Genomic DNA, 56091 nt, shown 5'->3' with positions numbered 1-56091 from the left:
CCGGCGGACGGAAGTACGCGCCCCGGGCGGACCTGGCCACGCGCCATGAGCAGATCAAGGTGGCCCGGCGGCTGGCCCGTCTCCAGGGGATGTCGGCCTGGGCCTGCGCCTGAGCCTGCCCGGACTGCCCGGACTGCCCGGACTGCGGGTCAGCACAGTACGGAGAGTGCGCCGGGCAGCACCCGGGCGGTGACGGGCAGCACCGCGTCGACCTCGCCGTCGGCGCCGTAGGGCACCGGCCGGTCGGCCTCGATCCGGATCTCCCGGCCGCGCAGAATCCGCACCTCGGGCCGGGCGACATGGGTGCCCGCCTTCAACTCGTTCATCAGGGCGAAGAAGAGCCGCCGTGGTGCGGCGCGGATCAGCACCACGTCGAGCAGTCCGTCGTCCACCCGGGCGCCGGGCGCGATCATCCGGCCGGAGCCGTAGTACGCCGAGTTGGCGGCCACCACGGTGTAGCCGCGGTGGCCGTGCTCCTCGCCGTCCACGGTGACGCGGTAGGTCGCCGCGCGCCAGGTGGCGACCGCCCGCAGTCCCCCGGCGTAGTACGAGGCGGCGCCCCGCAGCAGCCGGGCATGGTTGGCGTGCCGGTTGGCGAGCGCGTCGACGCCCGCGTACACGCTGCCGAGGACGACGGTGCGGGGGTGGACGGCCGACTCCACCTCGATGGTGTCGACCTGGCGCGGCTCGTGGTGCAGCAGCACCCGGGCCAGTGCGGACGGGTCGGCGGGCAGGTCGAGCGCGCGGGCGAAGTCGTTGCCGCGGCCGGCCGGGACGAGGCCGAAGACCGTGCCGGTGCCGCTGAGGGCGCCGCCGATGCCGCCGGCGATGCCGTCGCCGCCGACGGCCAGCACGACCCGTCCGTGCCCGCCGGCCTGCAGGGCGAGGTCCTGCGCGTGGGCGAGGCTGCGGCTGTACTCGGTCTCCAGTTCGGCGCCCGCCTCCCGGAGCAGCCTGGCCACCCTCAGCAGCGCGGCGGCACCCGCGGATCCGCCGGCGGTCGGGTTGACGATGGCGGTGAACTGTCGCATCGGTGGGGCCTCCGGGCGGAGAGAGGGCGGTCGGGCGGGTCGGGGGCGGTGGGAGAGAGGGGGCGGAGGAAGAAGCGGGCGGGTGCGAGTCGGACCGCGCCGGGCGGTGCGGCGCCGCGTCGGTCCGGGCGCGTCAGTCCAGGGGCAGGAGGACTCCCGGATTGAGCAGACCGTCCGGGTCGAGCCGCTGCTTGACGGCACGCAGGGCCTCGACGCCCAGCGGCCCGGCCTCCCGGACGTACCCGTCGCGGTGGTCGGTGCCCACGCCGTGGTGGTGGCTGATGGTGCCGCCCGCGGCCCAGATCGCCTCGCTCGCCGCGCGCTTGGCGGGCGCCCAGTGTGCCACGGGGTCCTCGCCCTGCGCCGAGACCACGGTGAAGTAGAGGGAGGCGCCGTTCTCGTAGACGTGCGAGATGTGGCACATCACCAGCGGCGGGGTGCCGGACTCGGTGAGCGTCGTCGTGAGCGCGGCACGGACGGCGGCGTACAGCTCGGGCACGCGGGACCAGAACGCGGCGGTCTCCAGGGTCTCGGCGAACGCGCCCACGTCCAGCAGCGCGTCGCGCAGATACGGCGCCGAATAGCGGCCGTGGGCCCAGCGTTCGCCGGGTTCCTCGCCGAGATACGTGCCGCCGCAGGCGCGCAGCACGGCGGCGGCCCGCTCCCGGCGGTGGGCGACGTCCTCGGCGGTGCCCTCGTAACCGGCGATCGCCTGGCAGCCGGCGGACTGCGGCTCGCCGGGGGCGCCGGGGGCGCCGATGGCGTCGGGCTGGGCGAGACCGATCAGGGTCTCCGTCTCGTCGGACAGGCGCAGCACCGTGGGCCGCGGCCCGTCCTGGGCCAGCCGGCGCAGCGCGGTGGCGCCCTCCTCGAAGGAGGCGAAACGCCAGCCCTCGTAGACGCGGGTGTGCGGCAGCGGGCGCAGGCGCACGGTCACCGAGGTGATGACGCCGAAGGCGCCCTCGGAGCCGAGCACGAGCTGGCGCAGGTCGGGTCCGGCCGCCGAGCGCGGCGCCCGGCCGGCCTCCAGGGTGCCCTCGGGGGTGGCGAGGGTGAGGCCGAGCACCATCTCGTCGAAGCGGCCGTATCCGGCCGAGGCCTGGCCGCTGGAGCGGGCCGCGGCGAACCCGCCGATGGTGGCCCACTCGTAGGACTGCGGGAAGTGACCGAGGGTGAAGCCGTGCTCGGCCAGCAGCGCCTCGGCCCGTGGGGCGCGCAGTCCTGGTTGCAGGGTGGCGGTGCGGGAGACGGGGTCGAGGGCGAGCAGGCCGTCCATGCGGCGCAGGTCCAGGGCGACGAAGGGGCGCCGCCGGGAGCCCGGCTGCTCGGGGGCGAGGCCGCCGACGACGGAGGTGCCGCCGCCGAACGGGACGAGGGTCAGGTCGTGGGCGGCGCACGCGCGCAGGACGGCGAGCACCTCGTCGTGGCCGGCGGGGAGCACCACGGCCGCCGGGAGGCCGGCGACGTCCCCGCGGCGGATCCGCAGCAGGTCGGGGGTGGACTTGCCGCGGGTGTGCCGGATCCGGGACTCGGCGTCGGTGCGGACGTGCGCCTCGTCGCCGACCGCGTCCCGCAGGGCCCGGTGCGCGGCGGCGGTCAGCGGGGAGGCGGGGACGTCGATGTCCTCAAGCTCGACCGGGCCGGTGCCGTGCGGCTTGACCCCGAGCAGGTCGCGCAGCAGCGCGGTCACCGAGTCGGGCAGCGGTGTGGCCTTGGCCGGGTCGCCCCAGCCGCTCCACAGCATGTCCATGGGGTTGTTCCTCACCGGTCGGATCGAAGGGGCGTTACACGCGTTACACTGTTACACATGACGCCTATTCGTCACAATGGTTCGGCGGGGCCGAACGGCAAGGGCGACCCGGCGGTGGCTTCCGGCGCGCCGGAGGCCGCCGGGGATCCCGTGCTCGACGCCGTCCGCGACTGCGTGCTGGCCGTCGGAGTCCGGCGTACGACCATGACGGACGTGGCCCGGCGGGCCGGTGTGTCCCGGATGACGCTGTACCGGCGCTGGCCCGACGTGCGCTCCTTGGTGGGCGATCTGATGACCCGGGAGTGGATCGACGTGGCCACGCGGTCGATGCCCGAGCGCCGGCCCGGGACCGCCACGCGCACGCTGGTCGTCGACGGGCTGGTGGCCGGGGTCGCCGCGTTCCGCGCGCATCCGCTCTTCCGCAAGATCGTCGACGTCGACCCCGAACTGCTGCTGCCCTATGTACTGGACCGTCGCGGAGCCAGCCAGGAGGCCCTGCTGGCACTGCTCGGCGACGCCCTGCGCGAGGGCCACGCCGACGGTTCGGTGCGCACCGGACACCCCGACCGGCAGGCCAGGTCCCTGCTGCTGGTCGTCCAGTCCTTCACGCTGTCGCTGCGCACGATGACCGACGAGGACGACCCCGGTCTGACCGCCGAGGCCTTCCTCGCGGAGCTGCGGACCATCCTGGAGAGGACCCTGACGCCATGAGCCGAGCCCACCCGTACACCGCCCCGGACGGCGCGGCTCCCGGATCGTCGGGCGGCCCGGCTCCCGGCTCGTCGCTGACCGCCGCGCGCCGCGCCCGCGAACTGGCCCTGACCGTCGGCGGTCCGGCCGTGGACGTCCTGGTCGTCGGGCTGGGCGCGACCGGGGCGGGGGCCGCGCTGGACGCCGCGGCCCGGGGACTGACCGTGGCCGCAATCGACGCCCACGACCTGGCCTCCGGCACCTCCCGCTGGAGCTCGAAGCTCATCCACGGAGGGCTGCGCTACCTGGCCTCGGCGCAGCTCGACGTCGCGCACGAGAGCGCGGTCGAACGCGGGGTGCTCATGGAACGCACCGCGCCCCACCTGGTCGGCGCCCAGCCGTTCGTGCTGCCGCTGACCCCACTGGTCTCCCGCGGTCAGGCCGCCCTCGCCTGGGCGGGCCTGCGCGCGGGCGACGGTCTGCGCCTCGCGGCGCGCACCGCCCGCGCCACCCTGCCGGCTCCGCGCCGGCTGTCCGCCGTGGAGACCCGCCATCTCGCTCCGTCGCTGCGCGGGGCGGGGCTGCGCGGCGGCCTGCTGTCCTGGGACGGCCGGCTCACCGACGACGCCCGCCTGGTCACCGCCGTCGCCCGTACGGCGGCGGCGCGCGGCGCGCGGATCCTGACCCGGGTGCGGGCGCTGGAACTGACCGCGGCCGGCGCCCGGGTCCGCGACGAACTCACCGGCGAGGAGGGCGAGATCCGGGCCCGCGCCGTGATCAACGCCTCCGGGGTGTGGGCGGGCGGCCTGGTGGACGGCATCCGGATACGCCCCTCCCGCGGCACGCATCTGGTGCTGCGGGCCGATCGCCTCGGTCCGCTGCCCGCCGGGCTGCACATCCCGGTCCCCGGCGAGACCAACCGCTTCGTCCTCGTTCTGCCCCAGGGCGACGGCCGGGTCTACGTCGGCCTCACCGACGAGCCCGTCGACGGCGAGATCCCCGACGTTCCCGAGGCCCCGGAGACCGACATCGGGTTCCTGCTCGACGTCCTGGGGTCCGCCCTGGACGTGCCCGTCCAGCGCGACGACGTGGTGGGCGCCTTCGCGGGGCTGCGCCCACTGCTGGACGTGGACCCGGGCGACGGCTCCGGCGCGGCGCCCCGGACCGCCGACATCTCCCGCCGGCACGCGGTGCTCACCTCGCCGGACGGCGTGATCACCGTGGTCGGCGGCAAGCTCACCACCTACCGGCGGATGGCCGAGGACGCCGTGGACGCCGCCGTCGTCACCCACCGCCTGGCCGCGGGGCCCTCCCCCACGGCCTCGCTGCCCCTCGTGGGCGCCGCGTCGCCGCGCGCCCTGTCCGCGCTCCAGGCACCGCGCCGCCTGATCCGGCGCTACGGCACCGAGGCACCGGCCGTCCACGCCCTGGGGGTCCGCGATCCGCGGCTGCGCGAACCCGTGCTCGAAGGCCATCCCGTCACCCGCGCCGAGCTGGCGTGGGCCGTACGGCACGAGGGGGCGCTCGACGAGGGCGACCTCCTCGACCGGCGCACCCGCATCGGCCTGGTCCCCGCCGACCGCTCCGCCGCGCTGCCGGCCGCACGGGAGACGGTGGGAGAGGCACTCGGGTCGCGGTGAACTCGACGGCGCCTCCCGGGTCCCGGTGAACTCCGGGGGCGGCTCCAGGGCCGCAGTCAACTCCGACGGCGCCTCCAGGGCCGCAGTCAACTCCGGGGTCGGCTCGCGGGCCGCGGTGAACTCGGGAGGCCGCCCTCGGCTCCCGGTGAACTCGGCGGCGCCTCCCGGGTCCCGGTGAACTCCGGGGGCGGCTCCAGGGCCGCAGTCAACTCCGGAGGCGGCTCCAGGGCCGCAGTCAACTCCGGAGGCGGCTCCAGGGCCGCAGTCAACTCCGGAGGCGGCTCCCGGGCCGCAGTGAACTCCGTGGGCGGCTCCAGGGCCGCGGTGAACTCGGCGGCGGCTCCCGGGTCCCGGTGAACTCGGGAGGCCGCTCTCGGGTCCCGGTGAACTTGGGAGGGGCGCCCTCGGTCCCGGTGAACTTGGGAGGGGCGCCCTCGGCTCCCGGGGCATCGAGGGGCCGCGCCCTCGGCTCCGGGGCGGGGCGGGTCTGGGCCGGTCAGGCCGCCAGGGGCCCGTCCGGGTGCAGGAGGTCCAGCAGCTGGGGGTGGTGCAGGGCGCTCACCGGGGCGAGGAGGTCGGGATGGCGCAGCAGCGCGGCCGCCCGGCGGTCTCGCTCATCGGGGGCGATCAGCCGGCGGAACTCGACCGGGGCGCTCGCCACGTGGCCGCCGTCGGCGAGCGCGGCCACCGCGCGGCAGGCGAGCCCGGGGTCGGTGAGCAGACAGGCCGCCCAGCTCGCCACGACCTCGTCCACCCAGGTGCGCCAGGCGTAGGCCTCCGGGTCGTCGTCCTCGACGCCGTCGGCGCCGGTGATCCAGTCCAGCCGTGCCGAGCCGCCGGGGCCCGACATGCCGACCAGTGCGGCGTCCATGGGCGTGGGGTAGCGCAGCCAGGCGGCGACCGTGACCGCCTGGCGCGCCTGCACCTCGCACAGGGCGGAGGCCAGCGCGCCGTCGGACGCCGGGTACGCGCTGGTCAGCCATTGGGTGGTGGCCGCGATGAGAGGGGAGAGATCTTCGAGCACTGCCGGGCCGTTCGAGCTGTTCACGGACAAAAAGGACTCCGTGCAACGCTAGCCCTCGGCCGCGGCATGCCATATGGCCCAGGCCTCCTCCGGGGCGTGGTTTGTGCCACATGGCACGCGACGGTCGGTGGCGGTGCCGGGACGGAGGCGGCCCGGGCCCTGCGGCCCTGCGGACGGTGTGCGGATGTGACGGGTCGGCGGTGACCCGCGCCGAGAGGGGCGGGGCGGTCAGGCCTCGCCGGGGAAGCGTTCCCAGACGCGGTGGGCGCCCAGGAGGCGGGAGATCTGCTCCAGCGTGGTGGGTCCGCTGTCGCCGACGATCACGCCGGGGGCGTCGACGGGGACGCCGGCCGCCTCCAGCGAGGCCTCGGCGCCCTTCCAGGCGCCGATCGCCTTGCCGTGCCGGAAGGCCTCGGAGAGCAGCAGGCTGACGCGCGGGTCGTGGGTCGCCTGCTGCGCGGAGGGCAGAGGGGACTTGGCGTCGCGGGCACCGTAGGCGTCGGCGCCCACGCCCGGCGACCCGGCCAGCAGGACGGCGTCGAACTCGACGGAGCGGGCGGTGGCGTAGGTGCGCTGGACGGGCAGCGCGTCGGCGCCGTCGCCGAGCTTGCCGCCGGTCGGCGCCACGACGAGGGGGACCATGCCGCCGGCGAGCACCGCCTCGCGTACGGCCCGTACGCCGTCCAGGTCGCCGTCCGGCCCGGCGATGATGCCGATGACCCTGCCGTCGGTCGGCCAGGTGCGCCCGACCTGGGACAGCGCCGGGCTGGGCTCGACCTCGGCCAGCGGCACGGTGGCCTTGGGCGCGGGCAGGCCCAGTCCGGCGGCGACCTCCGCGCACAACTCGGGGTCGATGTTGGCGAGCACCCGCAGGCCCCGTTCCTTGACGGCCTGCTCCCAGCACTTGCCGAGTTCGAAGGTGTAGGCGCCGATGATGTGCTCGCGTTCCACGGGGCTCATGCTGAGCCAGAACCGGCGGGGCTGGCTGAAGTGGTCCTTGAAGGTCTCGGGCGCGTCCCGGACCTTCTTCGCCTCCGGCACGCGTACGGGCGCCTCGATGTACGCGCCCGTGTCGGCGCCCGCCGTGAACGGGCAGCCTCCGTCGAGGGAGTTGGGACGGTAGGGGGCGACGCCCGTGTGCACGGCGGACTGGTGGAAGCTGTCGCGCAGCATGTCGTTGACCGGGGCGTGCGTACGGTTGATCGGGATCTGCCCGAAGTTGGGGCCGCCCAGCCGGGTGATCTGGGTGTCCAGGTAGGAGAACAGGCGTCCGGCGAGCAGCGGGTCGTCGGTGATGTCGATGCCGGGGACGAGGTGGCCGGGGTGGAAGGCCACCTGCTCGGTCTCGGCGAAGAAGTTCTCCGGGTTGCGGTTGAGGACGAGCCGCCCGATGGGCTGCACGGGGGCGAGTTCCTCCGGGACGATGTTCGTCGGGTCCAGCAGGTCGATGCCCTCGAAGGTCTGCTCGGGGGTGTCGGGGAAGGTCTGGATGCCCAGTTCCCACTCGGGGTAGGCGCCCGCCTCGATGGCGTCGGCGAGGTCCCGGCGGTGGAAGTCCGGGTCGACGCCGTTGATGATCTGCGCCTCCTCCCACACCAGGGAGTGCACGCCCAGCTTGGGCTTCCAGTGCCACTTCACCAGCGTGGTGTCGCCCTTGGCGTTCACCAGGCGGAAGGTGTGGATGCCGAACCCCTCCATCATCCGGAACGAACGCGCGATGCCCCGGTCGGACATGTTCCACAGGGTGTGGTGGGTGGCCTCGGTGTGCAGGGTGACGAAGTCCCAGAAGGTGTCGTGGGCGCTCTGCGCCTGCGGGATCTCCCGGTCCGGGTGCGGCTTGGCGGCGTGCACGACGTCGGGGAACTTGATGGCGTCCTGGATGAAGAAGACCGGGATGTTGTTCCCGACCAGGTCGAAGACGCCCTCGCCGGTGTAGAACTTGGTCGCGAACCCGCGGGTGTCGCGCACGGTGTCGGCGGATCCCCGGGAGCCCAGCACCGTGGAGAACCGTACGAAGACCGGCGTCTCGACGTCCTTGGCCAGGAACGCCGCCTTGGTCACCGAGGCCGCGGTGCCGTAGCTGGTGAAGATGCCGTGCGCCGCGGCGCCGCGGGCGTGGACCACGCGCTCCGGGATGCGCTCGTGGTCGAAGTGCATGACCTTCTCGCGCAGGTGGTGGTCCTGCAGCAGCACCGGTCCGCGGGGACCGGCCTTGAGCGAGTGGTCGGTGTCGTACAGCCGTGCGCCCTGCGCGGTGGTCAGATAGCTCCCGGCCTGCGCCATGGTGGACTGGTCCGCGCCGGTCGGCTGTCCCGTGGGCGAGACGGTGTCCGGGCCGGTCTGGTCCGGCTTGGGCGGCAGCGGCCCCCGGGGCTCCGTGGGCTCCGCGACGGAGGGCGACCGCGAACCCGGCTTGCCCGGGATGCCCCCCTCCGGTCCCGCGCCGTCGCCCTTGAGGGTGTCGGCGACCTTGTGGGCTGCCTGCTTGATGGGGTTGGCCTCGCTCATCAGTACCGTTCCTCCGCTTCTGGCCGTGCCGCGGGTGGCGCCTCGGCCGTGTGCTGTCGTGTCCGGCAGGGCGTCGTGTCCGGGCGCGCCGGTCCGCGCCGCCCGGCCGGTCGTCACCGCTGGGCCCGAGCCAACTGGATAACCCGGAATCAAGGGATAAAACGCCCCGAATACGCATCGACCCCGCCAATCTCTCACGGTGGGGAGGCGGGCGCATGGGGCACGCGACGAGGGGGTGAACCCCCCTGAACCGCCCGCGCGGCGCACTCTCCGTTACAGTGACGCGGCTGCGGGGAGGGGAAGGACCCGACCCGCGGGAGGGGAGAGACAGGGTGAGCATCGGGGCGGGAGCGGCGTGGCGGGGTGCGGTCGCCGCGGCAGTGCTGCTGGGCGGGGCGCTGACGGGCTGCTCCCAGGCGTCGGACGACGACGGGCACCGTGCCTCGCGTACGCCGACGACGGCCACCGACACCGGGACGGCCGACACGAGCACGGGCGCGGGCGCGGAAGCCTCGGGAGGCGTGGCCCGGCGCGGAGGCAGCGTCGGTGCGGCGGGGTCGGCGTGCCCCCTTCCCGTCAGCTTCGACGTCGCCGCCGACTGGAAGGCGAAGGCCGTCGACGCGAACGCCGGCGGCGACTCCGCGGAGGCCGAGGCATTCGCCGACGCCTTCCTCCGGGTGGGCCCGGTGACCGCGACGTGCGAGATCGACGCCAAGCCCGCCGGCAACATCGGCTTCCTGCGGGTCTACGCCGGCAAACCGGGCTCGGGGGACGCGCGCTCGGTGCTGCGGGCCTTCCTGGCGGACGAGGGCGACGTGAGCAAGGAGCGGTACACCCCGTTCACGGCCGGCGGTCTCGACGGCGTCCAGGTCGAATACCTGCACACGAGCAAGGCCCTGGACGAGTCGAGCAAGGAGAGCGCCCTCGCCGTCGTCACCCCCAAGGGGCCGGTCGTGCTGCACCTGGGCGGGCTCGACACCGAGGAGCACGACCAGATGCTCCCCGCCTACGAGCTCGCCAAGCGCACCCTGCGCCCGGCCTGACCGCGTCGTCCGGACCGCCCGCGCCCCGGCACCCGCAGAGCCACGCGTCCGGCATCCGCCGGTCCGCCCCGGTACCCGCCGGGGCCGCATGTCGCGGCGGACCGGGCACGCCGTGTCGTCACGGGCACGCCGGGTACCCGACCCGGCACGAGAGGGCGTCCGGCACCGGGCGAGGCGGCCCACCTGTGGGTGTGGAGCCCGGTGGGCCGCCCGGCGTTCGGTCCGGTGAATGGAGTGGGGCATGACGCGGAACGGAGGCGACGCGGCTTCCGCCCGGAGGGCAGGACCCCCCGGCCTTCGTCTTGCGGCAGGCGGGGCGGAGCCGCCCGCCCTGCCAGGAGCGCGGCCGAAGGGACAGCACCCGCCTCCTGACCAGGGGCAGGCGATCCTGGAGGCGGCCAAACAGGTCGGCGCGCTCCTGAAGCGCAAGGGGCACCCGTTCGCCCTGGCGGGCAGCGTGGCCGCCTACGCGCACGGGGGCAACGCGAACCTGCGGCACGACGCCGACTTCTGCGTACGGCGCGAGGACGCCGGGGCGGTCGCGGACACCCTGCGCGAGGGCGGCCTGCCGGTCTACACGCCGCCGGAGGACTGGCTGATCAAGTCCAAGTGCTTCGACCAGGACATCGACATCATCTTCGAACTGGCCCACGAGCCCGTCTCCCTGGAGATGCTCGCCCGGGCCGAGGAACTGCCGGTGGACTCGGTGCGGATGCCCGTACTGGCCCCTGACGATCTGCTGTGCGGTCTGATCGCCGCCTTCTCCGAGCATCACTGCGACTTCGGCGCGGTCCTGCCCATCGCCCGAGCCCTGCGCGAGAAGGTCGACTGGGAGCACGTCCGGCGCGTCTGCGGGGACGAGCCCATGCCCGCCGCCTTCTTCTTCCTTCTCGAACGCCTGAACGTCATCACCCCGCAGCAGGACACACGGCGGAGCACCCGGCCGAACGAGCGGCAGGGCGCGCGTCAGGAGCGGAACGAGCCGCGGGAGGAACGGCCATGAACCACCACGGTCAAGAGCCGGCACCCGGCGCCCCGGCCGCCGGGGAGAACCTGGAGTACCGGGTCGCCCATCTGCGCGACCGGATCGCGGGCGGGCCCCTGGGCGAGCTCGGCGTGCGGCTGGAGGTGCGCGGCGAGACGGTGCTGCTGACCGGCACGGTCCCCTCGGCGCACACCCGCGACGACATCTGCGACCTCGTCGCGGCGGAACTGGCCGGACACCAGGTCCACTGCGACATCACCGTCGCCGACTCCTCCTCCCCCGATCACGCGGAGGACCTCGCATGATCCGCGCAGCAGCCGTCGGGGACATCCATATGGCGCCCGAGACCCAGGGCACCCTGCGTCCGGCCTTCGAGACGCTGCCCGACTGCGCCGACCTGCTCCTGCTGGCCGGTGACCTCACCCGGCACGGCACGCCGGAGGAGGCCCGGGTGGTGGCACGGGAGATCCAGGGCCTGGGGGTGCCGGTGGTGGCCGTCCTCGGCAACCACGACCAGCACGACGACCGTCCACAGGAGGTCACGGCCATCCTGGAGGACGCGGGCGCGCAGGTCCTGGAAGGGCGCTCGGTCGTCGTCGACTGCGGCGGGGAACGCGTCGGGGTGGCCGGCACCACCGGGTTCGGCGGCGGCTTCGTCGGCCGCAGTGCGGGCGAGTTCGGGGAGCCGCTGATGAAGGAGTTCGTCCGGTACTCCCGCCGCTGCGCCGACAGCCTGCGCGCGTCGCTGGAGCAGCTGACCGAGCAGGGCTGCGACATCCGGATCGCCCTGACCCACTACTCCCCCGTGCCCGACACCCTCGCCGGGGAGCCGCTGGAGATCTATCCCTTCCTCGGCAGCTATCTGCTGGCCGAGGCCATCGACACGGCCGGGGCCGACCTCGCCGTGCACGGCCATGCGCACCTCGGCACGGAGAACGGCATGACCAACGGCGGAGTCCGGGTGCGCAATGTCGCCCAGCCGGTGATCGGACGGGCCTTCCACGTGTACCACCTCCACGCGCGGCAGCCGGTGGGAGCCGCCGTCGCCGGTGAACCGACGTAGTCACACCGCGGCCGCCGCGCGGCGCCGGCGCCGGATCGTCCACGGCAACAGCAGGGCTATGACGGCGAGTTCCACGGTCGTCGAGACTCCCGGGACCGCCTCGACCGGAAGCGTGAAGAGGAGCACGAACCGGGCCGCCGCCTCTGCCGTCAGGGCGACACCCCAGACGGCGGTCTCGAAACGCAGCGTGCCCCGCGTCCGCGGCGCACCGGCTCTGGCTCCCGGGTGGAAACGGCGGGACAGATAGGCGAGGGCCGGGGTGCCCGTGGCACAGCTGGCGAGGAAGACCAGGCCGGCCAGGGCGCTGCTCGCCGGGTCACGGGCGAGCAGCATCCGCTCGTCGCGGGCGAGCAGGGCGAGGAGCAGCATCAGGGCGTAGCTGCCGAGCATCAGCGTGTTCAGCCCGTCGATCCGCCGGCTGCGGGCCGTCGTCCAGGCGAGGCGGGCGCCCGCGGCGGCGGTGGCTGCCAGAAGTGAGGCGGTGATGCCGGCTCCGAGGGCCTGTGCGCCGTAGAAGACGCCGGGTGACAGGCCGAGGTCGAGCAGGAGGCCCAGGCGGCCGGCCCTCGCGGTGCCCCGCGAAGCGCGCTTCGCCGCCGACGCGGGGCGGTTGATGGCGGTGAGTCCGTTCCAGTCCATGGTGCGAGGCTAGGGATCACGCCCGGCCTGGTGATCAACCCGTGAGCGGAGATACGGGTGGATTTCTCCCGCCCGGTCTCTCCACCCAGGGGTGGGTTCCCCCGCGACGGGTCCGCGCCGCCCGCGACGGGTCCGCGCGCCGTCGACGAACCCACACTCGGCCTCGAGGTGCCGCCTCGTACCCTGGGGCCGTGCACATCTGTTTTGTCTGTAGCGGGAACATCTGCCGGTCTCCGTCCGCGGCCCTGGTGTTCGCCGAGCATCTGCGCCGGGCGGGGCTGGACGGGACGGTGCGGGTCACCAGCGCCGGCATCGGGCCGTGGCACGCCGGGGAGCCCATCGACGAGCGGGCCGGCGAGGCACTGGCCCGGCACGGCTACCCGGTCGAGCACGTCGCCGCACAGGTCGGCGCCGAGCACCTGGACGCCGACCTGTTCCTGGCCATGGACCGCGGCCACGAGAAGGCGCTGCGCCGGCTCGTCGACGATCCGTCCCGGGTGCGGATGCTGCGCTCCTTCGACCCGGACGCCACCGGCGACCTCGACGTCCCCGACCCGTACTACGGCGGTCCGGAGGGGTTCGAGGAGGTGCTGGCCATGATCGAGGCCGCGGTGCCCGGACTGCTGGCCTGGGTGCACGGACGCCTGCCGTCGTGACCGCCGGCACCGACGGCCCGCACGACGCGGACCACGGGGGTGCCGGCCCGGACCACCCGGGTGGGGGCCGGGACCACGCGGGTGCCGGCCCGGACGACCCGGGTGCCGCGGCGGCCCGGCTGACGGGCCGTCGGGTCGCAGACGTGCGCCCTTTGTCCTCGACGCTCGCCGAAGTGACGCTCGACGGCGGGCGGGTGGTGATGGCCAAGCGCGGTGACGAGCCGGGCGCGGTGTGCGCCGAGGCGGCGGGGCTGCGCTGGCTGGCCGCCGCGGGCGCCGTCGCGATCCCCGCCGTACACGGTCGCGACGGGCGCTGGCTCGTGACGGACCGGGTCCCTCCGGGCCGGCCGAGCGTGCGGGCGGCGGTCCGCCTCGGCCGTGGCCTCGCGGCCCTGCACGCCGCCGGGGCCCCCGCGTTCGGGGCCCCTCCCCCGGGCGGCCCCGAACGGGCGTACATCGGACTCGCGCCCCTGCGCAACGCCCCCGGCGACGACTGGCCGCGCTGGTACGCCGAGCACCGCGTCCTTCCCTATCTGCGGCGCGCGGTCGACCACGGCACGCTCCGCCCCGCCGAGGCGGCCGTGGTCGAAGGTGTCCTGGAACGGCTGCCGGAGCTCTCCGGTCCCGCCGAGCCGCCCGCGCGACTGCACGGCGACCTGTGGAGCGGCAATGTGCTGTGGGGCGCGGACGGGCAGGCCTGGCTGATCGACCCGGCGGCGCACGGCGGGCACCGCGAGACCGACCTGGCGATGCTGCACCTGTTCGGCTGCCCGCATCTGGACCGGGTGCTGGAGGGCTACCAGGAGGTGGCGCCGCTCGCCGACGGCTGGGCCGACCGCATCGGGCTGCACCAGCTGTTCCCGCTGCTGGTGCACACCGTGCTGTTCGGCCGCGGTTACGCCCGCCAGGCCGTCGAGGCGGCCCGCGGCGCCGGCCGCTGAGCGCTCACCCCCGCGCGTGCTCCACCAGCCGGGCGAGGTTGTCCAGAGCCATCCGGGTGCCCAGTTCGTTGTCCTGGGGCGGGACGGCGTCCGGCATTCCCTCGTGCCGGATCACGACCTCCGTCCCGCCCCGCACCTCGGTGAGGGACGTGGTCATCGTGATCGCGCCGCGCAGCGCGTCGTCGTCCGTCTCGAACTCGAGGACCTCGACGACCAGTTCGTCCGGCACCAGCCGCGCGAAATGGCCCCGGTAGGTGTCCGTGCGGCCACCGGACTTCCCCTCGGCGCCGGGCTCGTCGTAGACGAGGGAGACCCGGAACCTGCCGCCCTCGCGGGCATCGAACTCGTGGACGTGGCTGGTCATGCCCTCCGGGACCCGCCACGCCGCCACCGCGTCCGGGTCGACGAGCGCCCGGTACACGGCGGCGGGCGGCGCCTTCACATGCCGGGAGACCGTCGTGGTGTACACAGCGGTACCGTACTGCGCCTGACGCTCGTTCCGGACGGAACAGCCATGTGACGTGCCGTCACTAACGCCTGGCGTCCGCCGGATTGACCGGCTCATGTCCTGATTTCGTCACCAAGTCGCCCCGGGGCCACTTCCGTTGCTCCTCCGGGACCGGCACATGCTAAGAAATACGGCGTCACAGGCATGCGGGCGTACCACGGGGGTGCGCCGCGGGTCATGCCGTCGCGGCCCGTCGGGGCCGCAGGGGGAAAGGGACCATCACGTGAACCGCACTCGCACGACCGTCGCAGCCCTGGCCGCAGCCGGGGTGGTCACCGCCGCCCAGCTGGGCCTGGCCGGTGCCGCCTCCGCGGCGCCCACCGTCACCGCCAAGAGCTCGGGCTGCCCCGTCAACATCGTCTATCCGACCCGGTTCTACGTCGACCACAACGGCTGGGTGACCAACGGGGGCCTGTACTTCGGTATCAAGAGCAAGACCGGCAAGAGCTTCAAGAAGGTCACCTTCACGGTCACCAACGCCAAGAACCTGCGCTTCGGCTCGGCGACGGCCAAGGGCGGCAGGATCAGCCACAAGACGTCGCAGACCGTGTCGGTCTACACCTCGACCTTCAAGGGCAGGGCGAGCCTCGGCTTCAAGGTCCACACCCACCTGCTGAACACCCGCAGCTACAAGCTGAAGCTCACCCTGCACGGCTCCGGCTGGAACTGCGCCGTCAACCAGGGCACGTGGGGCACCCGCTGACGCCCAGGCCGGAGCGGCCGTAGGCACACGCCGGGCCGCTCCGGTCGCTTTGGTCAGGACCCGTTCATGCCCAGCCCCAGGACGGTGCCGAGGGCTCCGATGCGCCGCTTCCAGGTGTGGACGGCCGTGGTGATCTTCTCCTGGGGGTGAAGGTCCGTCTTGGCGAACACTTCGCACACCCGGGTACCGGTCCGGGATGGCGTGCGCACAGGTGCGACCGCCGCTCCACTCGATTGCCACGCTGCGGTGACACCACCGGAGCACTCCCTCGTCGCGTCCGTGAGGGATCTTCTGGAGCGCCCGTCGTGCGCCGCCCCGGCCGCGCGACTGTGCCCGCACCCGGGGGGCAGGGCGGTCGCGCCGTCGTTCGTCGCCGTGAGCGCCGATGCCACATCGGCCGGTGTCTCAGGCACGTCTCCCAGACCTGGTGCGGGGCCGTGGCCGCGATGCCTTCGATCGGGACCCCAACGCCGTACGCGGGACCGCCTGGACATAGTTGCCGCCCTATAGAGTCGCCTCATGGTGCGACTCCCGGGTCGAACCGGCACCCGGTCGACCAGCCGTCTCCGCGGTCAGCGCCTCGAGCAGGCGCCTGGCCCCGCTCGGCGAGCCCGTGAGCGCGCCGAGCGGACCCGGGGCGCGGGCGGACGGTCCACGGGTGTGCGGGCCGCGCTGCGCGGACGCACACTCGCCGGACAGGTGTTCGTCCTTCAGGTCGTCATCGTGCTGCTGCTGGTGCTGGCGGCGGTGGGGGCGCTCGTCCTCCAGGTGCAGCACGACAGCACCGAAGAGGCCCGCAACCGGTCGCTCGCCGTCGCCGAGACCTTCGCCAACGCGCCGGGGACCCGCGCGGCGCTGGCCGCCCCCGACCCGACGGCGGTCCTTCAGCCGCGGGCCGAGGCCGCCCGCATGGCGGCGCACGTCGACTTCATCGTCGTCATGAACACCGACGGGATCCGCTACACCCACCCCGAGCGGAACCGCATCGGCAAGAAGTTCGTGGGCACCATCGAGCCCGCGCTGCGCGGCGGCACCGTTGTCGAGGAGATCCACGGGACCATCGGGGAGCTGGTGCAGGCCGTGGTGCCGGTCAAGGCCCCGGACGGCACGGTGGTGGGCCTGGTGTCGGCCGGCATCACCACGCAGAGCGTGGGCGGTCTCGCGGAGCGTCAGCTGCCCGTGGTGCTGGGCGCCGCGGCGGCGGGTCTGGCCCTGGCCACGGCGGGTACGGCGCTGGTCAGCCGGCGGTTGATGCGTCAGACCCACGGGCTGGGGCCGGGCGAGATGACCCGGATGTACGAGCACCACGACGCGGTGCTGCACTCGGTGCGCGAGGGTGTGATCATCGTGGGCGACGAGGGCGAGCTGCTGCTCGCCAACGACGAGGCGCACCGCCTGCTGGACCTGCCGCCGGACGCGGAGAAGCGGCGCGTGCCCGATCTCGGTCTCGCCCCCGACATCGCCGACCTGCTGGCGTCCGGGCGGGTCGCCACCGACGAGGTGCACCTGGTCGGCGACCGGCTGCTGGCGATCAACCAGCGGCCCACCGATCTGGAGGGCGGCCCGTCGGGCAGCGTGGCCACCCTGCGCGACTCCACCGAGCTGCGCGCCCTCTCCGGCCGCGCCGAGGTGGCGCGTGAGCGCCTGAGCCTGCTCTACGACGCCGGTGTGGGCGTCGGGACCACCCTGGACGTGACCCGGACCGCCGAGGAACTGGCCCAGGTGGCGGTGGACCGGTTCGCGGACTTCGTCACCGTGGACCTGTACGACGCCGTGCTGCGCGGCGAGGAGCCGGATCCGGGGGACGCGCTGCGGCGTACCGCGTACGGCGGGATCCGCGACGACGCGCCGCTGTACCCGGTGGGACGGCAGATCCGTTTCATCCCCTCCTCTCCGCAGGCGGACGGTCTGCGCACCCGGCGGCCGGTCCTGGAGCCCCGGCTGGAGGCGGCCCCGGGCTGGCTGGCGCAGGACCTGGAGCGGACCGGGCAGGTGGTGCAGTACGGCATCCACTCGCTGATCACGGTTCCGGTGCGGGCCGGGTCCGTGGTCCTGGGCCTGGTCAACTTCTGGCGGTCCGAGAAGGCCGAGCCCTTCGACGCCGAGGAGCTGGCCCTGGCCGAGGAGCTGGTGGCGCGGGCCGCGGTCTCGATCGACAACGCCCGCCGCTACACGCGCGAGCACGGCATGGCGGTCACCTTGCAGCGCAGTCTGCTGCCGCGGAGCCTGCCCGAGCAGAGCGCCCTGGACATCGCCTACCGCTATCTGCCGGCGCAGGCGGGGGTGGGCGGTGACTGGTTCGACGTCCTGCCGTTGTCCGGGGCACGGGTCGCGCTCGTGGTCGGGGACGTGGTGGGGCACGGGCTGCACGCGGCGGCCACCATGGGCCGGCTGCGGACCGCGGTGCACAACTTCTCCGCGCTGGACCTGCCGCCGGACGAACTGCTCGGGCTGCTGGACGAACTGGTCGGCCGCATCGACCAGGACGAGACGGCGGACGGCGCCAGCGCCCCCGTCATCGGCGCGACCTGCCTCTACGCGATCTACGACCCGGTCTCCCGGCGCTGTGCCATGGCCCGCGCGGGCCATCCGCCGCCCGCCGTGATCGGGCCGGGGGGCGAGGTGGTGTTCGCGGACGTGCCCGCCGGTCCCCCGCTCGGACTGGGCGGACTGCCGTTCGAGACGGCCGAACTCGAGCTCGCGGAGGGCAGCCGACTGGTCCTGTACACCGACGGGCTGGTGGAGGACCGGGAACGGGACATCGACGCCGGGCTGGAGGAGCTGCGCGAAGAGCTCGCCTCGGCCGGCGAGTCGCCCGAGGAGACATGCCGGGCGGTGCTCGACACCCGGCAGCCGTTCCGGCCGGGCGACGACATCGCGCTGCTCGTGGCGCGTACCCGGGCCCTGGGCGGGGACCGGGTCGCCGAGTGGGACGTGCCCGCGGACCCGGCGGCCGTCGCGGATGTGCGGGCGGCGGTGGGCCGGCGGCTGACCGAGTGGGGACTCGAGGAGCTGGCGTTCACCACGGAGCTGATCCTGAGCGAGCTGGTCACCAACGCCATCCGCTACGGCAGCACGCCCATCCAGGTGCGGGTGCTGCGTGAACGCGCCCTGATCTGCGAGGTCTTCGACAGCAGCAGCACCTCGCCGCATCTGCGCTACGCCACCACGACGGACGAGGGCGGCCGCGGACTGTTCCTGGTGGCGCAGCTGGCCGAACGCTGGGGCACCCGGTACACGCCGACCGGCAAGGTGATCTGGGCGGAGCAGCCGCTGCCCTGACGGCCCCGAGGCACGCTCTCGTTCGTTTCTACGAATTTCGTGTTCGACGGGTGCCCACACGTTCGATGCCCTGATAGTAAACCTTCCTATTAGTTGGTATCGGACGCCAACTCTCCACCCCCCACTCACTCTTGGAGCCCCCCATGGTGCATCCGAACCCCGGCGCGGCCCTGCCCGCCGCCGTCTCCCGCCGCACCGTCCTCGCCCTCATGGGCGTGTCACTGGCCGCCGTCCCCCTGCTCGACGCCCCGCGCGTGGCGGCGGCACCCGCGGCGGCACCGGGACTGGACGACCCGGCGAAGAAGGAGATCGCCATGCGGCTGGTGTCGAGCGCGGAGAACTCCTCGCTGGACTGGAAGGCGCAGTACCGGTACATCGAGGACATCGGCGACGGCCGCGGCTACACCGCCGGCATCATCGGCTTCTGCTCCGGCACCGGCGACATGCTCGACCTGGTCCAGCTGTACACCGACCGCGAGCCCGGCAATGTCCTGGCCGGGTACCTCCCGGCCCTGCGCCGGGTGAACGGCACCGACTCGCACGAGGGGCTGGACCCGGACTTCCCCGGGGACTGGCGCGAGGCGGCCCGGGACACGGCCTTCCAGCAGGCGCAGAACGACGAGCGGGACCGCGTCTACTTCGACCCGGCCGTCCGGCAGGGCAAGGCGGACGGGCTGCGCGCGCTCGGCCAGTTCGCCTACTACGACGCGATCGTGATGCACGGCGACGGCGACGACCCGACCAGCTTCCGCAACATACGCAAGCGGGCCCTGCGCGCCGCGCAGCCGCCGGCGCGGGGCGGCGACGAGGTGACGTACCTCGACGCGTTCCTGGACGCGCGGGTGTGGGCCATGAAGCAGGAGGAGGCGCACAGCGACACCAGCAGGGTCGACACCGAGCAGCGGGTGTTCCTTCGCGCGCGCAACCTCGACCTGAACCCGCCGCTGGACTGGAAGGTGTACGGGGACCCGTACCACATCGGCTGACCCGCCACATCGGCGTCAGCCGAGGGCGCGGTCGAGGTTGTAGGCGGCGCTGATCAGGGACAGGTGGGTGAACGCCTGCGGGAAGTTGCCCTGCTGCTCGCCGGTGCGGCCGATCTCCTCGGCGTACAGGCCGAGGTGGTTGGCGTAGGTGAGCATCTTCTCGAAGGCGAGCCGTGCCTCGTCGAGCCGGCCGGCCCGGGTGAGGGCCTCCACGTACCAGAACGAGCAGATGGAGAACGTGCCCTCGTCGCCGCGCAGTCCGTCGGGGCTGGAGCGCGGGTCGTAGCGGTAGACCAGGGAGTCGGAGACCAGGTCCTCCGTCAGCGCGTCCAGGGTGGACAGCCACTTGGGGTCGGTCGGCGCGATGAACTTCGCCAGCGGCATCATGAGCACGGCGGCGTCCAGCACGTCGCCGTCCTCGTACTGGACGAAGGCCTGGCGCCCGGCCGACCAGCCGCGGTCCATGATGCGGCGGTAGATCGCGTCCCGGTTCTGCCGCCACCGGGGCAGGTCGGCGGGCAGCCCGCGGCGGTTGGCCAGCCGGATGGCGCGTTCGATGGCCACCCAGCACATCAGGCGCGAGTACAGGAAGTTCTTCCGGCCGCCTCGGGTCTCCCAGACGCCTTCGTCGGGCTGGTCCCAGTTGTCGCAGACCCAGTTCACCAGGGCGCACACGTCGTCCCACTGGGAGCTGGAGATCGGCTGGGCCCACTTGTCGAAGAGGTAGATCGAATCGATCAGGGCGCCGTAGATGTCGAGCTGGAGCTGGTCGGCGGCGGCGTTGCCGACCCGCACCGGGGCCGAGCCGTGGTGTCCCTCCAGGTGAGCGAGCACACGCTCGGGGAGCTCGCAGCGGCCGTCGATGCCGTACATGATCTGCAGCGGGCCGTTGGGCTTCCCGTCGGCCCTCCCGTCGCCCGGGCTGATGTGCTGGGTCAGGAACCGCATGAAGGCCTCGGCCTCGCCGGTGAAGCCGAGGCGCAGCAGCGCGTAGACGGCGAACGCGGCGTCGCGGACCCAGACGTAGCGGTAGTCCCAGTTGCGCTCGCCGCCGATGCGTTCGGGCAGGCTCGTGGTGGGTGCGGCGATGATGGCGCCGGTCGGGGCGTAGGTGAGCAGCTTCAGGGTGAGCGCGGAGCGGTGCACCCGCTCCCGCCAGCGGCCCCGGTAGCGGGACTGCGCCAGCCAGCGCCGCCAGTACGCCACGGTGGCCGCGAACTGCTCCTCGGCCTCCAGGTGCGCGCACCGGCGCGGTGCCACCTCGCCGCCCACCTGGTCGAGGGCGAAGACCGCCGACTCGCCCTCGGCGAGCTTGAAGTCCGCCCGCACGTCCGGGCCGTCGATCTCCAGGGGCACGGTGGCCGTCAGGCCGAGGGACAGGGTCGCCGACTCGAACAGGACCATGCAGCCCTGGGCCTGGAGCGTGTGCGGGTCGGCACCGTAGTTGAAGCGTGGCGCCACCCGCGCGCGGAAGGGGAGGTTGCCGCGCACGCACAGCACCCGCCGGATGAGCCGGTGCCTCTCGGCCTCCCCGCCGCCGCCCGAGGCACCGGACACCGGCATGAAGTCCTGCACCTCGCCGACGCCGTCCTCGGTGAAGAACCGGGTGATCAGCACGTTGGTGTCGGGGAAGTAGAACTGCTTGGTGCGTGCCGCCTCGGCCGCGGCGAGCTCGAAGCAGCCGCCCCGCTCGGCGTCCAGCACCGCCGCGAAGACACTGGGGGCGTCGAAGGCGGGGCAGCAGTACCAGTCGATCGTGCCGTCGCTGCCGACGAGGGCGACGGTGCGCAGGTCGCCGATCAGCCCGTGCTCGGCGATCGGCACATAGCCGGGCGCGCCGGGCCGGGACGGCGTGCCGGAGGCGGGATACGGGCTCGGGGTGTCGGCCATCGCGGCGGCCTCCTGTCTGGGCACGCGGACAGCCTCCGGAGCGAGCCGCTGTCCGGCCTTCTCGGGCCCTTCCAGCTTAGGAGCGGACGGCCTGGAGGGATGTTTTCGGACGCGGCGGGCAGATGCCCCACAACCGGCCGGGGCCGTCCCGGCCGGTACGGCGCGCCCTTCCGGATGCAGGGTGCGGCGCGCCGGGCAATGGTGGGAGAAGGTCCCGGTCCCGCAGCACGGGCGGCGCAGTCCGGACCCGGGCGGGGACCCGGCCGGAGCCGAGGAGGACACATGTCGACGTCACAACCCGATGCATCCCGCTGGGCCGGGGGCCGCACCCCGGACAGCGTGCTCCACGCCCGTACCGGCACCGACGTCTCGCCCGAGGACATAGTGCTGGCCGCGGGCCGGGACATCACCCCGCGCAACCTGGAGTGGGCCAAGCGCAAGATCGAAACGGAGGGCCCGGCCGCCCTGGACAAGCTGCTGCCTTAGCCGTCGGCGGACCGTGCGGGTCCGCCGGCCGTCAGGGGGAGCCGGGAGGGACTGAGGGACCGGGGGTGCCGCCCCGGTCCCTCCGGGCTCTTTCGGCGGGGGGCGTTGTGCTGTCAGACTCCGGTGCGTGCGCGACTTCGACATGCTCGTGATCGGATCCGGACCGGGCGGCCAGAAGGCCGCCATCGCCGCGGCCAAGCTGGGCCGCCGGGTCGCCGTCGTGGACAGCCCCGACATGGTCGGCGGGGTCTCCATCCACACCGGCACCATCCCCTCCAAGACCCTGCGCGAGGCGGTGCTCTATCTCACCGGACTCACCCAGCGCGATCTGTACGGGCAGAGCTACCGCCTGAAGGAGGACATCACCGTCGCCGACCTGACCGCGCGCACCCGGCACGTGGTCGACCGCGAGGTGGACGTCATCCGCAGCCAGCTCTCCCGCAACCACGTCTCCCTGTTCGCCGGGACCGGCCGCTTCGTGGACGACCACACCGTCGCCCTGCGCGAAGTGACCGGCGACGAACGGCTGTTGACCGCCGACCACATCGTGATCGCCACCGGTACGCGCCCGGCCCGCCCCGACAGCGTCGAGTTCGACGGGCGCACGATCATGGACTCCGACAACGTGCTCACGCTGGAGCGGGTGCCGCGGTCCATGGTCATCGTCGGCGCCGGGGTGATCGGCATGGAGTACGCCTCCATGTTCGCCGCGCTCGGCAGCAAGGTCACCGTGGTCGAGAGGCGGGCGGGCATGCTCGACATGTGCGACGTCGAGATCGTCGAGTCGCTCCGCTACCACCTGCGCGACCTCGCCGTCACCTTCCGGTTCGGGGAGACGGTGGCCGCCGTCGAGCGGCATCAGAACGGCACGCTGACCGTTCTGGAGAGCGGCAAGAAGATACCGGCGGACGCGGTGATGTACTCGGCGGGCCGGCAGGGCCTCACCGACGGGCTGGACCTGCACAAGGCCGGGCTGGCCGCCGACGCGCGCGGCCGGATCGCGGTGGACGAGCACTACCGCACGCAGGTGCCGCACATCTACGCGGTCGGTGACGTGATCGGCTTCCCGGCGCTCGCGGCGACCTCCATGGAGCAGGGCCGGGCGGCGGCGTACCACGCCTGCGGCGAGCCCGTCGGCCGCATGCACGGTCTTCAGCCCATCGGGATCTACACCATCCCGGAGATCAGCTTCGTCGGGCGGACCGAGGACCGGCTCACCGAGGACCGGGTGCCGTTCGAGGTGGGCGTGTCCCGCTACCGGGAGCTGGCCCGCGGGCAGATCATGGGCGACTCGCACGGCATGCTGAAGCTGCTGGTCTCGCCGGAGGACCGCACGCTGCTCGGGGTGCACTGCTTCGGCACCGGGGCCACGGAGCTGATCCACATCGGGCAGACGGTCATCGGCTGCGGCGGCACGGTGGACTACCTGGTCGACGCGGTGTTCAACTACCCGACGCTTGCGGAGTCGTACAAGGTCGCCGCCCTGGACGCGACGAACAAGCTGCGGCAGATCGACCGGCTCGGGGACTGAGCCGGCGGGATCCGAGGGGGTTCAGCGCCCCGTGTCGTCGGGGAGGGTGCTGTCGTCGTCGACGATGTGCACGGCGGCCTCCTCGGCTCCGGCGGCTCCCGCGTCGACGCCCTTGTCGGCGGCGATCTCGTCCTTGGTGGTGTCGGTGTGCGCACCCTCGTCCGGGGCCACCAGCCGGCCGGCGCGGTCCGTGCCCGCCTCCGGGTCGACCGGCTCCCCCTCGCCGCCGGGCAGGTCGCCGATGTCGTCGCCCTCCTGCTCCGCCACGTCGGGCCGCTCCTGGGCCAGCCGCTGGTCCAGGCTCTCGCCGTCGTGCTGTTCGGCGGCCGTCGTACCGTACTTGTCGACGCCGAGCGGCCGCTCGGGCGGGGAGTAGCCCTCGTCCAGGGTGTCGTCGTAGGTCCGCTCGTCCACCGCGTCCTGCATGTCCAGCGGCGCGGCGTCCTCCTGCTCCTCGTTGCTCCCGGTGGGCTGGTAGGCGTCGTCGGCCATCGGATCGCTGCTCACGGGTCCTCCCTCGCGACGGGCTCGGTGTCGGAGTGCCCTGATTCGCGTTTCCCGCCGCGCCCGGCCCAATCACCCGGCGGCGCATCATCTCCCGCGGCGGCGGATTCGTCCGTTCGCGCAGGCGTTCACCCGAGGGGCGGGCGCGGGAACACCGCTGATCCTGTTTTCGTCTACAGTTCGGTAGACGGTCTACAGATGTGTAGTCACTCCTCGGGCGCGATCGCGCGCGTCCGCCGACCCGACGGAAAGGGCCCGCGACGATGATCGCTGCCTCGTACCTGTCGTCGCAGCTCGCCGTGAACGTGCTGGACGCGCGGTCGCTGCTGGCCGCCTTCGGTGTGCTCGGCGTCGGCGTGGTGATGTTCGCCGAGACCGGGCTGCTGATCGGCTTCTTCCTGCCCGGCGACTCGCTGCTGTTCACCGCGGGCCTGCTGTGCACGGGCACGGCCGACCGGGGCGTGAAGCTGTCCCTGGCCCCGCTGCTGCTCGCCGCCGTGGTGGGGGCGCTCGCCGGTTCGCAGTGCGGCTATCTGCTGGGCCGCAAGGCGGGCGGCGCGCTGCTCGCCCGCAGCCGCTCCCCCAGGCTGCACGAGGGGGCGCGGCGTGCCGAGGAGCTCCTGGAGCGGTACGGCTTCGCGAAGGCGATCGTGCTGGCGCGCTTCGTCCCGGTGGTGCGTACGGTGCTCAATCCGATGGCCGGCGCCCTGGGGGTGCCGGTGCGGACGTTCACGGTGTGGCAGGTCACGGGCGGTCTCGTCTGGAGCGCCGGCCTCACCCTGGCGGGATACGCGCTCGGATCGTCGGTCCCCGACATCGACAGGTATCTGCTGCCCGTGATCGCGCTGATCGTCCTCGTGTCGCTGATCCCGCTCGCCGCCGAGGTCCTGCGTTCCCGCCGCGACGCGAAGGCGAAGGAGGCGCGCGGATGATCCTCGCCCGGTCCGGACGGCCGCCGGTGTCATGACGCGGCACATACGGCACACGCGATACATACGGCCGGTACGGCCGACGGACACCGCGGAGCTGGCGGGCAGCCTCGGGATCGGGGCGTGGGCGGCGTTCGCCGTGGTGAGCTTCGTCGTCGGCGGTCGTGGCAGACCGCTGTCGGTGGACGAGGACCTGCTGTCCTGGTCCCTCGGCCACCGCCCGGAGGTGGCGGTGGCGGCGGCACGCGGGCTGACCGCCACCGGGACGGGTGTCGTGCCGTACGTCCTGGTCGTGCTGGCCGGGATCGCCTTCGGGGGCACGGCGCGGCGGCGTACGGTCGCGGCGGCCCTGGGCGTCGCCTGTCTGGCCCTCGGGCAGGCCGTGCGGCACGGCGTCATGGAACTGGTGGCCCGCCCCCGGCCGCCGCGGCCGGACTGGGAGGCGTACGCCTCGGGCTGGGCGTTCCCCTCGGGGCACACCACCACGTCGGCGCTGACCGCCGGACTGCTGATCCTCGCGATCGTCGTGCGCGCCCCGCGCGGCCGTACGGCGCTCTGCCTCGTCGCCGGTTGCTGGGGCGTGCTGGTGGGGCTGACCCGCGTCTATCTCGGGGTGCACTGGTTCACCGACGTGCTCGGCGGCTGGCTCTTCGCCGCGGGCTGGCTCGGGATGTGGCTGTGCGCGGCGGCCCGGTGGCTCCCCGCACGCGTCAGGACCGACGTGCGAACGCCACCGGGTGGCTCCCCGGAGCGACCCACGCCCCCGGAACCTCCCGGGGGCCCAGGACGATCGGGCTCCGGGTGACATGAGGTACCCGGCCTGCGCCTCACGCCCCCGCCCCTCACACCGCCCTGCGGCGGATCAGGGCCGTCAGGACCAGGAGGCCGGGGACGAGGGGGAGCCAGACCGTCAGAAGGCGGTAGCCGAGGACGGCGGAGGCGGCCGTGGTGGCGGGGGCGCCGCCGGTGGTCAGCGCGAAGGCGAGCGCGGCGTCCAGGGAGCCGAGGCCACCGGGAGTGGGCAGCAGGGCGGCGGCGCTGCTCGCGGCGAGGTAGAGCAGGGCCACCCGGGCCGGGGACAGCGGCAGTCCGACGGCCTGCGTGACGGCGACCAGCACCAGCGAGTGCGCCGAGGCGAAGGCGAGCGAGCCGCCCCACAGGGCGGCGGCCCGGCGCGGCCGGGAGTGCACGGCCCGGATGTCGGTCAGCACCGACGCCATCGCGGGCCCGCACCGGGACCGCAGCGGGCCGCGCACCAGCACGGTCACCAGCACCACGGCGCCCAGGACGGCGGCCACGACGGTGCCCGGGACGCGCGGGATCCGCAGGACGCCCGGGCAGGCCGCGGCCAGGACGGCGATCAGGACGGCGCGGGCGAGGACACCGGCGGCGGCCTTGACCGCGAGCGCGCTCGCCGAGCGGCCGGCGGACAGCCCGCAGCGCATGAGGAAGCGCAGGTTGACCGCGCCGGCGCCGAGGCCGGCGGGCAGGACGTGGTTGGCGGCGGAGGCGGCGAACTGCGCGGCGACCAGCCGGCCGCCCGGCAGGGGCTCGGCCACCGCGCCCTGCTGGGCGAGGGCCGAGCACGCCCAGGTGGCGACGGCGGCCGTCGCGGCCACCAGCAGCCAGGCCTGGTCGGCGGTGGCGAGCCGGCCGGCGCCGGTCTCGAGCACGGGCCAGTGGCGCCGGCCGAGGTAGGCGGCGCACAGCAGCACGGCGAGCGTGGCCCCGGTGTGCCACCAGGCGCGGCCCCGCAGGCCGGCCGTGGCGGTGAGGAGCGGGGAGGTCATGTGGCGCCACCCTTCTGCGCCGTCGGCGCGACGTACAGGCGCAGGTCGCCCATCTGCTGGAAGGGCCAAGCGCGGGCGTAGGGGGGCGGGGACCCGCTCGCGGCGACGAGGGTGGCGACCGGGATCCGCCGGGCGGTGTCCTCGATGATCGCCCGGGTGGAGTTGGCGTTGTGCCCGTCGGTCGCGGCGGAGTCGCAGCCGGTGTAGAAGGCGATCGGGATGGCCTCTTGTCCGGTGAGCAGGCAGGGTGGGCGTACTCCGAGGCGGTGCAGGGCGGCGGCGACGTGGTCCCACTCCCGGCGGTCGGCGGTGGTCCGGTCGACGGTGTGCGCGAGGACGGCGTACTGGACCCCCAGGTGGAGGGCCAGTCCGAGGCAGACGAGGCCCAGTGCCACCGGCCGCCAGGTGCCGTCGGGGTTGCGTACGAGGTGGACCAGGGCGTCGGCGACCGGGATCGCGAGCAGGGCGTAGGCGGGCAGCAGGAAGCGCGGCGCCGCGTAGCCGATCATGAACAGGTAGGGGAAGGCTGCCGAGGCGCCGCAGGCCAGCGCGATGAGTGTGGGCGGGGTGCGCCGGGCCCGCCGGGCCAGGGCGAGGCCCAGCACGGCGAGCAGTGGCAGGACGTACCACCAGGCCGTGACCAGCGGGTTCGGCAGCCCGCCCGTGCAGGGGCGGCACAGGGTCCGCCCGCCCAGGCTGCGCAGCTGGTCGGACACGGCGATGTGCCAGCCGAGGCCGCCCTGGATGGCGGAGGCGTCGGACAGCCGCCGCAGCAGGCCGCCGTAGCTGACGTAGGCCTCGATCACCCACTCGGCGGAGCCGGCGACGAGGCCGGCGAGCAGGGCGGCGAGCGGTCGCCGGCGGCGCCGGAGCAGGGCGAGGACGAGCAGCGGGAGCACCGCCCAGACGGCGTCCATCGGCCGCATCCACGCCATGAGGGCGGAGCCGGCGACGAGGCCCCACAGCGCCGCGTGGTCGTGCCGGTCCGCGCGGACGCGCAGGAAGCAGCCCGCGCAGGCCAGGGCGCCGATGGCGACCCAGTAGTTGGGCATGGCCTGGGGGCCGTAGAACAGCGTGACCCACAGGGAGGCGAACAGGGCGCCGGCCAGGGCCAGGACCCCGGCGGGGAACAGATTCCGCCACACGCGCAGGGCCAGGTACAGGGCCAGGCCGGACAGGACGGCGAGGTAGACGCGCAGCAGGGCGGTGGACGACGACCAGGAGGCGACCGGGGCCACCAGCAGCGGGACGCCGCGGGCGCGCGGGGCGCTGAAGAAGGCCGCCGGGGCGTGCGGGCTGACCTGGCTGACGTAGACGGTCTCGTCCCAGCCCAGGCCCATGCCGGGGCGGACGAGGAGGAGCTGGGCCAGGGTGAAGGCGGCGGCCACGGCCGCGAGCGGCACGTCACGGCGGGAAGGCAGGACGCGGCCGAGTCCGGGCGCCGGTCCGGCTCGCCGGGTCCCGGTGAGTAAGGCGTGCGTACTGTCGGCCATCTCCACCCCTCACCCCTACGCGTTGTAGGGTTCTGGCTCCCCAGTCTGCGGGATCGACACAGGAGCCGGGTAAGACGTCGGGGAATCGTCGGGAAAGCGTCGCGAAAATGTCCGCGAACTCGGTGGATATCGTAAAAATCAATAGGAATCGAAAACCGATCGAATAAGGCAAGGAAACGGTTCAAACGGCGAAACCAGGGACAACCTAACCCGCGCCGGGGCGCCCCGCCGGGCGGGACACCGCCGGACGGCTGACATCACTACGCGCTGTAAGGTTGAGGGCATGGCTGGCAGAGGGCCTCATGGCAGGTCGGAACGGCGCAGCTCGGGTGAGCTGGAGAGTGAGGTCCTCGCGACGCTGTGGTCGACCGAGCGGCCGCTGACCCCGGCCGACATCCAGCTGGCGATCGGCGGCGGTCTGGCCTACAACACCGTGCACACCATCCTCAAGCGGCTCTACGACAAGGGCCTGGTGCTGCGCGAGGTCGACGGGCGGCGGGGCGCCTACCGGCCCGCGAAGAACGCCGCGGAGCTGACCGCCCAGGCCATGCACGAGGCGCTGGACCGGGGCCCGGATCCGATCGCCGCCCTGCGGCAGTTCGTGACCGGACTGAGCCCCGAGGAGGAGCGGGCTTTGCGCGACCTGCTCACCAGCGGCCCCGCGTGACGGTCCGCGTCCTCAGCGGGCGTTGGGACGTCGGTGCGGGGGCTGTTCCGGGGACGGGAGGTGCTTCGGCGGCGGGACCGGGCGGGACGCGGGGGCGTTCGCCCGGAGGGGGACGGCCTCGCCGTGGTGGCGGACCGTCAGCGCCGGTCCGGACAGCAGCGTGTAGGTGGCGGTCTCCTGTGTGAACTCCACGCGCAGCCGGCGGCCGCGGAAGAGCATGACGAAGGCCAGACGGCCGAACTTCTCCGGCAGCCGCGGCGAGAACTCCAGCGTCTCGCCGGCCCGGCGGGCGCCACCGAACCCCGTCACCAGCGCCATCCAGGTACCGGCCAGCGACGCGATGTGCAGCCCGTCGCGGGTGTTGTGCTCCAGGTCCTCCAGGTCCATCAGGGCCGCCTCGACCGTGTAGTCGTAGGCGAGGCGCAGATAGCCCGCCTGCGCGGCGATGACGGCCTGGATGCACGCCGACAGCGAGGAGTCCCGTACGGTCAGCGGCTCGTAGTAGGCGAAGTTCCGGGCGATGTGGTCCTCGTCGAACTCGGTGCCGCAGGTGTACAGCGCCAGCACCAGGTCCGCCTGCTTGATCACCTGCTTGCGGTAGATGTCGAAGTAGGGGAAGTGCAGCATCAGCGGGTACTGGTCGGCGCGGGTGCCCTCGAAGTCCCAGCGCTGGAGGCGGGTGAAGCCCGCGTGCTGCTCGTGCACCCGCAGTTCGGCGTTGTAGGGGATGTTCATGCTCTCGGCGGCGTCCCGCCAGGAGGCGCTCTCCTCGTCGTCGGCGCCGAGCCGCTCCGCCTCCTTCGGGTAGCGCTCGACGACGTCGGCGGCGGCGAGCAGGTTCGCCCGGGCCATCAGGTTGGTGTAGAGGTTGTCGTCCGCGATCGCGCTGTACTCGTCGGGGCCGGTGACGCCGTCGATGTGGAAGGTGCCGCGGTGGTCGTGGTGGCCGAGCGAGCGCCACAGCCGGGCGGTCTCCACCAGCAGTTCCATGCCCGTGTCACGCTCGAAGTCCTCGTCGCCGGTGGCGGAGACGTAGCGCACCAGGGCGTGCGCGATGTCGGCGTTCACATGGAAGGCGGCCGTGCCGGCGGGCCAGTACGCCGACCCCTCCTCGCCCCCGATGGTCCGCCAGGGGAACGCCGCGCCGCACAGCCCCAGTTGGGCGGCGCGCTCCCGGGCGGCGGGCAGGGTGTTCTGCCGCCAGCGCAGCGCCTCGGCCACGGCGCCGGGCGCCGTGTACGTGAGCACGGGCAGCACGAACATCTCCGTGTCCCAGAAGGCGTGCCCGTCGTAGCCCGAGCCGGTGAGACCCTTGGCCGGGATCGCCCGCTCCTCGGCACGGGCCCCGGCCTGCAGCACATGGAACAGGCCGAAGCGGACCGCCTGCTGGACCTCCTCGTCGCCTTCCACCTCGACGTCCGCGCACGCCCAGAAGTCGTCGAGGTACGCCCGCTGTTCCTCGACCAGGCCCTGCCAGCCGTCGTGCGCGGCGGCCGCCAAGGCCGCGTCGACCTGGTCGCTCATCGCCGGCAGGGAGCGGGTGCCGGACCAGCCGTGGGCGACGAGCTTGTCCACGCGCAGCCGCTCCCCCGGCTCCAGAACGGCGGCGACCGTGAGCCGGGCCAGGTCCGGGCGGCTCTCGCAGCTGGTCGTGGTGCGCTCGGGGCCGGAGACGACGTGGTCGGCGGCCACGGCCACGCGCAGTCCGCTGGTGCGGGTGCGGTGCACCAGGCGCAGCCGGTGACCGGAGGTGAAGTGCTCCTCCGGCTCCAGCGGCGCCTCGAGGGCCATCGCCGCGCGCGGGTCGCCCTTGGTCTGCGGCAGCTGCTCGTTGGCGACGAGTTCGGACTGGATGACCACCCGCGTGTGGCAGTCGACCGCCTCCACCTCGTAGGACACCGCGCCGAGGGACCGCTGGGTGAGGGAGATCATGCGGTTGGAGCGCACCCGGATGCGGGTGCCGGCCGGCGAGCACCACTCGCAGGTCCGCTCCAACACCCCGCGGCGCAGGTCGAGCACGCGCTCGTGGGAGACGAGCCGGCCGTAGCGCAGGTCGAACGGCTCGTCGTCGACGAGCAGCCGCAGGATCTTGCCGTTGGTGACGTTGATGACCGTCTGGCCCGACTCCGGGTAGCCGTAGCCGGCCTCGGCGTACGGCAGCGGGTGGGCCTCGTAGACACCGTTGAGGTAGGAGCCGGGCAGGCCGTGCGGTTCGCCCTCGTCGAGGTTGCCGCGCCAGCCGACGTGGCCGTTGGACAGGGCGAAGACGGACTCGCTCTGGGCCAGCACGTCCAGGCTGAGTTCCGTCTCGCGCACCGTCCACGGCTCCACCGCGAACGCGCCGTGGGTGATCACGCGGCACCCCCCTCGCCGGTGAGGAGGTCGGCGAGGTCCTTGACGACCACGTCGGCGCCGTGCGCGTAGAGGGCGTCGCTCTGGCCGACGCGGTCGACGCCGACGACGTACCCGAAGTGGCCGGAGCGGCCGGCGTCCATGCCGGCCAGGGCGTCCTCGAAGACGGTGGCCTGCTTCGCCTCGACCCCCAGGTCGTGGGCGGCGGCGAGGAAGGTGTCCGGGTGCGGCTTGCCGGGCAGCTTCCGCTCGCGGGCGACCACGCCGTCGATCCGGACGTCGAAGAGGCGTTCGGCGTCGATGGAGCGCAGCACGTCCAGGGTGTTGGCGCTGGAGGAGACGATCGCCGTCTTCAGGCCCGCGGCCCGGACCGCCCCGATGTAGCGCAGGGTGCCGTCGTAGGCCTCCACACCGTCGGTGCGGATCTTCCGCAGCACGAGTTCGTTCTTGCGGTTGCCGACCCCGTTGACCGTCTGCGCGTCCGGCGGGTCGTCCGGGCTGCCCTCGGGCAGTTCGATGCCCCGGGAGGCGAGGAAGGTGCGCACCCCGTCGGCGCGGGGGCGGCCGTCGACGTACTCGTCGTAGTCGGCGACGGCGTCGAACGGCCGGTAGTTCGCGCCCTCCCGCTCGCGCAGGAACGCGTCGAACGTCTCCTTCCAGGCGGCCGCGTGCACCACGGCCGTCTTGGTGACGACCCCGTCGAGGTCGAAGAGGCAGGCCAGGATTGTCTGGGGCAGACCGAGCTCTGTCATACCGTCACCCTTCCCCATGACGCGGGACCCAGAGGGTGTCACGCGCCACATGGGACGTACTTTCCGACGTACTTTCCGAGTACCTTCCGCATGCCGTCCGCATGTCTTCCGCATGTCTTCCGCATGTCTTCCGACAACCATCGGACCATCAGGCGCACTCGGTGCGACGCCGTGGAGGGCCGACCGGGTGACCGGGTGACACACTGGGGCCTGTGCCGCCGACCTCGACCTTCGACGATCTCCTCATCCGGGCCCGGTCTCTCGCCCGCGAGGGGCACCGCGCGATCCTCGGCATCGCGGGCAGCCCCGGCGCGGGCAAGTCCACCCTCGCCGAGCGGCTGACGCGGGCGCTGAACGGCACGGGAGAACCCTGGGTCGCGCACGTCCCCATGGACGGCTTCCACCTCGCCGACGCCGAACTGGACCGGCTCGGCTGCCGGAACCGCAAGGGCGCGCCCGACACCTTCGACGCCGCGGGCTACGCGGCGCTGCTGCGCCGGCTGCGGGAGGAGTACGAGAGCGCGGCGACGGACGGCGGCCGGACGGTGTACGCGCCCGGCTTCGAACGCGTCCTGGAACAGCCGCTCGCGGGCGCGATCCCGGTGCCTCCCTCCGTCCGGCTGGTCGTGACGGAGGGCAACTACCTGCTGCTGGACACCGGTGCCTGGGCGCGGGTACGGCCGCAGCTGGACGAGGTGTGGTTCTGCGAGCTCGACGAGCGGGAGCGGATCCGCCGGCTGGTCGCCCGGCACGAGGAGTTCGGCAAGGACCACGAGCAGGCGGTCGCGTGGGTCCTGGGCACCGACCAGCGCAACGCGGACCTGGTGGCGGCGACCCGCGACCGGGCTGACCTGGTCGTGCCGGAGGCGCTGGTGCGGGGCGGGCGTGCCGCGCCGGCACCTGGTTCGGGCACGGGCGCCGGGGCCCGCGCCGGAGCGGCCGGGTGAACTCCCGCCCGCCGGCGCCCGTACCGGTGGGTGCGGCAGAGGGTCTGCCGGTACGAGCCTGGAGCGGTGACGCGGCGGATGACGGCGGGCGAACAGCACACGGCCCCGGCCCCGGGGTCCCCCGGCGGCGACGGGTCCCCTCGGGCGTCGGCCCCTCGGGCGTCGGCCCGTCAGGCGTCGGCCGGTCAGGCTTCCGCCCGTCGGGCTTCCGCCGGTCGTGCATCAGCCGGTCAGGCTTCCGCCAGTCGTACGTCCGCCGGTGAGACGTCCCCCGAGTCGCCCGGCGCGGCCGGGGGCGCGAGGACGGCGCGTGTGTACGGCGGCCTGCGGCGGCACCGGCGGTGGCTGGTGCCGCTCGCCGCGGTCCTGCTGCTGGCGCAGATGGCCGTCGCGATGGTCACGGCGGCGGCCGAGCAGACCCCCACCATCGACGAGCCCGTGTACGTCGGCACGGCGGCCGTCTACCTCCACGAGCACAGCCTGGCGTACAACCCCGAACACCCGCCGCTCGGCAAGCTGCTGATCGCGGCAGGGGTCGCCGCGGCCCGCCCTCGCTTCGACGCCTCGTTCACCGGCGACCAGGGGCGGCTCGGACGGCATCTGCTGTACGAGTCGGGCAACGACCCGTGGCGGCTGATGCTGTGGGCCCGGCTGCCGGTGATCGTCGTGACCCTGCTGTTCGGGCTGGTGGTGTTCGCGTTCGCCCGGGAGCTCGCCGGCACCGCGGGCGCGCTCGTGGCCCTCGCCCTGTACGCGTTCTCGCCCGATCTGATCGCGCACGGCTCGCTGGCCACGCTGGACGTGCCCGCGGCGGGCTTCGTGCTCGTCTCGGCGTGGCTGATGTGGCGGGCACGGCGGCGGCCACGGCCGTACGTCCCTCTGGCCGGGGCGGCGCTCGGCGCGGCCGTGGCGACCAAGATGAACGCGCTGCCCGCCGTGCCGGTGCTGCTGGCGCTCGCGGCACTGACGGCCTGGACGGGAGGCCGCCGTCGCGCCGCCGACGGCGGCACTCGGGCCGTGGCCGCGCGGGCCCTGGCCGCCGGTGCCGGGCGGGCCGCCGTCGCCGGGGCGGTCGCGGTCGCCGTCGTATGGGTCTCGTATCTGGTCGTCGACCCGCACCTGCGCCCGCCCTCCCGGCAGATCGTGCCCGCCGTGCACGGGCTGCGCGGGGCGCTGGTCGATCTGCTGCCGCTGCCCGGGTCGTACCGCGACGGGATGCGGATCCAGTTCGGGCTGGAGGCCCACGCCTGGCAGGGATTCCTGTTCGGGCACGTGTACACCGGGGCGCGCTGGTACTACCTGCCGGTCGCACTGCTGGTGAAGACACCGCTGGGCGCGCTGGCCCTGTGGGCCGCCGGGACCGTGGCCCTGGTGGCCGTGCGACGGCTGCGGCGCGCGGCACCGTACGTCCTGGCCCCGCCCGCGGTGCTGCTGGCCGGGGCCATGCACTCCTCGCGCGACTTCGGCACCCGGTACGCGCTGTTCCTGCCCATGTTCCTGGCCGTCGCCGCGGCCGCTACGGTCACCGTCGCGGCGCGCGCGGTCCCCCTCGCGGCCGGGGCACCGGCCGTCCGCCGCGCGCGGCGGCGGCTCGCCGTGGTGGCCGCGCTGGTCGTGTGTGTCGGGGTCAGTTCGCTGCGGACGTTCCCGTACTACCTGCCGTACTCCAACGAGGCGTTCGGCGGGCCGGCGAAGACGCATCTGCGGCTGCACGACTCCAACGTGGACTGGGGCCAGGACCTGGGCCGACTGGCCGACCGGCTGCGCGCACGGTACCCGCGGGAACGGATCTGGCTCGTCTACAAGGGCAGCGGGGTGCCCTCCTTCTACGGCATCCACGCGGCCGATCCGCGCGGGGTGCCCCCGGAGCGGGTGCGCGGTCTGCTGGTGGTGTCGGACTCGGCGGCCGCCAAGGCGAAGGGGCGGCTGGCCGCTCTGATCCGGTCCGCCCGCCCGGTCGGCGAGGTCGGTCACTCGATCACGCTCTACCGGCGGTGAGCCCTGGTCATGACGGTGAGTGAGCTATGTTGAACCTCTGTGGGAGACAATGAAGGCGCCCAGGCGCCATCGCCGCAGCAGGCCCGGGCACAGGCGTCCGCGATCACCGCGGGCAAGACGGTGCCGGAGGCGGAGGCGGCCCCGGCGTCCCAGCTCAGAGAGCTCTTCGACGGGCCCCACCTGTCTCCCGGGCAGCGTCGCATCGCCCAGTACCTGATCGAGAACATCGCCGAGGCGGCCTTCCTGTCGATCACCGAGCTCGCGGACCGGGTCGGCGTCAGCCAGCCGTCCGTGACGCGGTTCGCCGGCGCGGTCGGCTTCAGCGGCTATCCCGCGCTGCGCGAGAAGCTCCAGTCCATCGCGCTCAGGACGCTCGCGAGCGGTCCGGGCGCGGCGGAGGAGGACCGGGCCAACGAACTCCAGGCCGCGGTCGACGCCGAGATCGAGAACCTGGAGAACCTGCGCCGGGACTTCGCCGACCCCGACCGTGTGATCAGCGTCGGCCGCGAGCTGTCGCGGTCCACCCCGCTGACCGTGCTCGGGCTGCGCATCTCCGTCTCGCTCGCCGAGTACTTCGCCTACGCCGCCCGGCGCATCCACCCCGACGTGCGGCTGGTCACCCTCGGCGGGAGCGTCGCCTACGACGCGCTGCTCCAGTCCCGTGAGGCCGGCGGCACCTGGGTGCTGGCCTTCTCCCTGCCCCGGCACGCGCACGAGACCCTCACCGCCGTCCGGGTCGCCCGCAGCGCCGGGCTGAAGGTGGCGCTGATCACCGACCTGGCGCTCGGCCCGGTGGCGGACGAGGCCGACGTCACCTTCGCCACCGGCACGGGCTCCCGCCTGGTGTTCGACTCCTACGCCGGGCCCGGGGTGATGTGCGCGGCCCTGCTCCAGGCCATGACCGACGCCGACCCGGAGCGGACCCAGGCCCGGCTGGAGGAGTACGAGCAGCTCGCGGACCAGCACCAGTTCTTCCTCAAGGACTGACGAGGACGGATCGCTCGCGGAACTGGTCGGAACGTATGGGGAGCATGCCGTTCAAAGCAGGCATGAATGTTTTCATACGTCTTGAAAAGCGGATGGCATATATAAATACTGCTCACGGATCGCGGCCGGCCCACTCCGGGCGCGTTCCACGGGGCGTCCGGTCGGGCACCGCCTGCGCGTGCGCCCGCGGCGGCCCCGGTCATCCCCTAGGCCGGGGCCGCCTCGCCCTCGTCGGACCACCCTCCACGACGCCGCACACCCGGAAGCGATGATCATGCCTGTGACGACCACGCGCACCAGCCCGGACTGGCCCTGCCAGGTCAAGGCCCCCGGCAGCTACGACTGGGAGCGTTCGGCGACCAGGTGGCTGCGTGAACTGGTGCCCGCGCGCTACGGCGGTTACCCCGCGATGGTGCGCCACCCCGTCCTGCTCGCCCGGCACGCGCAGATCCAGGTCCAACAGGAGATCCGGGTGGCCCGCACCGCCCTGCAGACCGCCCGCTCCGACCTGCCCCGGCTCGGCATGCCGGAGTCCGTCATCGAGCACACGATCAAGCTGTACGCAGCGGAACTGCTGCAGCTCCAGCACATCGCCCGCAGTGTCCGGGCGGTGTCGGAGGCACTGGTGGGACGCGGCGGAGGCCGCTGAGAACCCATCCGCACCGTCTTCTCGCACGAATACGGACCGACAATCCTGTGATCAGACCGGTTCCGATGTGCGATGCTCGTCGCGTGACCAGCGATTCCGGCTTCTCCGCGGACTCCGGCCCCGCACCCGACACCGCGGCGCTGGCGAGGATGGTGGCCAGGCAGCGGGCCGAGTTGGACCGACTCCAGGAGCGGGTGGCGACCTCCGCCGTGATCGAGCGGGCCAAGGGGGCGCTGATGGCGCTGACCGGCTGCTCCCCGGAGGCCGCGCACGAGGAACTGCTCCAGCGTGCCAGGGCCTCGAGCCGCACGCTGGTGGAGGAGTGCTGGATCACGCTCGGCACCCTGGTGCCCCCGCTCGCCCACACCGGCGGCGCGACGGCCCCGGACTCCGCGGCCACCGTCTCCGCCGCCCCGGCCGGCCCCGGCCTCGGCAGCACACGGGGCCCGGCCCCGTCCCCCGGCGTCGTCGCCGCACCCGCGGCGGGCGGACCGGGCGGCGACTCCGCCGTCCTCGCGATACTCGGCCGGGCCCTGGTCCGCGCCGGCACCCCGCACGACCTGGCCCACTGCCTGCGGGAGCACCTCGCCGAACCCGTCGGTGCGGACGCGGTGATCCTCTACCGGCGGCTGCCCGCCGGAGGGCTGGAGCTGATCGGCCACGCCGGCGTCGACGACACCCTGGCGGACCAGTGGCGGCACGTGCCGCCGCTCAGCGGGGTCCCCGCGCTGGACGCGCTCGACGCCGGTGAGCCGCGCTGGCTGGAGGACCTCGCCGCGGACGCGGAGGGCAGCGAGCGGCACCTGCTGATCGGCGACCCCGCCGAGCAGTGGCGGTCCCGGGCCTGGCTGCCGGTGGTGGGCGGGAGCCCGGCCCATGTGGCCATAGGTGTACTCCGCTCCCGGGGCGGGCCGTTCAGCCCGCACGCCCGGGAACTGCTGCGCGGTGCCGCCCGGCTGTGCGCCGGCCGGCTGCGCGCCTTCGACGCCCGCCCCGAGCACCTCACCGGAAGCGCCCCGGACGAGGTCCACGCCCTGTTCGAGGCGCTGCCCGGCACCACCCTGCTGCTCACCCCGCTGCGGTCGGCCTCGGGCGAGGTCGAGGACTACCGCATCGACGCCGCCAGCCCGCAGACCGTCGATGTGACCGGACGCAGCGGACGCGAGCTCACCGGGCTGCGCATCCTGGAGTGCTGGCCGGCCGTCGCCGAGGAACCGCTGTGGCAGGGCTGGCTGGGCGTCCTCGACACCGGTGAGCCCTACGAGAGCGAGCCGTACGCGCAGCAGGAACTCGTGGCCGGCGCCCAGGAGCTGTCCACGTACTCGGTGCGGGCCTGCCGCGTGGGCGACGGGCTGCTGGTCACCTGGCTGCGCCAGGACTCCTCCGACCGGCAGGAGCAGCGTCTGGCGGATCTGCAGCGCCTCGGCCGTCTGGGCTGGGCCACATGGAACCTGGTCACCCGCGAGGCCGTCTGGTCGTCCCAGGTCTACGCGCTGTTCGAGCGCGATCCGGTCCACGGTCCGGTGCGGCTGGAGGAACTGCCGAAGCTGGCTCTGCCGGAGGACGAGCCCGCGCTCGCCCGGGCCGTGCGGGAACTCCTCGACGCCGGCAAGCAGTTCGACGTGCCGTTCCGGCTCAGGACGTCGTCCGGTGTGCGGCACCTGCGGGCCGTCGCCGAGGCCGTGGCGGATGCCGCGGGCACACCGGCCGAGGTCCATGGCTTCGTGCAGGACCTCACCGCGCAGCGCAGCGCGGAGCTGGCCCTGGTGGAGAGCGAGCGGGCGATGCTGACGCAGCACGGGATCCTCCAGGCCGAGCGGACGCTGGCCGGCCGGCTCCAGCACGCGCTGCTGCCGCTGCCGCGCCGGCCCGTGCGCCTGGCCGGGCTGGGGGTGGACCTCGCCTATCTGCCCGCCGAGTCCGGGATCCACGTCGGGGGCGACTGGTTCAGCGCCATCGAACTCCCGGGCGGGGACGCGCTGTTCGTGGTGGGGGACGTCGCCGGGCACGGCATCGACGCGGTGGCCACCATGGCCCAGCTGCGGTTCACCGCCAAGGGCATGATCTTCACGGGCTCCTCGCTGACCGGCGCGCTCGCCCGGCTGAACACGCTGCTGCTGCACTCCCGCGACACACACGGCACGGCGACCATGGTGCTGGCGCGGTACCAGCCGGACGAGCACCGGCTCCTGTGGGCGCAGGCCGGCCATCTGCCGCCGCTGCTGCTGCGCCGGGGCGAGGCCCGTTACCTCGAACGCCCGCGCGGGGTGCTGCTGGGAGCGTCCGAGACTCCGCACTTCGAGGAGGCCGAGTGCCGGCTGGAGCCCGGCGACCGGCTGCTGCTCTTCACCGACGGCCTGGTCGAGCGGCCCGGCGAGAGCATCCAGGACGGCCTGCAACGCCTCGCCGAGGCCGCGGCGGCCCGCCGCACGGACGCGCCCGGCTCGCTCGGCCCGCTCCTGACCGCGATGCTCAAGGGCGAACGGCGGGACGACGTCTGCGTCCTGGACATCAGGGTCCCGGCGGAACCGTCATAGCCCGGCCGGACTTTCCCGATCCACCCGGTGGCCGGGTCAGTCCACCGGGTGGCCCGGTGGGATGGCGGCCGCGTCCGTCAGACGCAGCAACGGGTCACCCCGTCCCCCGTGTTCTCCTGGTTCGCCCTGTTCACCTTCTTCGCCTCGTTCGGTTCGTTCCCCTTGTTCGGCTCGTTCCCCTGGTTCCTCCCGTCCGGCCCGCCCTCCGGACTCCACCGGCTCCAGCACGAACCCCACATGGTCCCCGCCGTCGGCGCGCCGGACGATCCGGCCGATGAACCAGGCGGGCGCGTCGTCGAGCACGACGGCGCCGCCCTGCCGCCGGGTACAGGGCACATCAGCGAACTTGTCCACGCCGTCGTCGCCGGTGCTGCCGCCGAAGAGCTCGGCGAGGGCGTACTGATCTCGGGCCAGCAGATGCACGGCGAGCCGGTCCGCCCGCTCGGCCACCCTGAAGGTGCGGTTCACCTTGGACAGCCACACGACGAAGCGCAGCGGATCGATGGAACACTGCGAGGCGAACCCGACCAGGCAGCCCGCCCGCTCCCCGCCCGCCGCGGCCGTCACCACGTACATCTCGGGGTCGAGCCGCCCCAGGAACGCGTCCACGCCCGTCATTCCGTAGCCCTCCGTCCGCCGCGCCGGTCTCCGTGCCCGTCCGGCGGCACCAGCTCAGCACATCACGGCCGCGTCCGCCCGTTCGCTACGCCTTCCCCCCGGCGGCGAGAAAGCCGCGCAGGGAACGCGTCATCGCGGCGACGAAGGCGTCCCGGACCGTGTCGTCGAGGGCGTCCAGCGACAGATACGGGTTGAGGTCCTCCAGCTCGACCAGCAGCAGTTGCCCGTCCGGGGCGCGGCAGGCGTCCACGCGCTGGATGCCGTGGTCGAGGGCGTTCCACTCGATGAAACGCCGGGCGAACTCCAGGTCGTCCCGGGTGGGTTCGTACGGCCGCAACTCCCAGCGCCGCCCGGGGTCCGGGGCGTACAGGGCGTACTGGAAGTCGTGGTCGACGAAGCAGAAGGAGATCTCGTGGGCGAAGTCGATGTGCGGCTGGGCGAGGACGGTGCCGTCGACCAGACCGGGCAGCCGGTCGGCGGTGACGACGCGCAGCCCTATGGAGTCGGCGCCCAGTTTCGGTTTGACCACGTACCGGTCGGCGGCGGGCAGCAGGCGCAGGTCCTCGGGACGGTCCACGGTGGGGATGACCGGGTACCCGGCGGCGGTCAGGTCGAGGAGGTACTGCTTGCCGGCCATGTCGCCCCGGCCCGTGAGCGGGTTGTAGACCCGTGTTCCGCCGGCCAGGGCCCGGGTCCGGAAGTCGTCGTAGGCCGCCCGGTACTCCAGGACGGGACCGCTGTTGCGGACGACGACGGCGTCGAAGGCGTCCATCAGGGCCGCCGCGTCCCGCGGGTGGCACAGGGCCAGGTCGAACTCCTCGCGAAGGCGGGCGGTCAGCCGTATGTCCTCGTCGCAGTAGCGGCGTCCGCGCGCCGGATACGCCAGGTCGGTGACGTACAGCAGGCGTGGGCGTGCGGACGGCATGCGGGGCTCCCGGGGTGCTGTGTCCGGTGGAAGGAGGGCGAGGAAAGGTTACTGCGGGCAGGTCGGAGCGCTCGCCTGGCCCTCGGTCGCCCTCGATCACTGCACTGAGTGCCATGGTCGCCGGAGCCGCCCCCCACCCTTTCCCCGCGTGACGGTACTCCGTACCGCGAAGAACCCAGATTTTGGTACGGAGTACCTTTACGTCTGGCACTGAGTGCCATACTCTGTTGGCCGTGCACGGTGGCACGGGTACCGCGCACGGGCGTGCACGGGTGGCCGGGCACGCCGGATTCCGGCCGAGCGCAGGGAGTTGACCAGCGTGTACCACTACTCAGGCAGCGCGGCTCATACGGATGCCGGCGCCACGGCAGGCTCCGCGACCGGCCTCCTCGAGCCCGGCGCCCACGACCAGGACGCCCTGTACTTCCAGCGCTGCACCTGGTGCGGGACGACGATGTTCCACCGGGTGCTGTGCCCGGTGTGCCGGGGCAGCGAGCTGCGCACCGAGCGCAGCGCGGGCACGGGCACGGTCCGCCACTCCACGGTGGTGCACCGCAACACCCCCGCCGCCCGCAATGTGTCGCTCATAGAGATGGGCGAGGGCTTCGTGGTACGCGGCCGGGTCATGGGGCCGCTGATCGGCATCCACGGCGGCGACCGGGTGCGGCTGTCCACCGCCAAGGACCCGGTGCGGGGCGAACCGGTCTTCCAGCTGGTCGACGAGCCGTACAGCGCCTGGAGCTGACGCTCTCTCGGCCACCGCCGTCACAACAGCACCCTCGGGTGCGGCAGGTCCCGCGACCGTTCCGGTCCGGGGACACCGGCGCGCTGGTCCTCGCGGGCCGGTCCCAGGGCCAGGGCCAGGAAGGTCAGCACCGCGCAGACGGCGTAGACGCTGCCCGGCCAGGCGAGCAGCTCGGGGTACGGGCCCGGATGCGCCAGCCGGTCCTCCACGCCGATGAGACGCGGCACCAGGCGGGTGACGGTGACCAGCGCCCACAGGGCGAGGGCGATCCGGCTGAGCGGCCGCCGCCGGCCGGGGCCGTGGGCCAGCCAGATCATGGCGGGCACGCACCAGACCCAGTGATGGCTCCAGGAGATGGGGCACACCAGCAGCCCGTACAGCTCCACGGTGACGAGGACGCCGAGCAGGTCGCCCCGCCGGACGCGGCGGCGCAGGGCCCAGGCCGCCGCCAGGGTCACCAGCGCCAGCGCCGCCCACCACAGGGCCGAGTCCGTCACGTCGGGGCCGAGCAGCCGGGTGAGCGCTCCGCGCAGGGACTGGTTGCGCACCGACCACACCGGGCCGACCCGCGCCGTGTCCGTCACCAGGTCCGACCAGTACCGTGCCGAGGCGTCCGGGGCGAGGCACCAGGCCAGGACCACGGTCGCACAGCCGGTCGCGGCCGCCCACCCCGCCGCGCGCCACTGCCGGGTGGCCAGCAGATACAGTCCGCCGACGGCCGGCGTCAGTTTCACCGACGCCGCCAGACCCACGGCCGCGCCACGCCCCGCCGCCGTACGGGACAGAGCCAGTCCCCCGAGGACGACGGCGCCCAGCAGCAGATTGACCTGGCCCTGGTCGAGGGTGTGCCGCACGGGTTCGAGCCAGGGACCGGCGGCCGCCCAGAGCAGGGCGAGGTCCCGGACGCGGGCGCCGGGACCCGGGGAGAGCAGCCGCAGGGCGCACACCGTGATGACGAGCAGGGCCGCCAGGGACACCGCCTGCCACAGCGCGACCAGCACCGCCCAGGGCAGGTGCGCCAGCGGCAGGAACAGCAGCGCGGCGAAGGGCGGGTAGGTGAACGGCAGCTCGGGGATGGGCGGACCGGTGCGCACCACGTAGTCGTACAGACCGCCCGAGAGCACGTGCGGCGATGCCTCGCGGTAGACGCGCAGGTCCAGCGGGTGGGACGGATGCGTGACGACGGTCAGCGCGTACAGCGCCAGGGAGCCGGCCAGACACCAGCCGGCACGAGCGATGAGCCACTCGCCGATTCCCCGGCTCCGGGCCAGGATTCCCTTCACTCCACCAGCTCCGTCACGTCCGCGGCGCCGTCACACCGCCACGCCACCGTCACACCCGCCGCGGCACCGTCCAACCCGCCGCGACACAGGCCGGCCGGCGGTGCCGGGCCCTGTCCGCGGCGCCCACAACCTAGCCGGACGCACGTCCCGCGAAACGCCGCCGCGCGGGGAAACAACCCGCGGAACATATGTGTCATCCCGGCTCCACCTGCCCGCCCGTCCCACGTCGGACAACCGCAATCCCCGGGCCGAAGCCGCCGGTTCGCGGCCGGTTGGCGTGACCGTGTCGCCGGCGCCGCCCTTCTCCCCTTCACAGGCAACCCACAGCCGGGCAACCCCGTCCTCCGGGACGCGAGCGGCCCTCCGGACCGACGGGGCGCCTGAGCTCGTGTGCGGCAGGACGTGCGCGCCTGCCGGGAACTCCAAGGAGGGGACCCTTGATCCGTGCCCGGATCCGTGCCCGGTGCATAGGTGCCACCGCCGTGGCGTTGCTCGCCATGGCGGGGACGGCGCCCGCATCGGCAGCGCAGCCTCAACCGCCCCATGCCGACCGGCCGTTCACGTCGAACGCGGACGGCGACGGGCTTCCGCCGGGCTGGCGCCTCACCGGCGAAGGAGCCGCCCGGCAGCTGGAGTGGCACTCGGCCACTCCGGTGCCCATGGGCGACGCGCGTGTCGAGTTCTACGCGGGCGACCGGCTGATCGGGCGGCCGAGGCCCGGTGGGGACGGCCGCACCTTCCGCCTCGGCCTGGGCATTGCCCGCACCACCGGCCTGCACGGCCTGCAAGCCCGCGCGGCCGGGCGGCGGTTGGACACACCCGGCGCCACGACACGAACGCCCGGCCAACGTTCCCTCGCGGCGGCGCAGCCGCCCGCCGCCCTCCCCGCGAACGCCGTCGACCCGGGCAGACCGGGCCCGTACCGCACCGTGACGGGCGAGTACAGCCTCACGTCGGTGCGGCTGCCCGGGTTCTCCGCACCGGTCGAGATGCGGGGCGTGGTGGTCGCGCCGCAGGGCGCGCCCGGCCGCCGGCCGCTCGCGCTGTTCCTGCACGGCCGCCACGCCACCTGCTACAAGCCGCACGGCGAGGACGTCACCGGCGACTGGCCCTGCCCGGCCGGCACCCGGCCGATTCCCAGCTACCGCGGCTATCTCGAGGACCAGCGGCTCCTGGCCTCGCAGGGCTATGTGACGGTGTCGATCTCGGCCAACGGCATCAACGGGCAGGACTGGGCGGCCGAGGACGGCGGCGCCCAGGCCCGTTCCTCGCTCGTCCGACAGCATCTGGCCCGGTGGGCCGGCTGGGCCGCCCACCCGTCCACCGCGCCCGGCGCCGTGCGCCGCGCGCCGACGGCCGACCTGTCGCGCGTCCTGCTGGTCGGGCACTCGCGCGGCGGCGAAGGCGTCAACCGGGCGGCCATGGACAGCCTCTACCCGCCGCCCGCCGACCAGGACGGCTATCACGGGCCGGCCCGCTGGCACATCAGCGGCACCGTGCTGATCGGTCCGACGATCTTCGGCCAGAATCCGGTCGCCGATGTGCCGTCCACGACGATCCTGCCCGGCTGCGACGGCGACGTCTCCGACCTTCAGGGCGAGGTGTACGTCGACGGCACCCGCGGGGTCAGCCGCGGCACCGCCCTGCACAGCGCGGTGTACGTGATCGGCGCCGACCACAACTTCTTCAACACCGAGTGGACCCCGGGCAAGGCGCAGGCGCCCGCCGAGGACGACTTCTACGACGACCCCGAGCACCGGGACCCGGTCTGCTCGCCGGGCACCCGCACCCGGCTGACCGCCGACCGGCAGCACCGTGCCGGTGCCACCTACATCGCCGCGGCGGCCCGGCTGTTCGTCGCCGGCGACGACCGGGTGCGCCCGCTGCTCGACGGCTCCGGCTTCCGGGCGCCGTCCGCGGACCCGGCGCGCGTGCTCACCCACGCCGTCGGCGCCGGCCGCACCGGCGGCCTCCTGCCGGACGGGCCGGTCTCGGTGACCGGGGGCCGGCTGTGCTCGGCGGTGGACCCGAGCCCGTCCACGGCCTGCCTCGGCTCCGGCACCGCCGGCCTGTCACCGCACTTCGCCCAGTGGGACACCGCCCGGGAGACCGGCCGCCGCGCGGTCGCGCTGCGCTGGTCCGCCGCCGGATCGACGGCACGGATACGGTATACCGCGCCCGTGTCGCTGAAGGGTTCCGGGAGCCTGGCGCTGCGCCTCTTCGTGCCGCCGAACACCTCCGGCACCCGGCTGGACGTTGCCCTCACCGACGCCTCGGGCCACCGGGCCGTGCTCGGCCGGGTACGCGTCGACGGTCTGCCGGGCACCGAGCGGACCGCCTCCTACTGGGCGCGCGAGCTGCGGGTCCCGCTGACCGCCGCCGCCCGTGCCGGGCTCGACCTGCGCAGGATCGCGTCGCTGGAGGTGACGCCGCGCACCCGCTCCGGCCGTGCCTGGCTGATGGACGCCTGGGGCTGGCGCCCCGGCACCCCGGCGGTACGGGCGGCCGCGCTGCCCCGCATCGACATCGGCCGCCTCACCGTCAAGGAGGGCGACTCGGGCGTGCGCACCTTCCGGGTGCCGGTGCGGGTCTCCGGCCACGGCACCGGTCGGATACGGCTGTACGTCCTGGACCCGGTGACGGGCAAGGCCGCCGACAGGCTGGTGACGGTGCGGGCGGCCGGTCACTCCGTGGACGTGCCGGTGCGGGTCGAGGGCAACACCCGCTTCGGTGCGGACGTGCCGTACGACGTGGTGGTGAAGGCGGTGCACACCTCGGTGGTCGGCTCCCACCGGGGTGGGGTGACCGTCGAGAACGACGACCCGCGGCCCACCGTCACGGTCACGCCCGTGGCCGACCGGGTGACCGAGGGGAAGCCGCTGACGTGGCGGATCGGCCTGTCGGCACCGGCCGACACCGACATCGTGGCGGCCTTCCTCGTGCGGCCCGTCCCCCAGGGTCCGGAGCTGTCCACGAAGGACGTCGACGCGGGGTGGATGCGGGACGTCTCCGGCGAGTCGCCCGACCCGGAGCGCCCGCTGTCCCAGGTGCAGGGCCTGTACCTGGTCGCGGGCTTCCGGCCGGGCGAGGTGAGCACCGAGGTGACGGTCCCGACGGCTCAGGACCGCGTCGAGGAGCCGGCCGAGTCGGTGCGTTTCCAGCTGACCGACGACTCCTGGGAGCCGCAGGAGGGCGGCGCGCTGTTGACGGGGGCGGTGCTGGACGCGTCGTAGGCCGCTTGGCGGGGTCAGGCCTCCTGCCGGGGCGGGGCCTCCCGTCGGACCACGGCCTCTTGCCGGGACGGGGCCTTCCGCCGCCACGGGGCCTCCCGCCGCCACGGGGCCGTGCCGTCCCGGCCGGCCCTCGCGCGCCGGTCAGCGGGTGAGAGTCACCCGGATCCCGACGGTCCCCTGCTCGCCGCGTCGCAGCCGGCTGCCGAGCAGGGTGAGGCGGCCGACGATGCCGTACTTGCGGGCGATCAGGCCCCGGTAGCGGGAGGTGGTGGCCGGGTCGCAGATCTCGGCGGTCGCCGGGACCTGGTCGCCGGTCGGGTGGCCGCGCAGGTCGCAGGGGCCCACGAGGACGCCGGCGCGGTTGCGGATCCGCCTGACCTTCCAGGAGTCGGCCGCCGTCCACACACCGAGCGCGTCGCCGTCCCGCACCACCCACACGGGGGTGGCGACCGGGCTGCCGTTCTTCCGGTAGCTGGTGAGCAGCAGGTACTTGCCGGCCGCGAGCCGTGCCAGTCGGGTGCTGAGGGGATCCGGCTCACCGGGCGGGTCGTTCGGGATCCTGTTCATGCGCCCAAGATAGGCGGCTTCGTCCGCCCGGCACAGGCTGCCTCACCCGCGGCCCGGAACGACGCCGACGCACGACGGCGGGGACTCCCCCTGGGCTGAACGCCGGCCTGCCGCGGCCCGTATGGAGGGAGGGCGCCCAAGGACCGGAGCGCCGCGCGAGGTTGGGAGTCTTCGGTGTTCGGGAGCCAGGCATGAGGCACGCACGACGACGGGTCGTGAGGCGAGTGACACGGCTGACGGCCGTGGCGGGACTCCTCCTCGGAGGAGCGATGGTCACGCAGGCCGCGATGGCGGACGAGGCTCCCGGCACCGCCGGTGCCACGCCCGGCTCCGTACGGTCGGCCGCCGCCACGGGTGCCACCACGGCCGCCTCCACGGGGGCCGGTCTGGTGGCACGGCTGGGTACGGCGCGTACGGCGGGCAGTTGGATCGGCGCCGACGGGCGCCCGGTGGTGGCCGTCACGGACACCGGGGCCGCGGCCGAGGTCCGGCGGGCGGGGGCCGAGGCGAAGGTCGTGCGGCACAGCATGGACGAGTTGGGATCGGCCACGGCGGCCCTGCGTACGGCGCCCCGCGTGCCCGGCACGGCGTGGGTGACGGACTACCGGACCAACCGGGTGACGGTCGAGGCGGACAGCACCGTCTCCGCCGCCGACTGGGGCCGGATGTCCCAAGTCGCCGAAGGCATCGGCCCGTTCGTGCACATGGAGCGCACCAGGGGCCGGTTCACCACCCGGCTCAACGGGGCGCAGCCCATCCTGTCGACCGGCGGGCGCTGCTCGGCCGGCTTCAACGTGACCGACGGGCGCGGCGACTTCATCCTCACCGCCGGTCACTGCGGGCCCACCGGCTCCATCTGGTTCGCCGACGGCCAGGGCAGCCGGCAGTTGGGCACGACGGTCGGCGGCAGCTTCCCGGGCAGCGACTTCTCGCTGGTGAAGTACGCCTCGGGCCGGGCCGGTCCGGGCGCGGACGTGGTGGCGATCGGCGGCGGCAACGGGGTGCGGATCACGGGTGCGGGCGATGCCGCGGTGGGACAGCGGGTGTTCCGCAGCGGCAGTACCAGCGGGCTGCACGACGGTGAGGTGACGGGGCTGAACGCGACGGTGAACTATCCGGAGGGCACCGTCACCGGCCTGATCCAGACCACGGTGTGCGCCGAGCCCGGCGACAGCGGTGGCCCGCTGTTCTCGGAGGGGATCGCTCTGGGGGTGACCTCGGGGGGCAGCGGCGACTGCACGACGGGCGGGACGACGTTCTTCCAGCCGGTGACCAAGGCGCTGACCGCGCTGGGTGTGAAACTGATCGTGTCGGCGCCGCGGCAGGGCACCGGCCAGGGCGCCGCTGCCTCCGCCGCCCCGTCCGCCCCCTCCGCTCAGGCCACCCACAGCGCCATCGCGCCCGGCGCCGTCTCCCCCGGGTCGCCGGCGCCGGTGACGGGCGCGACGACCGGGGTGACGCTGCTCGCCCGGCTCACCGACCCCAGGAACGTGGGCCCGGGGCTGCTGGTCATCGGCGGCAGCCTGATCGCACTGGTGGCGACCCGGTGGATCCGCTCGGAGCAGGACAGGAAGGCGTACCAGCGGTACTACTCGGCCACGTGGGGCTGACCAGGACGGTGCCGGGGCGGTGCCGGAACGGGCCGGCGGCGGTCGGTGCGAACAGAGGTCGGTGCGCTGAGGCGGGGGCACCCTTTTCGCGCGTTCGGCGAGGGTGCCCCACGAGGCCGGTCAGGCGGCCCGGTCCGACTGCGGAGCGGCCGCGGCCCACTCCATGACGAGGCGCTGGTACAGCTCGCGCTGCTCGGTGGTGAGTGTCCCGCCCGCCCGGCGCCACAGGGCCCGGATCTCCTCGTTGACCTCCGCGGCCGATCGCTCGGAGGCGGCTTCAACAGTGGTGGACATGGTGTGAAGCATATGCCGCTCGACGTGAAGGCGCTGTGAGTAAGTACACGCCATACGGACATTCCGGACCGTGTCCCTCATCACGTGAATCCGGCGCAACCCGCCGCTCCGGACCTCAGGTTCCGGGCTTGCGGCCGTACACCATGACGTCGTCGCCCTTCTTCAGCAGCGACCAGTACTTCTTGGCGTCCTTCGTGGTCATGTTCACACAGCCGTGGGAGCCCGGCGGGTTCCACATGCTCAGGCCCACCGAGTGGAACGCCTGGCCGCCGTCGAAGAACTGGCTGTAGGGCATCGGCACGTTGTAGAGGCTCGAAACGTGGTCGATGTGACGCCAGTAGATCTTCTTCAGGCCCGTGCGGGTCTCGTAGCCGTTGCGGCCGGTGCGCACCGGCACGGGCCCGTACACGAGCTTGCCGCCGTCCTGGATCCAGCTCAGTTGCAGGGTGAGGTTGACGCAGGCGATGCGGCCCTTGTTCGTCGGGCACTTGCCGTCCTTGTTGGGCTTTTTCCCCACGGCCTTCTGCTTGTTCATGAGATCCATCACGCCCCAGGTGACCGGACCCGCGTACCCGATGTTCGGGGTGATGCCGTGCTTGGTCTGGAAGGCGCGTATGGCCGTGCAGTCGGCGGCCGACTGCCGTCCGTCCACGGGCCTGCCGAGGAACTTCTCCACCTGCTTCTGGTACGGCCCGGTCTTCGTCGTACAGCTCGCCGCCTGTGCCGGCGCCGTGCCGAGCGCGAGCGTGAGCGGCGCGATCATCCCCGTGACGCCGAGTACGACGGCTCCCCGCCTGCCGATGTCCCTCATCGTGGTCCTTCTCTCCCCCGTGGTGCGTTCGCGTGTCCGCGCTCTCGGACACATAGACAGCTATGGGGAGAGATCGGTTGTAGGCCGCTTCATGCCGAAATGAAACAGTGACCTTCGACACCCGGAAGCCGCCCGCCGGGGCGCCCGGAGGGAAATGGGATGGGGTCAGGGGGTGCGAAGGGCGGTCCGGAAGCCGGTGTTGACGGCGGTGAGGCCGCCGTCGACGGTGAGGGTGGTGCCGGTGATCCAGGCCGCGTCACGTGAGGCGAGGAAGGCGACGGCGGCGGCGATGTCGTCCGGCTCTCCGATGCGCCCCAGCGGGTACAGCCCGCGGATCCGGTCGAGTTCGGCGTCCCGTCCCTCCCACGCCGACGTGCGGACCGTGCCCGGCATCACGCAGTTGACGCGTACGCCCCGGGCGGCGGCGTGCCCGGCGAGGGTACGGGTGAGGGAGACCAGGCCCGCCTTCGCGGCGCTGTAGGCGTGGTTGCCGAAGTCCTGCGTGCCGTTGACGGAGCCGATGCTGACGATCGCGCCCCGGCCGGACGCCACCAGGTGGGGCAGGGCGGCACGGCAGCAGCGATGGGCGCCGGTCAGGGTGACGTCGAGGTCGCGATCCCAGACCTCGTCCGTGCCGTCCTCGAAGAGCGGGGTGTCGGGGGTGCAGTGGGCCGCGCTGTTGACCAGCACGTCGAGCCTGCCGAACGCGTCGACCGCGTGCGCGACGGCCGCCTCCACGGAGTCCCGGTCGGCCACGTCGCAGCGGTACGCCCAGGTCGCCAGTCCGCCCTCCCGCAGGATTCCCGCGGTCTTCTCCGCCTCGGTCGCGTCGGCGTCGGTGACCAGGACCCGCGCCCCCTCCTCGGCCAGTCGCCGGGCGATGGCCGCGCCGATGCCGCGGGCCGCGCCGGTGACGAGCACTCCGTGTCCCTCGAACCGCCTCGTGTCCGTCATGGGCAGAACCTACCGTCGCGGCGATCGTTTGGGCAGATACCGTACGGCCCCCGTCCGCGTTCACAGGTGGGGATTCACACCGGGTCCGGCAGGTCCATGAGCGCGAGTTCGGCCGGGTCGACCACGGCGGTGATCTCCGTGATGTGGCCGTCGGCGACAGTGAAGACCAGGAGGGAGACCGGGGTGCCGTCCTCGTTCCAGGAGATGACGCCGGGGCGGCCGTTGACGGTCGCCGCACGTCCTCGTGCCGCACTGCCTGCCACACGCGCGCGGGTGGCGACCTCGGTGGCCCCGAGCGTGACGAACATGCCGTTCGGGGTGTGGACGGTGAACTTCACTTCGGGGTGGAGAACCTGCAGCAGTTCCTCGAACCGGCCGTCACGGGCCGCGGCCAGGAAGGCCTGGACCGCCTCGCGTTGTTGTCGTACGACGCTTGCCGGCTGCCGGGCGGCCTGTACCTTCCTGCGGGCCCGGCTGGCGAGCATCTTGGTCGCGTCGGCGGACCTGCCGAGAATGGGGCCGATGTCCGCGAAGGGCACGGCGAACACGTCGTGCAGCACGAACGTCAGCCGTTCGTCAGGGCGCAGCGCGTCGAGGACCGTAAGGAGCGCGAGGCCGACGGAGTCCCCGAGTGCGACGAGGTCCTCCGGGGCGGGAGCGTCGTCGAGCGTCACGGTGAATTCGGGCAGCCGGTCGTCGAGGGAGACTTCCGGGCGCGTCCGGCCCGAGCGCAGGACATCGAGGCTGATGCGGCCGACCACGGTGGTCAGCCAGCCGCCGAGGTTGTCGATGGTGTCGGTGTCCTGGCGGGAGAGACGCAGCCACGCCTCTTGGACCACGTCTTCCGCGTCGGCATGTGATCCGAGCATGCGGTGGGCGACGGCGCGGAGCCGGTCGCGGTGGGACTCGAAGGCCTCGGCGATCGGGTCCGCGGGATGAGTGGCAGCCATGGTGTTACCTCCCTGGATGCTGCTCCGTCATAGGGATGACGCGCACCGACGTCGCAACGTAACCCGATGAAGGAGAGCACCCCCCATGGAGAACCGGCTCAGGAACAAGAACGCGAACGACCCCGATGTGTGGACCGCGATCCAGCATCTCCAGAAGGCGATCGCCGCCGGGGGCGTCGACCCGAAGCTGCTCGCGCTGGTCCACCTGCGCGTCAGCCAGATCAACGGCTGCTCGGCGTGCGTCCACGCCAGTGTCGCCGGGGGCAGGAAGGCCGGTGACACCGACGAGCGGCTGCACAACGTGACGGCGTGGCGTGAGGCGCCGTTCTACACCGACGCGGAGCGCGCGGCACTGGCGCTGGCCGAGGCCGCCACCCGGTTGCAGGACGGTGCGCCGGGCGTCACCGACGAGACCTGGGAAGAGGTCAACGCCCATTTCACCGAGGAACAGATCGGCGCGATCAATCTGGAGATCGCGCTGACCAACTTCTTCAACCGGATCAACCGCACCATCAAGGAACCGGCCGGCAGGACCTGGGGCTGAGCCCGGCGCGTCCTGATGCGCAGGACCTTCTGATCCACGCAACCCGCGGGCCGATCCGCAATCCACGGATCGCAGAGCCTCCTGATCGGCGAGCGGGGCGAGCGTAGCCGAACAGGATGAAGGAGGGGCGGCCGGTGTTCCGGCCGCCCCTCTGGCATGTGCTGTTGTCGCGAGCGGCACCTCGCCCGTGACCCCGCACGACGAGCCGAGCGCGGAGGAATGGGTACCGGAGTTCCGGTACCCATCCCTCATTGCCGCATCGGTCATTGCCGGTTCAACGGCGCATCAGCGGTGGTTCAGCTGGTGCTGCAGGAGAACGTCGGCCAGGTGGTGCTGCCGTTCTTCATGATCGTCAGGCCCCAGTTGTTGCCGTTGCCGTTAGGCGTGGCGACAAGCGTCTGAGCGTCGGGGTAGGACGCGTTGACGTTCCAGGTAGCGCTGACCTTCTCGGGGGACGGGATCTTGGCTGTCACCTTCCAGGCGCTGGAGCCGGAGACCGAGACATTGAGGTTGTACCGGTCGCTCCACGAGTCACCGGCCGTGACGTTCACGGTGCAGCCGCCACCGCCGCTCGGAGGCGGAGGGGTGCTGCCACCGGTGCCGCCACCGCTGCTGCTGCCGACGGTGATGTTGGAGCTGCCGCTGCTCTGGTAGCCCTCGGTGGCCAGGATCTCGTAGTTCGGGGTGCCGAGGGTCAGACCGTGGCTCTTCCAGGCGTTGAAGATGTTCGACACGGTGATGGTGCCGCCGGTGCGCTTCGCCTGGCGGATCGCCCAGTACTGGTCGAACGTCGAGTTGTTGCCCTCGATGGACGGAGCGTTGGTACGGGTCGTCTTGTACAGGTCGTACGTGCTGCCGTCGCTGCTGACCGAGCCCAGCTTGGTCGCGCCCGAGCTCGGGTTGTAGCTGCCGTAGTTGTCGACGATGTACCACTCGACCAGCGGGTTCTGGAACCAGCCGTACAGCGACAGGTAGCAGTTGCCGTTGCAGTTCCACGTGCCCGAGTAGGTGACGGGGTTGGCGGAGTTGCCCGGGTTCCAGCCCTTGCCGGCGACGACGTTCTGCGAGCCCGTGTTCCAGGTCAGGCTGTAGTTTCCGCCCGACCCCAGGGTCATGGTGGCGCCGCTGGACTGCTCCCAGAACGAGTAGAAGTAGCCGTTGTTGGTACCGGTGCTGTTCGAGCTGATGGTCGTGTCGGCCTGGGCCGCGCCGGGCAGCGCGAAGGCCACCACGACCGCCGCCGCCGTGGCGACAAGCCCTCGGAGGGCGGCCACGAGGCCGCGTCTGCGGCGCATCTCGTGGGTCAGCGTTTTCATGAAGTGTTCCTCCTAGTGCGGGTGGGGGGGTGCCGCGCGCCATCGCCCCGTGGCCGTCACCGGTGTCCAGGACATGGGCATGACACTTCCGACCGCGCAGAGCGACGCGGCCGGAAACCGGGTCAGCGTGCGACCCGGATCACCGGCGACCGGGCACCGGCGATGGCGAACAGTCTGGACCGCCGCCCCGGAGTGTCAACAGTTTCGGTGGATGTTTCGAAACTTTCTACCGACAGACAGTTCACAGGCAAGGCATAATGCCTGGTCAGAGGATGGTTCTTGCTGCTCACCCGTTACCGGCGGTCAACCGCTATGAAATTACGCAGATTTGACGGACCAGGAGACGCTTTCCTCATGTCGAAAGTTTCGATTCTGTTTCGGTTGTCGCGGTGCGGCGACGGGCTACGATCCGGGGGCAGCGGTGAGCGCGACCCGCGCCAAGCCTCCCGCGGCGAGGAGAGCGAGGCCCAGGTGCACGAGATGCCTACTCCGAGGAAGACGGCGAAGAGGACGCCCGCCAAGAAGAGTGCCCCCAAGCAGCGACTGGAAATCTCTGATCATCCCTAGTCCTCGCTACTTTTGTCCGTGGCCGTCGGTTCGCAAGGCGGCTGGGCATTCACCGCTGGTAGACGTGCTGATCTGCCGTTCCGTGCCACCCGTCCGATAGCGTCCGCCACATGTCCGCGTTCATACAGCAACTCCCCGCACTCATCGGCGTCGTGATCGGCGCGCTGGGCTCGTATCTGGCGGTCGTGCGCAGCGACCGGGCGCGGTTCCTGCGGGAGCGGACGGCACGTTGGGAGGAACGGCGGCTCTCGGTGTACTCCGACTACGCGCGCTCGCTGAAGCAGACGGTCGCGCTGACCTACCGGGTGGCCTCCCATCTGGGCGCCGACCCGCATCCGCACCCCCTGACGATGGCGGAGGCGCAGCCGTTGCTGGCGGAGGCGGCCGTCGCCCGGGAGCCCTCGGGCGAGACACTGATCATGCTGGGCGGCAAGGAGGCGGTGGAGAAGGCCCGGGTCTGGGTGGCCGTGGTGCTGGAGATGGAGCGGTTCGTGCGCGAGGGGCGGCGGGAGCCGGAGGCCTGGCAGACGCTCCTTGCGCGGCAGCGCGCCGCGCGCGAGGGCTACTACGCCGCCGTACGCTCGGACCTGGAGCTGCCGCCGGGGCATGCGGCGCGCTCACCGCTTCCGTCCGTACCGGCCGCGTGAGCCGTCGCCGTCCATGCCGACCGCGTGTGTACCTCCGCCGTCCGCGCCGGCCCCGTGAGTCCGCTCAGCGGTAGCCGGTCGCGTCCGCCGGCTTGCCCGCGTCCTGCACCTCGACCAGATACCGCCAGGCGTCGGGGCGGCTGCCGTCCACATCGGTGAAGCCGTACACCTGGGCGAGCCCCCCGCTGGACAGCGACCGCCCGTTCCAGCGCGCCACGTCCGGGTCGGCCGCGAGGGCGGCGACGGCCCGGCCGACGTAGCGCGGAGTCTCGGACACGGCGAAGTGAGGCACCTGCTCCAGGGCGTCGCGCCAGTTCTCCTCCCGCACCCCGAAGTGGTCCAGCATCATCTCCGAACGCAGCCAGCCGGGGGTGAGCGCGACCGCGGTGGCGCCGCGCGGGCCGAGTTCGTGGCCCAGGGCGAAGGCCATGCGCAGCACGGACGCCTTGGCGAGGTCGTAGAAGAGATTGACGCGGTAGGTGTCCCGGTTGTACTCGGCGGTGCCGTCGGTCATCTCCACCACCAGGCCGCCGGGCCGGCGCAGCAGCAGGGGCAGGGCGTGGTGGCTGGTGACGACGTGTGTCTCCACGGCCAGGCGGAGCAGCCTGAGGCCGGCCGCCAAGTCGTGCTCCCAGACGGGGGTGTCCCACTCAAAGAGCTTCTCGCCGCCCCAGATGTCGTTGACGAGGACGTCCAGGCGGTCCTGTTCGTGGGCGATGCGTTCGACGAGGGCGCGGACCTGGTCGGGTTCCAGATGGTCGGTGGGGACGGCGATGCCTCGGCCGCCGGCCTCGGTCACCAGTTCGGCGGTGTCCTCGACGGTCTCGGGGCGGTCGTACTCGGAGCGCCGGGCGCGTGTGCTGCGTCCAGTGACGTAGACGGTGGCGCCGGCCGCGCCGAGTTCCACGGCGATGCCGCGGCCGGCGCCGCGTGTCGCTCCCGCGACCAGCGCGACCTTGCCTTCCAGTGAACGTGGATGTGGACGTGACATGTCCGGCCTCCTGTGCGTCTTCCCGTGGTGTCCTCGTCGAGGGTGGCGCGGAAGCCGGACATCTTCTGTCGTCTTTCTCTCGTCCTTCTGTCGTCCTTCTGTCGTCCTTCTGTCGTCCTTCTCTCGTCCTTCTGTCGGTCACGTCGGGCCGCCGGGGCCGTTCAGTGACCGCGGGCGATCCACTCCTGAAGGTGCGGGGCCTCCGCGCCGATGGTGGTGGCGTCGCCGTGGCCGGTGAGGACCTTCGTCTCCGGCGGCAGGGGGAGCAGGCGGTCGCGGATGGAGTCGATGATCGTCGGGAAGTCGGAGTAGGAGCGGCCGGTGGCGCCAGGGCCGCCCTGGAAGAGGGTGTCGCCGGTGAAGACGACGCCGAGCCCCGGGTCATGGAGGCAGACCGCGCCCGGCGCGTGGCCGGGGGTGTGCAGGACGGTGAGGTCGGCGCCGGCCGTCTCGAGCACCTGGCCGTCCGTCAGGTGTTCGTCGGGGTCACGGTCGCGGTGGGTCATCTGCCACAGCGGCAGGTCGTCGGGGTGCAGCCAGATCGTCGCACCGGTGAGGTCCGCGAGGGCTGGTGCGGCGTCGATGTGGTCGTTGTGCGCGTGGGTGCACACGATGGCGGTCAGCCGGCGGTCGCCGACCGCCTCCGCGATGGCCTCGGCGTCGTGGGCGGCGTCGATGACGATCGCCTCGCGGTCGTCGCCCACGATCCACACGTTGTTCTCGACGTCCCAGGTGCCCCCGTCGAGGGTGAACTGTCCCGAGGTGACGAGGCGTTCGATGCGGGCGGTCATCACAGCACCACCACCGAGCGCAGCACATCGCCGCCGTGCATCCGCTCGAACGCCTTCTCCACCTCGTCCAGCCGGATGGTCTCGGTGACGAACTTGTCCAGTGGCAGGCGCCCTTGGCGGTGCAGGTCGATCAGCATCGGGAAATCCCGGGAGGGCAGGCAGTCGCCGTACCAGGAGGACTTCAGCGCCCCGCCCCGGCCGAAGACGTCCAGCAGCGGCAGCTCCAGCTTCATCTCCGGGGTCGGCACGCCGACCAGGACCACCGTGCCGGCCAGGTCACGGGC

The 56091-nt window shown here is 73.2% G+C and carries 50 protein-coding genes and 1 pseudogene (1 of these 51 only partly in view); 27 read left to right on the top strand and 24 right to left on the bottom strand.

The window, feature by feature from the left end:
- Positions 1–113: the 3' portion of a transglycosylase family protein gene (locus ABZ484_RS09980; protein ID WP_358865391.1), read on the top strand. 274 nt of this gene lie to the left of the window's left edge; 113 of the gene's 387 nt are visible here — the last part of the coding sequence; its start codon lies beyond the left edge, outside the window; the stop codon is at positions 111–113.
- Between the two features lie 36 nt (positions 114–149).
- Here the strand turns inward: ABZ484_RS09980 and ABZ484_RS09975 are convergent, their stop codons facing one another.
- Positions 150–1031 carry a diacylglycerol kinase family protein gene (locus ABZ484_RS09975; protein WP_358865390.1) on the bottom strand — a complete coding sequence of 294 codons (882 nt, stop codon included), beginning with the start codon at positions 1029–1031 and terminating at the stop codon, positions 150–152.
- A gap of 133 nt (positions 1032–1164) precedes the next feature.
- A complete protein-coding gene (locus tag ABZ484_RS09970; RefSeq protein WP_358865389.1) occupies positions 1165–2781 on the bottom strand; it encodes an FAD-binding oxidoreductase in 1617 nt (538 codons plus the stop codon).
- A gap of 57 nt (positions 2782–2838) precedes the next feature.
- Here ABZ484_RS09970 and ABZ484_RS09965 point away from each other — a divergent pair, with 57 nt between their 5' ends.
- On the top strand, positions 2839–3492 hold the full coding sequence (locus ABZ484_RS09965) for a TetR/AcrR family transcriptional regulator (RefSeq protein ID WP_358865388.1): 654 nt from the start codon (positions 2839–2841) through the stop codon (positions 3490–3492).
- Positions 3489–5111 (top strand): glycerol-3-phosphate dehydrogenase/oxidase, encoded by a 1623-nt coding sequence (locus ABZ484_RS09960; RefSeq protein ID WP_358865387.1) that lies wholly within the window; start codon positions 3489–3491, stop codon positions 5109–5111. Before ABZ484_RS09965 ends, ABZ484_RS09960 begins: the two co-directional genes overlap by 4 nt.
- A 496-nt stretch (positions 5112–5607) precedes the next feature.
- Here ABZ484_RS09960 and ABZ484_RS09955 read toward each other — a convergent pair whose 3' ends face one another.
- Both ABZ484_RS09955 and ABZ484_RS09950 read right to left on the bottom strand, forming a co-directional pair.
- The gene (locus ABZ484_RS09955; protein WP_358865428.1) at positions 5608–6135 is read right to left on the bottom strand and encodes a hypothetical protein; all 528 of its coding nucleotides are present in this window, start codon (positions 6133–6135) and stop codon (positions 5608–5610) included.
- A 228-nt stretch (positions 6136–6363) separates the two neighbouring features.
- Positions 6364–8643, bottom strand: coding sequence for a catalase (locus tag ABZ484_RS09950; RefSeq protein ID WP_358865386.1), 2280 nt, complete (start codon positions 8641–8643; stop codon positions 6364–6366).
- Positions 8644–8975: 332 nt separating this feature from the next.
- On the opposite strand from ABZ484_RS09950, the gene ABZ484_RS09945 reads away from it, so the two are divergent.
- From ABZ484_RS09945 to ABZ484_RS09930, 4 genes are all read left to right on the top strand, one after another.
- Positions 8976–9686 carry a lipoprotein gene (locus ABZ484_RS09945; RefSeq protein ID WP_358865385.1) on the top strand — a complete coding sequence of 237 codons (711 nt, stop codon included), beginning with the start codon at positions 8976–8978 and terminating at the stop codon, positions 9684–9686.
- Positions 9687–9927: 241 nt separating this feature from the next.
- Positions 9928–10689 (top strand): nucleotidyltransferase family protein, encoded by a 762-nt coding sequence (locus tag ABZ484_RS09940; protein ID WP_358865384.1) that lies wholly within the window; start codon positions 9928–9930, stop codon positions 10687–10689.
- The gene (locus ABZ484_RS09935; protein WP_358865383.1) at positions 10686–10976 is read left to right on the top strand and encodes a BON domain-containing protein; all 291 of its coding nucleotides are present in this window, start codon (positions 10686–10688) and stop codon (positions 10974–10976) included. The genes ABZ484_RS09940 and ABZ484_RS09935 overlap by 4 nt, the downstream gene beginning before the upstream one ends.
- Positions 10973–11734 carry a metallophosphoesterase gene (locus tag ABZ484_RS09930; protein WP_358865382.1) on the top strand — a complete coding sequence of 254 codons (762 nt, stop codon included), beginning with the start codon at positions 10973–10975 and terminating at the stop codon, positions 11732–11734. Before ABZ484_RS09935 ends, ABZ484_RS09930 begins: the two co-directional genes overlap by 4 nt.
- Here the strand turns inward: ABZ484_RS09930 and ABZ484_RS09925 are convergent, their stop codons facing one another.
- Complete coding sequence (locus ABZ484_RS09925) at positions 11735–12373, bottom strand: VC0807 family protein (RefSeq protein ID WP_358865381.1); 639 nt, start codon at positions 12371–12373, stop codon at positions 11735–11737.
- A gap of 191 nt (positions 12374–12564) precedes the next feature.
- Here ABZ484_RS09925 and ABZ484_RS09920 point away from each other — a divergent pair, with 191 nt between their 5' ends.
- Entirely contained in the window at positions 12565–13029 is a 465-nt protein-coding gene (locus tag ABZ484_RS09920) for a low molecular weight protein-tyrosine-phosphatase (RefSeq protein ID WP_358865380.1), read from the top strand.
- A gap of 119 nt (positions 13030–13148) precedes the next feature.
- The gene (locus ABZ484_RS09915; RefSeq protein WP_358865427.1) at positions 13149–13970 is read left to right on the top strand and encodes a fructosamine kinase family protein; all 822 of its coding nucleotides are present in this window, start codon (positions 13149–13151) and stop codon (positions 13968–13970) included.
- A 4-nt stretch (positions 13971–13974) separates the two neighbouring features.
- Here ABZ484_RS09915 and ABZ484_RS09910 read toward each other — a convergent pair whose 3' ends face one another.
- A complete protein-coding gene (locus tag ABZ484_RS09910; RefSeq protein ID WP_358865379.1) occupies positions 13975–14439 on the bottom strand; it encodes an SRPBCC family protein in 465 nt (154 codons plus the stop codon).
- 262 nt (positions 14440–14701) lie between these two features.
- Here ABZ484_RS09910 and ABZ484_RS09905 point away from each other — a divergent pair, with 262 nt between their 5' ends.
- From ABZ484_RS09905 to ABZ484_RS09895, 3 genes are all read left to right on the top strand, one after another.
- Positions 14702–15181, top strand: coding sequence for a hypothetical protein (locus ABZ484_RS09905; protein WP_358865378.1), 480 nt, complete (start codon positions 14702–14704; stop codon positions 15179–15181).
- 519 nt (positions 15182–15700) lie between these two features.
- Positions 15701–18463: a SpoIIE family protein phosphatase gene (locus ABZ484_RS09900; RefSeq protein WP_358865377.1), complete on the top strand. Its 2763-nt coding sequence runs from the start codon at positions 15701–15703 to the stop codon at positions 18461–18463.
- A gap of 143 nt (positions 18464–18606) precedes the next feature.
- Positions 18607–19449: a chitosanase gene (locus ABZ484_RS09895; protein ID WP_358865376.1), complete on the top strand. Its 843-nt coding sequence runs from the start codon at positions 18607–18609 to the stop codon at positions 19447–19449.
- Between the two features lie 15 nt (positions 19450–19464).
- On the opposite strand, the gene ABZ484_RS09890 is transcribed toward ABZ484_RS09895, so the two are convergent.
- The gene (locus ABZ484_RS09890) at positions 19465–21339 is read right to left on the bottom strand and encodes a glycoside hydrolase family 15 protein (RefSeq protein WP_358865426.1); all 1875 of its coding nucleotides are present in this window, start codon (positions 21337–21339) and stop codon (positions 19465–19467) included.
- A gap of 282 nt (positions 21340–21621) precedes the next feature.
- Here ABZ484_RS09890 and ABZ484_RS09885 point away from each other — a divergent pair, with 282 nt between their 5' ends.
- Positions 21622–21825 (top strand): hypothetical protein, encoded by a 204-nt coding sequence (locus ABZ484_RS09885; protein WP_358865375.1) that lies wholly within the window; start codon positions 21622–21624, stop codon positions 21823–21825.
- A 127-nt stretch (positions 21826–21952) separates the two neighbouring features.
- A complete protein-coding gene (sthA, locus tag ABZ484_RS09880; protein ID WP_358865374.1) occupies positions 21953–23356 on the top strand; it encodes a Si-specific NAD(P)(+) transhydrogenase in 1404 nt (467 codons plus the stop codon).
- Between the two features lie 21 nt (positions 23357–23377).
- On the opposite strand, the gene ABZ484_RS09875 is transcribed toward sthA, so the two are convergent.
- The gene (locus ABZ484_RS09875) at positions 23378–23863 is read right to left on the bottom strand and encodes a DUF5709 domain-containing protein (RefSeq protein WP_358865373.1); all 486 of its coding nucleotides are present in this window, start codon (positions 23861–23863) and stop codon (positions 23378–23380) included.
- Positions 23864–24123: 260 nt separating this feature from the next.
- Here ABZ484_RS09875 and ABZ484_RS09870 point away from each other — a divergent pair, with 260 nt between their 5' ends.
- Complete coding sequence (locus tag ABZ484_RS09870; protein ID WP_358865372.1) at positions 24124–24792, top strand: DedA family protein; 669 nt, start codon at positions 24124–24126, stop codon at positions 24790–24792.
- Positions 24793–24823: 31 nt separating this feature from the next.
- A complete protein-coding gene (locus tag ABZ484_RS09865; protein WP_358865371.1) occupies positions 24824–25594 on the top strand; it encodes a phosphatase PAP2 family protein in 771 nt (256 codons plus the stop codon).
- 37 nt (positions 25595–25631) lie between these two features.
- On the opposite strand, the gene ABZ484_RS09860 is transcribed toward ABZ484_RS09865, so the two are convergent.
- Together ABZ484_RS09860 and ABZ484_RS09855 are read right to left on the bottom strand one after the other, a co-directional pair.
- The gene (locus ABZ484_RS09860) at positions 25632–26579 is read right to left on the bottom strand and encodes a lysylphosphatidylglycerol synthase domain-containing protein (protein ID WP_358865370.1); all 948 of its coding nucleotides are present in this window, start codon (positions 26577–26579) and stop codon (positions 25632–25634) included.
- Positions 26576–28072: a hypothetical protein gene (locus ABZ484_RS09855; RefSeq protein WP_358865369.1), complete on the bottom strand. Its 1497-nt coding sequence runs from the start codon at positions 28070–28072 to the stop codon at positions 26576–26578. The genes ABZ484_RS09860 and ABZ484_RS09855 overlap by 4 nt, the downstream gene beginning before the upstream one ends.
- Before the next feature lie 283 nt (positions 28073–28355).
- On the opposite strand from ABZ484_RS09855, the gene ABZ484_RS09850 reads away from it, so the two are divergent.
- A complete protein-coding gene (locus ABZ484_RS09850) occupies positions 28356–28739 on the top strand; it encodes a BlaI/MecI/CopY family transcriptional regulator (protein ID WP_358865368.1) in 384 nt (127 codons plus the stop codon).
- A gap of 12 nt (positions 28740–28751) precedes the next feature.
- On the opposite strand, the gene ABZ484_RS09845 is transcribed toward ABZ484_RS09850, so the two are convergent.
- A complete protein-coding gene (locus ABZ484_RS09845) occupies positions 28752–31094 on the bottom strand; it encodes a glycosyl hydrolase family 65 protein (protein ID WP_358865367.1) in 2343 nt (780 codons plus the stop codon).
- Entirely contained in the window at positions 31091–31843 is a 753-nt protein-coding gene (locus ABZ484_RS09840) for a beta-phosphoglucomutase family hydrolase (protein ID WP_358865366.1), read from the bottom strand. Before ABZ484_RS09840 ends, ABZ484_RS09845 begins: the two co-directional genes overlap by 4 nt.
- 212 nt (positions 31844–32055) lie before the next feature.
- On the opposite strand from ABZ484_RS09840, the gene ABZ484_RS09835 reads away from it, so the two are divergent.
- The 5 genes from ABZ484_RS09835 (at position 32056) to ABZ484_RS09815 (ending at position 38961) form a co-directional block, all read left to right on the top strand.
- Entirely contained in the window at positions 32056–32790 is a 735-nt protein-coding gene (locus ABZ484_RS09835; protein WP_358865365.1) for a nucleoside/nucleotide kinase family protein, read from the top strand.
- Positions 32791–33171: 381 nt separating this feature from the next.
- Positions 33172–34788, top strand: coding sequence for a glycosyltransferase family 39 protein (locus tag ABZ484_RS09830; RefSeq protein ID WP_358865425.1), 1617 nt, complete (start codon positions 33172–33174; stop codon positions 34786–34788).
- Positions 34789–34827: 39 nt separating this feature from the next.
- A complete protein-coding gene (locus tag ABZ484_RS09825) occupies positions 34828–35775 on the top strand; it encodes a MurR/RpiR family transcriptional regulator (RefSeq protein WP_358865364.1) in 948 nt (315 codons plus the stop codon).
- A gap of 268 nt (positions 35776–36043) precedes the next feature.
- Complete coding sequence (locus tag ABZ484_RS09820) at positions 36044–36424, top strand: hypothetical protein (protein ID WP_358865363.1); 381 nt, start codon at positions 36044–36046, stop codon at positions 36422–36424.
- Positions 36425–36573: 149 nt separating this feature from the next.
- Positions 36574–38961, top strand: a complete 2388-nt coding sequence (locus ABZ484_RS09815) for a SpoIIE family protein phosphatase (RefSeq protein ID WP_358865424.1) — start codon at positions 36574–36576, stop codon at positions 38959–38961.
- Between the two features lie 36 nt (positions 38962–38997).
- On the opposite strand, the gene ABZ484_RS09810 is transcribed toward ABZ484_RS09815, so the two are convergent.
- Entirely contained in the window at positions 38998–39579 is a 582-nt protein-coding gene (locus ABZ484_RS09810; RefSeq protein ID WP_358865362.1) for a flavin reductase family protein, read from the bottom strand.
- A gap of 85 nt (positions 39580–39664) precedes the next feature.
- A complete protein-coding gene (locus ABZ484_RS09805; protein ID WP_358865361.1) occupies positions 39665–40504 on the bottom strand; it encodes a hypothetical protein in 840 nt (279 codons plus the stop codon).
- A gap of 319 nt (positions 40505–40823) precedes the next feature.
- On the opposite strand from ABZ484_RS09805, the gene ABZ484_RS09800 reads away from it, so the two are divergent.
- Positions 40824–41249 (top strand): zinc ribbon domain-containing protein, encoded by a 426-nt coding sequence (locus ABZ484_RS09800; protein WP_358865360.1) that lies wholly within the window; start codon positions 40824–40826, stop codon positions 41247–41249.
- A gap of 20 nt (positions 41250–41269) precedes the next feature.
- On the opposite strand, the gene ABZ484_RS09795 is transcribed toward ABZ484_RS09800, so the two are convergent.
- A complete protein-coding gene (locus ABZ484_RS09795; protein ID WP_358865359.1) occupies positions 41270–42532 on the bottom strand; it encodes a glycosyltransferase 87 family protein in 1263 nt (420 codons plus the stop codon).
- Positions 42533–43029: 497 nt separating this feature from the next.
- On the opposite strand from ABZ484_RS09795, the gene ABZ484_RS09790 reads away from it, so the two are divergent.
- Positions 43030–45765, top strand: coding sequence for a hypothetical protein (locus tag ABZ484_RS09790; RefSeq protein ID WP_358865423.1), 2736 nt, complete (start codon positions 43030–43032; stop codon positions 45763–45765).
- Between the two features lie 141 nt (positions 45766–45906).
- On the opposite strand, the gene ABZ484_RS09785 is transcribed toward ABZ484_RS09790, so the two are convergent.
- A complete protein-coding gene (locus ABZ484_RS09785) occupies positions 45907–46332 on the bottom strand; it encodes a PPOX class F420-dependent oxidoreductase (RefSeq protein WP_358865358.1) in 426 nt (141 codons plus the stop codon).
- Between the two features lie 191 nt (positions 46333–46523).
- Between ABZ484_RS09785 and ABZ484_RS09780 the strand changes: the two genes are divergently transcribed.
- Positions 46524–47942, top strand: a complete 1419-nt coding sequence (locus ABZ484_RS09780; protein WP_358865357.1) for a S1 family peptidase — start codon at positions 46524–46526, stop codon at positions 47940–47942.
- 120 nt (positions 47943–48062) lie between these two features.
- Here ABZ484_RS09780 and ABZ484_RS09775 read toward each other — a convergent pair whose 3' ends face one another.
- The 4 genes from ABZ484_RS09775 to ABZ484_RS09760 all read right to left on the bottom strand — a co-directional run bounded on the left by ABZ484_RS09775 (position 48063) and on the right by ABZ484_RS09760 (position 50951).
- Positions 48063–48248 carry a hypothetical protein gene (locus ABZ484_RS09775; protein ID WP_358865356.1) on the bottom strand — a complete coding sequence of 62 codons (186 nt, stop codon included), beginning with the start codon at positions 48246–48248 and terminating at the stop codon, positions 48063–48065.
- Between the two features lie 103 nt (positions 48249–48351).
- A complete protein-coding gene (locus ABZ484_RS09770; RefSeq protein WP_358865355.1) occupies positions 48352–49047 on the bottom strand; it encodes a L,D-transpeptidase family protein in 696 nt (231 codons plus the stop codon).
- Between the two features lie 165 nt (positions 49048–49212).
- Complete coding sequence (locus ABZ484_RS09765; protein ID WP_358865354.1) at positions 49213–50001, bottom strand: SDR family oxidoreductase; 789 nt, start codon at positions 49999–50001, stop codon at positions 49213–49215.
- A 74-nt stretch (positions 50002–50075) separates the two neighbouring features.
- Positions 50076–50951, bottom strand: a complete 876-nt coding sequence (locus tag ABZ484_RS09760) for a sigma-70 family RNA polymerase sigma factor (RefSeq protein WP_358865353.1) — start codon at positions 50949–50951, stop codon at positions 50076–50078.
- An 85-nt stretch (positions 50952–51036) separates the two neighbouring features.
- Between ABZ484_RS09760 and ABZ484_RS09755 the strand changes: the two genes are divergently transcribed.
- On the top strand, positions 51037–51495 hold the full coding sequence (locus tag ABZ484_RS09755; RefSeq protein ID WP_358865352.1) for a carboxymuconolactone decarboxylase family protein: 459 nt from the start codon (positions 51037–51039) through the stop codon (positions 51493–51495).
- A 296-nt stretch (positions 51496–51791) separates the two neighbouring features.
- Here the strand turns inward: ABZ484_RS09755 and ABZ484_RS09750 are convergent, their stop codons facing one another.
- Positions 51792–52811 carry a glycoside hydrolase family 11 protein gene (locus ABZ484_RS09750; protein WP_358865351.1) on the bottom strand — a complete coding sequence of 340 codons (1020 nt, stop codon included), beginning with the start codon at positions 52809–52811 and terminating at the stop codon, positions 51792–51794.
- Between the two features lie 677 nt (positions 52812–53488).
- Here ABZ484_RS09750 and ABZ484_RS09745 point away from each other — a divergent pair.
- Positions 53489–54025 (top strand): hypothetical protein, encoded by a 537-nt coding sequence (locus ABZ484_RS09745; RefSeq protein ID WP_358865350.1) that lies wholly within the window; start codon positions 53489–53491, stop codon positions 54023–54025.
- A gap of 64 nt (positions 54026–54089) precedes the next feature.
- Here ABZ484_RS09745 and ABZ484_RS09740 read toward each other — a convergent pair whose 3' ends face one another.
- The 3 genes and pseudogenes from ABZ484_RS09740 to ABZ484_RS09730 form a co-directional block, all read right to left on the bottom strand.
- The gene (locus tag ABZ484_RS09740; RefSeq protein WP_358865349.1) at positions 54090–55016 is read right to left on the bottom strand and encodes an SDR family oxidoreductase; all 927 of its coding nucleotides are present in this window, start codon (positions 55014–55016) and stop codon (positions 54090–54092) included.
- A gap of 161 nt (positions 55017–55177) precedes the next feature.
- Complete coding sequence (locus ABZ484_RS09735; protein WP_358865348.1) at positions 55178–55807, bottom strand: MBL fold metallo-hydrolase; 630 nt, start codon at positions 55805–55807, stop codon at positions 55178–55180.
- Positions 55807–56091: pseudogene (locus ABZ484_RS09730) on the bottom strand (S-(hydroxymethyl)mycothiol dehydrogenase); the annotation flags it as partial. The pseudogene ABZ484_RS09730 and the gene ABZ484_RS09735, both read right to left, overlap by 1 nt.

The sequence above is a fragment of the Streptomyces sp. NPDC006393 genome (assembly GCF_040628575.1).
Classification (GTDB): Bacteria; Actinomycetota; Actinomycetes; order Streptomycetales; family Streptomycetaceae; genus Streptomyces.
This window is presented reverse-complemented; position numbering and strand designations above follow the sequence as displayed.

Coding starts and splice junctions, on each gene's coding strand:
- ABZ484_RS09870 (WP_358865372.1), top strand. CDS start 24,124: ATGATCGCTGCCTCGTACCTGTCGTCGCAGCTCGCCGTGAACGTGCTG.
- ABZ484_RS09735 (WP_358865348.1), bottom strand. CDS start 55,807: ATGACCGCCCGCATCGAACGCCTCGTCACCTCGGGACAGTTCACCCTC.
- ABZ484_RS09960 (WP_358865387.1), top strand. CDS start 3,489: ATGAGCCGAGCCCACCCGTACACCGCCCCGGACGGCGCGGCTCCCGGA.
- ABZ484_RS09820 (WP_358865363.1), top strand. CDS start 36,044: ATGATCATGCCTGTGACGACCACGCGCACCAGCCCGGACTGGCCCTGC.
- ABZ484_RS09810 (WP_358865362.1), bottom strand. CDS start 39,579: ATGACGGGCGTGGACGCGTTCCTGGGGCGGCTCGACCCCGAGATGTAC.
- ABZ484_RS09815 (WP_358865424.1), top strand. CDS start 36,574: ATGGTGGCCAGGCAGCGGGCCGAGTTGGACCGACTCCAGGAGCGGGTG.
- ABZ484_RS09900 (WP_358865377.1), top strand. CDS start 15,701: ATGGTGCGACTCCCGGGTCGAACCGGCACCCGGTCGACCAGCCGTCTC.
- ABZ484_RS09745 (WP_358865350.1), top strand. CDS start 53,489: ATGTCCGCGTTCATACAGCAACTCCCCGCACTCATCGGCGTCGTGATC.
- ABZ484_RS09935 (WP_358865383.1), top strand. CDS start 10,686: ATGAACCACCACGGTCAAGAGCCGGCACCCGGCGCCCCGGCCGCCGGG.
- ABZ484_RS09895 (WP_358865376.1), top strand. CDS start 18,607: ATGGTGCATCCGAACCCCGGCGCGGCCCTGCCCGCCGCCGTCTCCCGC.
- ABZ484_RS09860 (WP_358865370.1), bottom strand. CDS start 26,579: ATGACCTCCCCGCTCCTCACCGCCACGGCCGGCCTGCGGGGCCGCGCC.
- ABZ484_RS09855 (WP_358865369.1), bottom strand. CDS start 28,072: ATGGCCGACAGTACGCACGCCTTACTCACCGGGACCCGGCGAGCCGGA.
- ABZ484_RS09830 (WP_358865425.1), top strand. CDS start 33,172: ATGGCCGTCGCGATGGTCACGGCGGCGGCCGAGCAGACCCCCACCATC.
- ABZ484_RS09940 (WP_358865384.1), top strand. CDS start 9,928: ATGACGCGGAACGGAGGCGACGCGGCTTCCGCCCGGAGGGCAGGACCC.
- ABZ484_RS09785 (WP_358865358.1), bottom strand. CDS start 46,332: ATGAACAGGATCCCGAACGACCCGCCCGGTGAGCCGGATCCCCTCAGC.
- ABZ484_RS09970 (WP_358865389.1), bottom strand. CDS start 2,781: ATGGACATGCTGTGGAGCGGCTGGGGCGACCCGGCCAAGGCCACACCG.
- ABZ484_RS09770 (WP_358865355.1), bottom strand. CDS start 49,047: ATGAGGGACATCGGCAGGCGGGGAGCCGTCGTACTCGGCGTCACGGGG.
- ABZ484_RS09780 (WP_358865357.1), top strand. CDS start 46,524: ATGAGGCACGCACGACGACGGGTCGTGAGGCGAGTGACACGGCTGACG.
- ABZ484_RS09975 (WP_358865390.1), bottom strand. CDS start 1,031: ATGCGACAGTTCACCGCCATCGTCAACCCGACCGCCGGCGGATCCGCG.
- ABZ484_RS09790 (WP_358865423.1), top strand. CDS start 43,030: ATGGCGGGGACGGCGCCCGCATCGGCAGCGCAGCCTCAACCGCCCCAT.
- ABZ484_RS09765 (WP_358865354.1), bottom strand. CDS start 50,001: ATGACGGACACGAGGCGGTTCGAGGGACACGGAGTGCTCGTCACCGGC.
- ABZ484_RS09760 (WP_358865353.1), bottom strand. CDS start 50,951: ATGGCTGCCACTCATCCCGCGGACCCGATCGCCGAGGCCTTCGAGTCC.
- ABZ484_RS09805 (WP_358865361.1), bottom strand. CDS start 40,504: ATGCCGTCCGCACGCCCACGCCTGCTGTACGTCACCGACCTGGCGTAT.
- ABZ484_RS09755 (WP_358865352.1), top strand. CDS start 51,037: ATGGAGAACCGGCTCAGGAACAAGAACGCGAACGACCCCGATGTGTGG.
- ABZ484_RS09885 (WP_358865375.1), top strand. CDS start 21,622: ATGTCGACGTCACAACCCGATGCATCCCGCTGGGCCGGGGGCCGCACC.
- ABZ484_RS09750 (WP_358865351.1), bottom strand. CDS start 52,811: ATGAAAACGCTGACCCACGAGATGCGCCGCAGACGCGGCCTCGTGGCC.
- ABZ484_RS09850 (WP_358865368.1), top strand. CDS start 28,356: ATGGCTGGCAGAGGGCCTCATGGCAGGTCGGAACGGCGCAGCTCGGGT.
- ABZ484_RS09890 (WP_358865426.1), bottom strand. CDS start 21,339: ATGGCCGACACCCCGAGCCCGTATCCCGCCTCCGGCACGCCGTCCCGG.
- ABZ484_RS09840 (WP_358865366.1), bottom strand. CDS start 31,843: ATGACAGAGCTCGGTCTGCCCCAGACAATCCTGGCCTGCCTCTTCGAC.
- ABZ484_RS09925 (WP_358865381.1), bottom strand. CDS start 12,373: ATGGACTGGAACGGACTCACCGCCATCAACCGCCCCGCGTCGGCGGCG.
- ABZ484_RS09865 (WP_358865371.1), top strand. CDS start 24,824: ATGACGCGGCACATACGGCACACGCGATACATACGGCCGGTACGGCCG.
- ABZ484_RS09775 (WP_358865356.1), bottom strand. CDS start 48,248: ATGCTTCACACCATGTCCACCACTGTTGAAGCCGCCTCCGAGCGATCG.
- ABZ484_RS09950 (WP_358865386.1), bottom strand. CDS start 8,643: ATGAGCGAGGCCAACCCCATCAAGCAGGCAGCCCACAAGGTCGCCGAC.
- ABZ484_RS09965 (WP_358865388.1), top strand. CDS start 2,839: ATGACGCCTATTCGTCACAATGGTTCGGCGGGGCCGAACGGCAAGGGC.
- ABZ484_RS09930 (WP_358865382.1), top strand. CDS start 10,973: ATGATCCGCGCAGCAGCCGTCGGGGACATCCATATGGCGCCCGAGACC.
- ABZ484_RS09740 (WP_358865349.1), bottom strand. CDS start 55,016: ATGTCACGTCCACATCCACGTTCACTGGAAGGCAAGGTCGCGCTGGTC.